This window comes from Thermoplasmata archaeon, from assembly GCA_035622275.1.
Classification (GTDB): domain Archaea; phylum Thermoplasmatota; class Thermoplasmata; order Lutacidiplasmatales; family UBA184; genus Lutacidiplasma.
This window is the reverse complement of record DASPVQ010000028.1, coordinates 1-43,957: the sequence shown is the minus strand read 5'-3', so window position 1 is coordinate 43,957 and position 43,957 is coordinate 1. Positions and strand designations below refer to the sequence as shown.

Sequence of the window (43,957 nt, the reverse complement as noted above, 5' to 3'; positions counted from 1 at the left end):
CGAGTTCGTGCTGCCGTTGATGACGGTGACGTTGCTCGAGCCGGCGTTGGCGACGTAGAGGTTCTTCGACGCGGGGTCGTAGAGGATCGCCGACGGATCGCTTCCGACCGGCAGCGCCGGGTGCGCCCAGGTGTCCGTGGTCGGGGAGAAGATCGCGACCGTGTCGTTGAGCGGGTCGGTCGCGTAGAGGAGCCCGTTGGCCGCGTCGAAGGCGAACGCCGAGGTGTTGACGAGCTGGGGGACCGTCCGGCTCTGGTTCGTCGCCGGGTCGTAGACGAGGGCCGGGGCGAACGTCGGGGCGAGGATCCCGCTGAGCGCGATCGGTTTCGTCGGGAGCCAGACGTCGCCCGTCGCCGGGTCGACCGCGGGCGGCCCGACCTCCCAGTTCCAGACGGTGCTCGGGAAGTTGCCGGTCAGCGAGGAGTTGTAGTTCAGAAACGCGGTCCGCACGACGCTGCCGGCGGTCGTCGCCGAGAAGGGGATCTGCGGCGCGACCGGAGCGGCCGCGGGCGGGACCGTCGCAGGGGCGGAGGGTGACGGCCGGGCCGGGGGCGAGAGCTCAGGGGCGACCGTGGCGCCGCGCGACGCCGCGCTCGAGACCGGGAGCGTGACCGCGAGGAGCGTCAGCGCGACGAGGGCGATCGCGGGGGGGGCGAGCGCCCGGCGCGGCCTCGAGGCAGGCGAGAGCCGCGACGCGGCGAACGGCATCGACGTGGCGAGGCCACGACCTCGGCTTAAAACTACGACCTCGAGGGGCTCAGGAGACGGTGCGGATGACCTTGCCGGCGTGCCCGTCGATGAGCACGATCGTGCCCTGGCCCTTGTGGTCGAGGTGGAAGTACCATATCGGCACGTGCAGCAGCTCGCCGTCGGAGATGTCGACCTGGGTGCGGAGCTGGCTGACCATGCTGTGCTTCTTGTGGACGAGCTCGCTCTGGAGCTGCTGGACGTAGGCCTGGGCCGCGTGGCGCGCCGCGTCCTCGCTGAGGTCGCCGTTGAGCACCGCGGTGCCGTCCGGGATCGTCTTCTTGTCGAAGAACGTCCGCTCGGCGAGCGCGAACTGGTAGTCCTTCGGCTGGTAGGCGCTCATCGCCTTCACCGCCACCACGGGGTACTCGTACTGCCCGGAGACGGTCTCCGAGCGGTTCGGGTTGACGACCGGTCCGGCCATGATCGGCACGACCGTGAGCCCGCCGCGTCGGCCGCCGAGCGCGCCGGCGAGCAGCGCCGAGGCCGCCATCGTCCCCGCCGTGGCCCCGACGGTCGTGCCCATCGCCTGGTACTGGTAGGTGGTCGACGCGGAGGTCGGCATCACCCAGAACGGCACGTACGACAGGCGCTCCTCCGTGATCTTCGACTCCTCGAAGTCCTTGCGGTGGAAGAATCCCTGGTCGACGAAGTCCTGGACCGCCTTGAGCGCCTGGTTTCGGTCGGTGACCTTCAACGGCAGCATCGTGTGCTTGTTGATCTCCTTCCAGCCGGCGCCGCCGAGCGTCACCGACCCGCCGCAGTAGTCGCAGGTGATCACCATCTCGCCGAACGTCGGGTGGATCGGGGCGCCGCAGGACGGGCACTTGAGCTCCTGGGCGCCCGCGGCGGCGATCGTCGGCGACGAGGACGCCGTCGCGGCCGCCGGGGCCGCCGCTCCCGCGCCGCCCGCGACCGGGGTCCCGCACTTGAAGCAGAACTGGGCCCCGTCCGGAAGCTGGGCCCCGCACTTCTGGCAGAACATCGACCGCGATCCTCCCGGGGCTCCGCGACGCGCGCGCCTAGGGGCCGAGCGGGGCCCCGCACTCGGGGCAGAACTTTCCGGTCGTGGTCACCGACTTCCCGCACTTCGGGCAGGTGCGCGGGGCCGGGGGCGCGGTCGACGCGCCGCAGTTCGGGCAGAACTTGACGCCCGCCGCCACCGGCTGGCCGCACTTCGGGCACGGCGTCGTCGGCCCGGCGGCCCCGCCGGCGGCCGGGGGGCCCATGGGGTTGCCGCAGGAGGGGCAGAAGCGCGTCCCCGGCGGGACCAGCGCGCCGCACTTCGGGCAGGGGGCCATCGCGCCCTGACCGTAGACGTTGCCCATCTGTCCGGCCATGCCGTAGCCGATCCCGAGGCCCGCGCCGAGGCCGACGCCGGCGCCGGCCATCGCCCCGGCCCCGCCGGACGGGTTCGCAGCCGCGGTCGTCATCGCCTGGCCCGCCTGGTACTGCAGGTAGTTCACGCCCAGCACACCCATCGTCGAGCGGGTGTCGATCGCCTTCTGGACTTCGTCCGGCAGGTTGATCGAGAGCCCCTGGATCTGCTGGACCTCGACGCCCAGCGGACCGAAGTGCTGCGGGATCGCGCCGAGCACGGCCTGCTCGATCGTCGTGAGCTGCGTCGCGAGGTCGGTGACCCGCATGCCCTGGTCCTTGAGCTTGCCGAGGGTGTTGTAGACGAGCAGGACCATCTGGTCGCGCAGGCGCGCCTCGACGTCGGGCGTGGTCGCCGCGCCGAACGTCCCGACGAACGTGTTGATGAAGTTGTCCGGCGCGCCGACGCGCCAGCGGTAGGCGCCGAAGACGCGCAGCTGGACGAGTCCGAAATCCGGGTCGCGGAAGACGTAGGGCTCGGTGCTGCCGAACTTTCCGTCGAACAGGCGGCGCTGCAGGTAGTAGACCTCCGCCTCCTGGCGGACGCCGCTGAGCGCCTGGACGAGGTTGCCGAGCAGGCGCGCGTTGAGGCTCGTCAGCGAGTAGCGGTCCGGCCGCTCGAGGTAGGCGAGGACCTTCCCGTCGCGGTAGAACACCGCGGTCTCGTCCTCGCGGACGACGACGTTGTCGCCCCACTTGATGTTGCGCGGCACGCGCCACATCACGTTCGGGCCCTTGTACGCGTCCTCCCAGTTGATCGTGGTCGCGCCGATGAGGCTGCCGCCGGACGCCGGAATCGGGTTGTTGGTCACCATCGTCTGCTCTCCTACCTCACGAAACGCGAATGCCCTCGACCGCCTGAACGCGGGCCTTGAACGCCTGTTCGAGCTGGTTGACCTGGCCCCGCGCGGTCGACAATAGGCCGCTGATGCCGGCGGGGTTCGGCCCCGTCGCCATCGCCGGGAGCGCCGCGATCGTCTGGGCGAGCTGGTCGCCCGCCTGGGCGAAGCCGAAGTCGTACTCGTAGAGGCGGTCGAGCTGCTGCGGGTTGAGACGGATCGCCGGCGAGATGCCGGTGTAGCCCTGCTCCGCGTGGCGGATCTCGCCTTCCAAGCGCATCAGGTCCGCGACGAGGGGCGCCATGTCGGTCAACGAACCGAACTGGTTGGCCTGGACCAGCGCCTGGCGGGTGTTGTCCATCGTCGCCCGGGCGTTCTTGATCTTGTCGGCGACCTGGAGCCGCAGCAGGCTGTCGGCCGCGCGGATGTCCTCGCCCTGGCGGTAGGCGCGGTAACCGGGAACGAGCAGCTGCAGGCGCTTGATGATCCCCCGGTCCGCGTCGACCTTCTGGCGCAGGTCGACCGGTGTCGCCCCCGACGCGCCGGCCGCGTCTCCCGCGGGCGGGGAGTCGGCGGCGGCCGGAGGGGCGGCGGCACCCGGCGGGACGCTGGGGCTGACCGCGGCGACCGGCGGCGCCGCCATCGCGGCCCCGCACTTGTTGCAGAAGCGGTTGCCCGCCGGCACCGGGGCCCCGCACCGGGGACACGGGACCGTGGCGGCGGCCATCCTAGGCGCCTCCCCCGGGCGGGCGGCTATGCGAGCCGGGCGGAGGCGGGGCGGTCGCGGGAACCGACGGTGAGTTCGCAGCCGCGTAGGAGAACGCGGACGGGGCCGGGCGCTCCCGCCAGGCCTCCCGCTGCGCCTCGCGCTGCGGCTCGGCCCGAACCGCGCGGATCCGCCAGCCGATCAGCGCGATGGCGACGGCGAGCGCGATCGTCGTGAACAGCAGCCCGACCAGCTGCCAGGTGCCGAGGCTGACGCCGTAGTACGGCGCGAGCCCGAGGGTGAGGAACAGCACGGCGAAGCCGAGGCCGAAGAACGCCCAGGCGAGCGATCGCTGGGCCGCGGGGTCCCGCGAGATCGACTCCGCCAGATAGCAGACGACGGCGAAGATCAGCGAGAGGATCCCGATCCACAGGAGCCCGTCGAAATGCTGGTTCGCCGGGAACGCGAGGTACACCAGGTAGAACAGGATCGCCCCGATCACGAGGAACAGGGCGGTGAGCACCCAGGGGCTCCACCGGGTGCCGGAGGCGGCCGGAGGGCTCGACGGGCTCGACATGGCGGATCGTCCGTCGATTCAGTCGCGCGAACTATAAGAGCCTGAGCGCGGGACGCGGGCGCGTCACAGCCGGGGCTCGTCGTCCGGTTTGTCCCGGCGCGGGCGGACCGCGGGCGACGACGGCGGGACCGGAGGCTCGGCCATCTTCGTCGCGGAAGGATTCGCGGCCGGGGGCGGAGCGCCGGGAGCGGGGGGCCCGGCGGAGACCGGCCCCGTTGCGGGCCTCGGCGCCGGCGCGGTGGCCGCTCGGGCCGGGGGCGGCGACGGCGCGCGGGTCGTCGGAGCGGCCGCGCGCCGCTCGCCGGGCGGGCGTGGCGGCGCGCCCTCCCTACGGGCGGCGGGCGTGGGGGGTCGGGCACGCGCGGCGCCCCGGCTGCCCGCGTGGACGGCGGTGCCCGCGGTGCCGCGCGTGTTGTCCGTCGAGATCGGCTGCCCGCACTTCGGGCACTTCGGGAACTGCCCGATGCAGTGCTGGCAGAGCGGCGCGCCGCAGACGTGGACCGCCGAGGCGATCCCGCCGCAGCCGACGCAGCGGGGGCGGGAGGTCGTCGGTGGGACCGGGCCGGCGAGACCGATCGACGGGGCGTAGAGCACGGCCTGGTGCTGCGGTGCCGGCGCCGGGGCGCGCGCCGCCGATCGCGGCGCGGGCGCGGAGGGTGCAGGGGCCGGCGCGGAGGCGGGCGCCGGTCGGGTCTCGGGGGCGAAGTACTCCTCGCCCGCGGGCGCCGGCCCGGCCGCGTCGGCCGGGGGAGCCTCGGTGCGGAACTCCGGAGAGTAGGCGCCGAGGTCGAGCGACGGGAGTGGCGCGTGCACCGCCGCTCCTGCCTCCTCGACGACCTTGATCAGGCGGGCCTTGTACAGACCGACGCGCAGGTTGCGCACGAGCTGGAAGAGCGTGCGCTGCTCGGGCGGGAGCAGGAGCGCGCGCCGGGCGAGCTCCTCGACGTCCGGCGTCAGCCGCAGGTTCTCCGGAGGAAGGTCGGCCTCGAGGACCGCCTTGAGGTAGCCGAAGAGCCGCTGGGTCTGCTCGAGCGAGTAGCCCGGCGGCGCGAGGACCGCCACGTCGGCGAGCGTGAAGCCCCGGCGCTCGATGCCGGCCGGTCGACGCTCGAGCGCCTGGGTGACGAGGTGGTAGGAGGCGCTCTCGAGGTCGCGGATCTCCGTCTCCTCGAGGCGATCGAGCTTCAGGTCGGGCGAGCGGCCGATCGCCGCCAGGACCGGCTCGAGGAACTCGTAGGGAACGTGGAGCGTCACGAACAGATCGTTCTTCGCGACCGTCCGGTTCAGCTTCGCCTCGAGCAGGAGCGCATCGCGCCCGTAGCGCTGGATCTCGGCGTCGCGGGTCTTCTGGATCGCGAGCCGCTTGCCGTCCTTCGCCGGCGCGAAGTCGGTGTCGAGCGCGAGGGCCCGATCGAAGCTCGACTGCGCCTCCTGCGGCCGCGCGGTCTGGAGGAGGGCGAGCCCGCGGCTCGTCCACGCCTGCTTGCTCTTCGGGTCGGCCTCGCTCGCGCGCTCGTAGAAGGAGAGCGCCTCGTTCGGGTGGCCGAGACGCTCGGCGACGAAGCCCGCCCGCAGGAGCACGTCGACGTCCGCGGGGGCGAGCGAGAGCGCGTGGGCGAACGCGTTCGCGCTGTCGGTCCAGGCCTGGCGCGCGATGCCGGTCTCCCCGAGCCGCACCCACAGCGCGACGCTCTTCGGGAGCAGCTCGACGCCCTTGCGGAGCGCGTCCGCCGCGCTGTCGAGGTGGCCGAGCCCGCTCTCCGCCTCGGCGAGCAGTAGATAGAGCGACTCCTGCGGAGGGATCTGGGGGATCGACTGGCGCAGGAACTCGAGCGCGTCGCCGTGGCGCCCCTCGTCGAGCAGCGCCCGGGCGCTGCCGGCGATCGCGACCGGGGAGCGGGGCTCGCGCTGGCGGACCTCCTCGTAGACCGCGCGCGCCTCGGCGGGCCGCTCGAGCGCGCTGAGCACCTCCGCGCGCAACAGCAGCGCGGCGAGGTTCGCCGGGGCGCCGGCGGGCGACGTCTTCAGGCCCTCGTCGAGGACCTCGAGGGCGAGGTCGGGGCGGCCCGAGTTGAGGCGCAGCCGGGCCCGACGGATCGCGATCTCGACCCGGAAGACCGGGTCGATCTCCGCCGCGCGCTCGTACGAGCGGTTCGCCTCGTCGGCGAGGCCGAGGCTCGCGGCAAGGTCGCCGAGCTCGAGCTGGAGCGCGGCGTCCTTCGCCTCCGGCCCGTCGACCGACAGCAGTTTGCTGAGGGCCTCGTACGCCTCCTTGGTCTCGCCGGCGTCGCGGTGCAGGCGGTACTTCTCGAGGAGCGCCGGACCGTTCTCGGGGTCGAGCAGCAGGATCGCGGTCAGCGAGTAGAGGAGCTCGGAGGGCCGGCCCAGCGCGCGCCAGGCGTCGCCGCGGGCCTTCCACGCCGCGATCTCGTTCGGGTCCTCCTTCAGGAGGGCGTCCGAGAGGCTGACGACCTCGGGGTAGAGGCCGGCGAGCAGGAGGGTCTCGGCCAAGGCGAGGCGCCCGTGGCGGTTCTTCGGATCGATCGCGAGCCCGCGGCGGAAGTAATCGATCGCGTCGGCGTAGGCGCCCTGCGCGCGGAGCGCCTCGCCCACCTCGAAGTAGGCGTGCGGATCGCTCGGGGTCGCCTGGACCGCCGCCTGAAGCAGGCCGAGCGCCTCGGGGCGGCGGCCGCTCTGCAACAGGATCTGTCCCTTCTTCCGCAGGAAGATCGGGTTCTGCGGCGCCCGGCTCAAGAGGACCTCGATCAGCTGGAGCGCGCGGGCCTCCTGGTTCTGCTGGCTGAGGACCTCCACGGCCCCCCAGAACAGGTCCTCGTCCTCGAGCCCACCGCGGATCGCGCGCATGTACGCCTCGCTCGCCTCGGAGTTGCGGCCGGTCTCGCGCAGCGCGTGGCCGAGCTCCTTGAGCACGTCGTGGCGCGCCTCGTGACCGGGCCGGTCGAGGAACGCCCGGTACTCCCGGACCGCGCGATCATGATCCCCGACGAGGCGGGACGCCCGGGCCAGCCCGAGCTCGCTGACGCCCGCGGCCTCGGTGTCGGTCGACGCGCGCTCGTAGGAGACGAGGGCCGTGCGGGCGGCCCGGTCGCGCTCGGCCGAGCCCTCCGCCTGGTCGTACGCGAGGGCGAGGTAGAGGTTCCCCCGCTCGACCGCGACGTCCGTGCGCGTCGGGTCCAGCCGGAACAGCTCGTCCAGGACCGGCGCGAGCGCGGCCGGCTCGCTCAATCGGGCGACGATCTCCTTCTTCTCGAGCAGGTAGGCGAGCTCGCCCGGGTGGGCGGCGAGCAGCGCGTCGTAGGCCTTGAGGGCGCCGGCGCTGTCGCCGGCCGCCGCCAGCGTCCGGGCGAGCTCGACCTGGGCCTCGGCCTCGGTCGGCTCCTCGGCCAGGATCGCGGCGGCGAACTCGCGGACGATGTCGTCGCGCCCGGCGGAGCGGGCGGCCTCGAGCGCCCGACGCAGGTCGGGGACCGAGTGCGGGTGCGCCTTCGCGAGCGCCCGGTACGCCTCGATCGCCTTCTCCGCGTCGCCGCGGGCGAGCTCGATCTCCGCGACGCTCCGCATCGCGTCGAGGTGGTCGGGCTGCGCGGCCAGGATCGCCTGGCAGGCGGCCAGCGCGACCTCGCTGCGATTGAGCCGAAGGCCGAGGTCCCGCAGCTCGATCAGGTTCTGCAGGTTGCGCGGGTCGACCTCGCGCAGGCGTTCGCGGGCCGCGACCGCGAGATCCGGCGCGTCGGCCTCGAGCGCGCGCGCGATCTCGTCCAGCGCGGACGCGTCCGGCGCCTCGGTCGCCGCGACGATCCCCTTCGCAATCGGGACCGCATCCGGCGCCCGGTCCACCCGGAACAGCGTCCGGACGTGGAGGATCTTCGCGCGCGGGTCGTCCGGCGCCACGGCGTGGACGCGCTCGAGCGCGTCGAGGGCCTCGGGGAGGCGGCCGACGGCCGCCAGCAGGTCCGCGCGCGCGAGCAGTAGCTCTGGATCGTCCGGGGTCGTGCGCAATAGCTCCTCGCAGGCCTCGAGCGCGGGCAGCTCCCCGCCGTTCGCGCGCGCGAGCTCGAGCTTCATGCGGAGCGCCCGGGTGTTGTTCGGAACGAGCTTGAGCGACTTGTCGACGTACTGCGTGGAAGTGGCGTCGAGCTGCTGCGCGCGGAGGTACGCCTCGGCCGCCTCCGGCGTCTGCCCGAGCAGCTTGAGCGCGTCGGCGCGGGTCGCCCAGAGGCCCTTGTCGTGCGGGTTCGCCTCGATCGCGCGGCCGGTGAGGGCGACGACCTCGGGCAGGTCCTCGTTCTGGGCGAGGAGGATCAGGGCTTTGTGGTGGAGGAGGGAGGAAGCGCCGGGGGTGAACTGCAGGCCGAGGTCGACGGCCCGGCGCGCGAGCTCCGGCTGCGACGCGCGGTAGAACGCCATCGCCGCGTCGTCGAGCCACGGGCCGACCTCGCCGCCGGCGTCGGCGAGCTCCTTGGCGTGGGTCTCCACGGTGGCGAGGAACGCCTTCAGCGCGCTCGTGTACTGGGCTCGATCGGTGCCGGCCTCCGCCTCGATCGCCGCCTTGTAGCCGCGGCGCACGTCATCGAGCGGATCCGGGGCGACCGGGGAACCCCCCGGTGGGGACGCACTGGCCATCGGCGCTACCTCGACGAACCCATCGGCCTAAATACGTTCGGCGCGGACGAGCAGCGGCGAGGTCTCGACCGCGCGCCCACCTTATCCTGAGGAGCGCCTCGGGGGCCGGATGGTCCGACGTGCCCCCGCCGCGACGGCGAAATCGATCTTCGACCCAGTCCACGGCCCGATCCCGCTCAGCGGGGTCGCGCTCGACCTGGTCGGCACTCCGGAATTCCAGCGCCTGTGGGGGATCCGGCAGACCGGCTTCGCCCATCTCGTCTTTCCCGGCGCCAACCACACGCGCCTCGAGCACTCGCTCGGCACGTTCTGGGTCGCCTCCCGGTTCGCCGAACGCCTCGGCCTCCCCGCCGAGGAGGCGCGGCTCCTGGCGATCGGCGGCCTGCTGCACGACCTCGGGCACGGCCCGTTCTCGCACACCCTGGACGGGCCCATGCAGGAAGCCCTCGGCTTCGGGCACGAGCGCCTCTCGCGCGCGCGCATCGAGGGGACGGGTGCCGACGGCGCGAGCTCGTCAGTCCCGGCCATCTTACGGCGCCACCGGATCGAGCCGGAGAGCGTGGCCGCGCTCGTAGATCCCACGGCGCCGGTCGCCCCCGAGATCGTCGGCCGGCTCCTGCACGGCGCGATCGACGCCGACCGCATCGACTACCTGCAGCGGGACGCGCACTACACCGGCGTCGCGCACGGGGCGATCGACGCGATCCGCCTCCTCGACACGATCCGGCTGATCGAGGGCCGGCTGGTCTTCGCCGAAAAGGGACGCAGCGCGGTCGAGGGGTTCCTCGTCGGTCGGGCCCTGATGTACTCGACGGTCTACTTCCACAAGACCGTGCGGGCGGCCGAGGTGATGGCCCAGGCTGCCGTCGAGCGACGGGCCGGCTATCCCGAGAGCGCCCGGGAGCTCTTTGGCTGGACCGACGGCGAGCTGCTCACGCGTCTCGCCGACGGCGGAGGCCCGAGCGGCGCGCTGATCCGCTCGGTCCTGGAGCGGCGTCTCCACAAGCGCGCGTTCGGGCTCCGCTCGATGACCCGCGCGGCCCGTCGGCGCTGGGAGCGGCTCGCGGAGCACCCGGCCGAGCGACGCGGGCTGGAGGACGAGCTCGCCGGGCGGCTGCGCGCTCCGGCCGGCGCGGTCGTGATCGACCTCGCGGGCCTCGGGGCGCGGGGCGACCCGGCGGACGACTGGAAGGACGTCGGGCTCGCCTCGGGCCGGATGATCACCTATCCGTTCCGCGCCGTGAGCCCCTGGCACGCGCTCGTGATGCGACCGCCGGCCGATTGGCCGGTCAGCGTCTACGTCGCTCCGCGCTTCCGCGCCGCGGCGAGCCGGTGGCTCGAGCGCGAGCCGCGGGCGATCCCGTAGGGCGCGGCGCGGCCGCCAGCGACTCGCGCGCCAGTACTCGAGCCCACTCCCGGGCGGAGACGGGCAGGACGGAGAGCCGACCCATGCGGAACAGGACGAAGCCGTCCAGGCCCGGCACGCGCCGCAGCTCGTCCAGAGGGATCGCGCGGGCGAGACGGCGCGTCGCGGCCAGTGTCACCGTCCAGGAGCCGCGGGCGTCCCGGGGGTCGGGTCGCGGGACGGACTCCACCCGAGCGAGCCCGACGGCCGCGCGCTCGCCACCGGAGTGGTACACGAGCACCGCGTCCCCCGGGGCCATCGAGCGCAAGTGGCGCAGCGCTAGAGCGTTGTGGACCCCGGTCCACTCCGTGCGTCCGTCGCGCTCGAGGTCGGCGAACGCGTAGTCCTCGGGGTCGGACTTCACGAGCCAGCGCGCCACGGCCCGGACCAGCGCCGCGCGGGCTTGAGGCTGGCGCCGCGCTAGCCGAGCACGATCCCCTGGGGCGTGATCCCGAACGGCCGACGCTCGGGGTCGTGCGCCGCGCCGCGCATCCGGACGATCTTGATCTGGCGGACCGAGCGGTCGCCGATCCACTTACGGGTCAGAAGGATCTCCCCGCGCGTCAGGATCTCCTCGGGCGTCAGCACGCCCGGATTGCTCGGCGTCGCGGTGATCAGCGCGGTCACGTTCTGCTCGGCGAGGAAGCGCAGCAGCGACTGGATCTCCGTGCGCTCGGCCTGCGGGTCCTGCGACGACTTCACGGCGAATCGGCGGATCGACGTGATCGAGTCGATCACCACGCGGCGGAACGGCACGTCGGCCATCTGCTGGCGCAGCTTGAGGTAGATCGACTGGATCGAGATCTCCTCGATCTCGCTCGTCTTCTTCTTCTCCTCGGTGAGGTCGCGCATCGTCTTCAGATCGGTCATCGTGCGGATCTCCTGGACCGCGGCGGTCTTGCGGATCCCTCGCGTGCCGGGGTTCGCATCGAGCGTCTTCACCGCCGAGAGGTCCCACCGGAACGACTGCACGTTCTCTGCGATCTCCGTCGGGGGTTCGTCGACCGCGACGAGGAGCACCTCCTCCTTCTGCCGAAGGCCCTCGAGGAGGAAGGTGAGGCTGAGGAGCGTCTTGCCGCTGCCCGTGCCGCCGGTCACGAGGTACGGGCGACCGGCGATCAGTCCACCGCCGAGCATCCGGTCGAGGCCCGGGATGCCGGTCGCGACGCGCTCCTGGACCAGGGCGGAGGACGCGACGGTCACTTTGCCTCGGGCGGCGCACTCTCCGACGGGGCCGGGGCGGGCGGCGGCTCGGGCGGGGTGCCCGAAGGACCGGGGGCCGGCGCGGGCTCGGCCGTCGCGGCCGTCGCCGACCTGCGTCGTCGCGCGGACCGCCTGCGGCCGGTCGCGGCATCCGTCACGCCGGCCTCTGCCTCGGCATCGCCCTCGCGGGCGGCGGGCCCGGTGCCCGCCGTCGCCGCCGCGTCCTCGGGAGGCGGCGGACCGGTGGCCGGCTCGTTGGAGCGCTTGCCCGCCTTCGCCGCCCGCTTGCGTTGTCGCCGCGGCGGGCCCGCCGGCTCGGAGGGCACCGGGGCCGGTGCCGTGGCGGGCGTCGGGGCCGCGGCGGCCTCGGAGCCTTGGATCGGAGCGGCTGCGGCCGCGCCGGTGGGGGCGCGAGCGGCCGGGAGCGGAGCCGCGGGCACTGGCGGGGGGGCGATGGGCAACGGCGGAGGGGGCGGGCTCGCCACCGGCGGTGCGGCCGGGGGCGGAGCCCTCGCCACGTAGGGCGGACTGGGTAGCGGCGGCGGTGGCTGGCGTGCGGCCGGCGGCGGAGGGCGCTCGGGAGCGGGAGGCGGTGGAGGCGGCGGCGGCGCGTGTCGCGCGGGGAGCATCGGTGGGGAGGGGGGAGCGGGAGGACGCTGGGGCGGAGCGGCCGCCGTCCGCGGTGCGGGCGGTGCGGGCGCGGGCGGTGGAGGGGACGGCGGCGTGACCACGGAAGCCGTCACCACGGGGGGTGGTGGCGTCGGGGCCGTGGGTGCGGGGTTCGCGAGAGGGATCGGCGACGGACTCGCGGGCGCCGCCGCCGCTTCCGCCCCAGCGCGAGCCGGGGCCGCGACCGAGGGAGTCGGGGCGGGCCTCGGGACGGGGGCCGCCGCCGGGCCCGGGGTCGGGGTCGGCGGGGCGACCGACGCCGGCGCGATGGGGTTGGGAGCCGGCGGCGCGGGGGGAGCGACGAGGGTGGCCGGCGGCGGGAGCGGTGCGCTCGGGCTGGGGACCTCTCGCGCCGGAACCCCCGGCACCGGCGCCACGGCCGGCGGAGACGGCGCCGGCGACACGCTGGCCGCGGGCGGACCGCGGGGGAGCGCGCCCAACACCCGGCGCAGCTGCGGCTCGAGCTCGGCGCTTGCCGGGAGCTCCGTCGGGGCGACCCCAGCCCGCACCGAGTCGCCGCGGGCGATGATCCGGCGCCGGGCGATCGAGCCGGGATCGGAACCCGTGCTCGGGGCGTCGACGCCGGGAGCACGGTAGCCGCCCGCGAGATCCATGCTGAGCGCCGAGGCGGCCGCGATGTGGCCCGAGGCGGCGACGCGGTCCCCGCGGTTCACGGCATCGAGCGCGGCCTCGATCTCCGTCCGGATGGCGCCGACGTCCGCGCCGACGGCCACGAGGTCCGCGACCTCGTCCGTGAGCGGGTCGAGCGGCGAGCCGACCGCGCCGGACGGCACGGTCACGGCGAGCTCGACCAGGGGCGTCGGTTCGATGATGCGCCGGGTATCGCGCGAGATCGTGACGCCGAGCTGCACGTCGATGCCCTGCGGTCCGATGCGGTAGGGATGCAGGCGCACGTCGTGCGAGCCGCCGCGCAGCTTCTCGACGCCGATCGCCCGAACGGTCTTGCCGTCGAGCTCCCAGCGAAAGAGGCGGATCTCGCCGCGCGCGAGCGCGCGCTCGGTCGTGTCGACGTCCTCGAGCGGGGACTCGACCGTGAGGAACGTCGTGACCCGGAGATCGGAGAGAAAGCGCAGGAACATCTGCGCGCCGGCGACCTCGTTGAATCCCTTCATGCAGAAGTACTGCAACGCGGTCAGCGAGTCGATGACGACGCGCGTGTAGCCCTTGCGCGCCACCTCACTGCGCAGCATCTGCTCGAGCGCGGTGATCGTCACCTCGACCCCGGTGAGCTCGGGAGTGCGCCGGATGACGAGCGGCACGTGCCCGAACGGCATCGCCTGTCGGACCGCCGAGATGTCCTTGAACGGAACGCGCTCGTAACGCATCACGTCGGGGATCGCGTCGAAGACGTCGACCCGGTCGAACTCGCTCGACAGCCCCCGGTGGTTCACGCGCATCTCGTTCGGGGGTTCCTCGAGCGTGACGAGCAGCACGCGCTCGCCGCGGCGCGCGCCCTCGCACAGGAACTCGATCGCGAGCGTCGACTTGCCGGTGCCGGCCGGTCCGACGAGCAGGTACGGGCGGCGCGGGATGACGCCGCCGCCGAGCATCGTGTCGAGGCCGGCGTTGCCGGTCGAGATCCGCGCGTCGGACTCCGGCCCAGGGCTGCGACGTCCGGATGCCGTGATCGCCTCCGGGCCCCCACGGGGAGCCGGCCGGTCCGAATGGCCCGTGCGGGCTCAAGTAGTTTCGTAGGGCGCCTCGGGCCGTCGCGGGCGCCGCCCGCAAGGGATATCTTCCGCAGGGCGCCCGGCCCGACGATGCGGAACCGTGCGCTCGAGCCGAGCGGTCCGGCGAAGATGCGCGCGCTCGCCGCGGCACTTCCGAGCGGGCTGCGCGACGGCTTCCGATCCGGGGTCGCTATCGCTCCGGGGGCCAGCGCGCGGACCACGACCGTCTTCTGCGTCGGGATGGGCGGCTCGGGCATCGCCTCGGAGCTCGCGCGGGGCCTCGTCGCGGCCGAGACCGCGCTCTCGCTGGAGGTCGTCCGCTCGCCCGACCTGCCGCGCGCCGTCGGCCGCCACAGCCTCGTCGTGCTGGTCAGCTACTCCGGCACCACCTGGGAGACCCTGCGCGCCTACGACGCGGCCGGGCGGGCCGGGGCCCGCCGGGTCGTGGTCACGAGCGGTGGCACGCTCGCCGAGCGCGCCGAGCGCGACGGCGTGCCCTTCCTGCCGCTACCGCCCGGGATCCCGCCCCGCACGGCCGTGGGGACCATGTTCGGCGGCCTGCTCGGGCTGATCGACCCGCTGTTCCCCGAATCGAACGAGCGCCGGCTCGAGAACGCCGCGAGCCGCGTCGAAGCCGCCGTGCCCGAGTTCGGCCGGGCCCGCGGTCTTCCCGCCCGCCTCGCACGGCGGCTGGGCGACCGCCTGCCGATCGTCTACGCGGAGAGCGCGTTCGCCGGCCTCGCCCGTCGCTGGGCGACGCAGATCGAGGAGAACGCGAAGTGTCTCGCCTTCTTCGACGAGGTGCCCGAGCTGTTCCACAACGCGCTCGTGGGCTGGGACGCGGTCCGACCGACCGAGGCGCGTCGCTGCGCCGTCGTCCTGATCGAGTGGTCCGAGGAGAGCGCCCCGACGCGCAAGAGCTTCGACTACCTCGACCGCCTGCTCGCGCGCCGCGGCGTGCGGGTCTTGCGCGTGCCGCTCGAATCCGAGGACCGGCTCGAGGCGTTGCTGGTGGGGCTCGCCCTCGGGGACCATCTCAGCCTGTTCCTCGCGGAGGCACGCCACGTCGACCCGTACCCCGTCGAGGCGATCACACGCCTCAAGGCCGCGCTCGCCGACCCGGCACGGCGCTGAGGGTTTCCGCCCTGCGGATTCCGACAAAAGCGCTTAAGCCCGCCGCCGCTCCCTTCGGCACGGGTGCTGAGGTAGCCTAGCTCGGCCAAGGCGCCAGATTCGAGATCTGGTGGTGCGTATGCATCGCGGGAGTTCAAAAGACGCCCGGACCCGGCTCCGGACGTCGGGACGTCTCCCCCTCAGCGCCTCCCCCGCTCGCGTCACCGTCCACCTCGAGCTCGCGCGGGCCGGGCGCGTCGAGCGGCGTCGTCTGGTCGTGCCCGCGGGCACGCTCGTGCGCAGCGTGCTCCGCGCGACCGGCCTGGCGCCCGAGGGGAGCGCGGTGCTCGACGGCGAGACGCCGATCCCGCTGGACACCGCGATCGAGCGGGACGTCCGGCTCACGGTCGTGCCCACGTTCAGCGGGGGCTGACCGCGCCACTCTCCGCCGCCGTCTCCTCGCCGGGCAAGAGGTTAAGGTCGGGAGCTTCGTCTATAGTCCTTACTAGAGGGGCACCGAGACACCGTGGCGTCGAACTGTCCGATCTGCGACCAGCCGATCCCGCCCACGGTCGCCCACTGCTCGGTCTGCGGGTTCCCCACCGCGCTCGCGATCGAGGCGCTCCGAACGATCGGCCCGAACGGGGCCACGGCCTCGGAGATGGAAGCCGCGACCGCGACGATCCCGGCGCCGGTGACCTCGACGGCCGGTCCGCCGTCTCCCGAGGCCGAGCTGTGCGCCGCGATCAGCCGCGACCTCCGCGGCAAGCTCGACAGCGTCCGCCAGCTCGGCCGCGGCGCACCGGACGTCACGAGCGACATGTGCCAGGCCGCGCTGATCGAGGCGGAGGGCCGCGCCAGCGAGGCGCTCGAGGTCCTGCGACGGGCCCAGCGGAGCCTCGACCGCCAGACCGAGGAGTTCCTGTCGAAGCGGCTGCAGCAGCTGCAGGCGCGGGCGACCGCCCTGGGGGCGAGCGGCGTCAAGTTCGCCCTCGGCGACGACCTCGGACGGCTCGAGTCGGCGATCCGCGGCGAAGAGCGCGAGCAGGTCGGGCCGCTGCTGCTGGAGACCGAGCAGCGGATCGGCCAGTTCGAGTCCGACTGGCGCGGCCTCCAGGGGCTGCTGCGCCAGATCGACGCGCTCCGCAAGGAGGCCAAGGAGCTCGGCGTGCCGCTCGGGGAGATCGAGGGCGAGGTCTCCGCGATGCGGGACCAGCTGGATGGCAGCGGGCTCACCGAGGAGCGCCTGGACGCGGTCGTGCAGGCGGCTGCCCAGGTGCTGATGCTCTTGCACGAGGCCATCCCGAGCGCGCTCGATCAGGAGCTCGGGCGTCAGGAGGCGGCCCTCGACCGGTACCCCGAGGACCACCCGCCGGCCGCGCTCGCTCGGCGATTGCATGCCGAGGCAACCCGCCACTTGAAGAAGGGCCGACTGGTCGACGCGACCCACGCCGTTCGCGAGCTCCGGCTCGAGATCGACCGGCTCGAGCAGTCGCGCGAGGCGCAGCAGATCGCCGTCGCGCCGCCGCCCGCGCCCGAAGCGCCCCCCGCCCGGGAGTCCGAGGGCGAGGCGCTCGCCCGGCTGCTCGGGAAGGCCCGCGCCCTCGCCGGCCGCGTGCGGACCCTGCCGCCGGACAGCGAGGTGGCGCGGGATGCCGCGGTCCAGATCCGCGAGGTCACCGACCTGCTGCGTCGGCGCGAGGTCGAACGCGCGGACGCGACGCTCGCCCGGCTGATGCGCATGCTGGCGGCCGCGCCGGAGGGCGCGTAGGCGATGCCGAAGTCCGATGCCGCGGCGATCGTCGCGCTGCGCGCCCGCCTCGATCGGCTCACCGCGCAGGGCCACGAGCTCGAGCTCGAGGGGCTGCCGTTTCCCACGATGCAGATCCGCGACGCCTTCGACCGCGCGCTCGGTGCTGGGGACGCGGCCGCGGCCGAGCGCGTGGTCAAGGGCGGCGAGAGCCTGCTCACGAAGGTCGCGCAGGACTGGACCTGGGTCCGCGAGCTCCTCCGCCGCGCGGACGAGCTCCGCGCGATCGCCTCGACGCTCGGCGTCGACCTGCAGCATCTGGACACCCGCGTCGGCAACCCCCGGACGCGCCTGCAGAGCGAGCCGCTGAGCTCCGGCTCGATGCAGAAGGCCGCGGCGAGCGCCTCGCTCGCGCTCGCGGTCCTCAACGACGCGATCCCGAAGTTCTGCGTGCAGGAAGCACAGAACCTCGGCGAGTCGATCCGGCGGGCCCGGAACCGCGGCGAGGAGGTCGCGGATGCCGGGCGCGCCTTTGGCCTCCTGTTGCAGGCGGTCCAGGACCAGAACCTCGCCCTCACGGCCCAGCGCCTGGTGGAGGCACGCCGCTCCGTGTCGCGCATCCCGCGCGCGCCCGCGGTGCCCGTCCCGGGCCCGCACGAGGAGGAGGAGATCCTGCGCGAGGCCCGCAACCTCGCCCGTCGGCTCCAGCGCATCAAGGGGCGCGCCCGCGACGCGCAGAGCGCGGCGCGCCTGATGAGCCAGGTCCGCGCGGCGCTCAGCGACGATCGCCGGATCGACGACCGGCGCTACGGCACGCCCGAGGAGGAGATCGAGGCGCTCTACCTCGAGGTCGACCGGATCTCGCGGGAGCGCAAGCTCGCCGCCGAGCCGGTCTCGGGCGTCGCGCCGGGCGACCTTGATTCCCTCGGCGAGCGACCAGAGACGAGCCGGCGGCCGGCCGAACCCGCCGGGGACACCTCGGACGCCCACGCACCCGAGGAGGGCGAGGAGCCCGAGGAGAAGCTCGCGTTCCTGCCGTATAACCCGTACGTGCCGCCCGAGATACCGCCGGCAGGAGAGACCCCCGAGGCGGCCGCCGCCCGGGCCCGCAGCCGGGCCTCCCGGCCTCGACCGTAACGCTTTAATACCTATCGCAAGTCGTTTATACCACTTGCCGCGAGCAGCCCCCCGCCCGGTTCCGTGCGAGGTCGGCATCGTGCGCGCGGTCACGCCCTCGGGGAATCTCACCGTCCGCTCCGCGACCGCGGAGGCGCCGGCCGAGGGGACGCGCGTGACCGACCGCCGCCGCGTCGTCCACGGCACCGTGCTGCGGGTATTCGGGCCGGTCGCGCGACCGTACCTATCGGTGCGGCTCGCGCGTCCGCCGACCCCGGCGGAGGGGTTCGCGCTCATCGGCACGATCCTCGAGACGGAGTGAGGGAGGCGGGCGTGCCGGACGACGGGGAGAACGGGGGCGTCGAGAAGGCGGCACCGCGTGCCGAGGACCTCGCGGTCGCCACCCGGTGCACGAGCTGCGGATCGAACCACCTGACCCGCGACTACGAGCGCGGCGAGCTCGTCTGCGACGAGTGCGGGCTCGTGCTCGAGGAGTCGATGATCGACCAGGGCCCGGATTGGCGCGCGTTCGACGCCGAGCAGGGCGAGAAGCGGGCGCGGACCGGGGCGCCGACGACGCTGACGATCCACGACAAGGGCCTGTCGACCGAGATCGGCTGGAAGAACCGGGACCCCTACGGCAAGTCGATCCCGACGCGCAACCGCGCGCAGCTCTACCGCCTGCGCAAGTGGCAGCGCCGCATCCGCGTCTCCAACGCCACGGAGCGCAACCTCGCCTTCGCCCTCGCGGAGCTCGACCGGATCGCCTCGGGCATGGCGCTCCCGCGCAACGTACGGGAGACGGCGGCGATGATCTACCGCAAGGCGGTCAACCGCAATCTCATCCGGGGCCGGTCGATCGAGGGCGTGGTCGCCGCGTCGCTCTACGGCAGCTGCCGACAGTGCAACGTGCCTCGGACCCTCGACGAGATCGCCTCCAAGTCCCGGATCGGGCGCAAGGAGATCGGCCGCACGTACCGGTTCATGACCCGTGAGCTCCACCTCAAGCTGATGCCGACCCGGCCGCAGGACTACATCCAGCGCTTCTGTTCCGAGCTCAAGCTCAAGGGCGAGATCCAGACCCGCGCGAACGAGATCCTCAAGGACGCCACCGAGCGCGAGCTCACGAGCGGCCGGGGGCCGACCGGGGTCGCCGCGGCCGCGATCTACATCGCGAGCGTGCAGTGCGGCGAGCGCCGGACCCAGCGCGAGGTCGCGGAGGTCGCCGGCGTGACCGAGGTCACGATCCGCAACCGCTACAAGGAGCTCACCGAGAAGCTCAACCTGCGCGTCATGCTCTAGGTCGGCGGCGCGGGAGCTTATCTTGGGGGCCCGCGTGGCGGGCCCGGGAGCCGTGTCCGAGGAGCTCGTCGACGTCGCGCTCGGCGCGGCCGAGACGGCCGGCGTCGACTACGCCGACGTCCGGCTGGTCGCCCCGTACCGGTACCTGAACATCGCCGTCCGCGACGGGGTCGCGGACGCGCTGACGTCGAGCACCTCCGCGGGCCTCGGGGTGCGCGTGCGCACCGCGCGCGCCTGGGGGTTCGCCGGTACGAGCGACCTCACGACGGCCGGGGTCCGGGCGGCGGCGCGCCAGGCGGTGCGCCTCGCGCGCGCGGCGAGCCGCTCGACGCGCCAACCGCTGAGCGTCACCGACGACAACGGACCGATCAACGGCCGCTACTCCTCGCCCGTCCGCGAGGACCCGTTCGAGGTCGGCCACGAGGAGATCGTCGCGCTGCTCACGGAGAGCGAGCGCCTCCTGCACGTCGGACCGTCCGTGAAGAGCGGGGCGGCCTCGTTCGACGCGTGGGAGGAGGTCAAGTGGTTCCGGTCCACGGACGGCGCGGCGTACCGCTCGCGGATCGTCCACGTCGGCGCCGGCATCGCGGCGACCGCGATCCGCGCGGGCATGGTCCAGCGGCGCTCCTGGCCCGCTTCCTTCGGCGGCGACTACGCGCAGGCCGGCTTCGAGTTCATCCGGGGGCTCGACCTCGTGTCCCACGCGGAGGCGGTCGGACGCGAGGCACTGGCCCTCCTCGACGCGCCGGCCTGTCCCACCGGGACGACCACGGTGGTGCTCGAGTCGTCGCAGCTCGCGCTCCAGGTCCACGAGAGCGTGGGCCATGCGGTCGAGCTCGACCGGATCTACGGCAACGAGGCCGGCTACGCGGGGACGAGCTGGGTCGCCGCCGACCGGATCGGATCGCTGCCCTACGGGAGCCCGCTCATGAACGTGGTCGCGGACGCGACGGAGCCCGGCGGCCTCGGCACGTTCGGCTGGGACGACGAGGCGGTGGCCGCCCAGCGCGTGCCGATCGTCGAGCGCGGCACGCTGGTCGGGGTCCTCTCCTCTCGGGAGTCGGCGGCCCAGCTCGGGCTCGCCCACTCCGGCGGGACCGCCCGGGCCGACGGACCGGACCGTGCGCCCCTGATCCGCATGACGAACGTCGACCTCCGGCCCGGCACAATGTCGCTCGACGAGCTGCTGAGCGGCGTCGACGAGGGCGTCTACCTTGCGACGAACCGCTCCTGGTCGATCGACGATAAGCGCCTCAACTTCCAGTTCGGCACCGAGCTCGGCCGCCGCATCGTCCGCGGCGAGCTCGGCGAGATCGTGCGCAACCCGATCTACGCCGGGATGACGCCGGAGTTCTGGGCGAAGATGGACGCCGTCGCGGACGCGTCGACCTGGCACCTGTGGGGCCTGCCCAACTGCGGCAAGGGCCAGCCCTCGCAGGTCGCCCGGGTCAGCCACGGCGCCCCGGTCGCGCGCTTCCGCCACGTGCCGGTCCGCGGAGGCTAGCGGTGCCGACGCGTCGGACCTCGGTCGGCGACCGCGTCGCGGCCGCCCTCGCCGCCCTGCCGGACGGCGTCGAGAGCGACGCGCGGATCGTCCGCTCGGCGTGGACCACGATCCGCTTCGCGAACTCCCGGATCACCCAGCCGCACCACGAGCGCACCACGCACGTCTCGGTCCGGATCGCCGAGGACCGGCGCCTGGGCACCGCCACGACCAGCGACGTCTCCGACGACGGCATCGCGGCGGTCGTGCGCGCGGCCCGCTCGCTCGCCCGCGTCGCCCCCCTCGAGCCGAAGTTCCCGGGGTTCCCCGGAGAGGGCGCGCCCCGTCCGACCGCCACGGCCTACTCCGCTGTGACGGCGGACCGTGATCCGGCCGGGGTCACCCGGCTCGCCGAGGCGATCCTGCAGAGCGCGCTCGCCCACGCGCCCGCCGCGCGCGTCGCCGGCGCGGTCCACGTCGGGGGCCACGAGCGGCGCGTGGTCAACACCCGCGGGCTCGACCGAACGGCCCGGAGCTCCGGCGCCCAGGCGAGCGTGCTCGTCGACCGACCGGACCGGGACCCGCCGGTGTCGGGCTGGTCCGACGGCGCCCACTGGGACGCCGCGCGCCTCGCGCCCGAGGCGCTGGGCCGCGAGGCCGCGGAGCGGGTGGCGACGTCCGAACCCGCCGCGGCGGCGCCGGGCGCCTACCGGGTCGTGCTCGGCACGACCGCGGTGCACGAGCTCCTGCTGTTCCTCGCGCTGATGGGCTACGGAGGCGTGGGCGAGGAACGCGGCTGGAGCTGCCTGCACGGCAAGCGCGGCCGGCGCATCGCCCCCCCGTCGGTCGACCTGATCGACGACCCCCGCTCCCGCGACACGCTGCCCGTGGGGATCGACTTCGAGGGCGTGGCGGCGCGGCCGCTCCCGCTGATCCGCCGGGGCGTGGCCGGCCCGGCGGCGATGGACACGATCGTGGGCGGGCGCCTCGGGCGCGCGTCGACCGGGCACGCGGCCCCCCCGGAGGAGCCGCACGGCGATTGGGGGCCGATCCCGACGCACCCGTTGCTCGCGCCGGGCGATGCGAGCGAGGCGGAGCTCGTGGCCGGGGCGCGCCGCGGCCTGTGGGTGACGCGATTCCACTACGTGCGGATCGTCGACCCCGGGCGGGGCATCATCACCGGCATGACGCGGGACGGCACGTACCGGATCGAGCGAGGGGAGATCGCCGGGCCGGTCCGGAACCTCCGCTTCACCGACAGCGTCCTGCGCACCCTGCGCGGGATCGAGCTCGTCGGCCGCACGCGCCGCATCCACGCCTACGAGCGGGGCGAGCCGGCGATCACTTGCCCGGCGCTGCTGACCCGGTCGTTCCGCTTCACGTCGACGACGCTCTTCTAGCTCGGGGCGAGGGCGATGGGCTCCCCCCTTGAGGTCGCGGTCCTCGTCTCGGGCGAGGGGACGACGCTCGACGGGCTCGCGACGCGCCTAGAGCGCTCGCGCGGGCCGTTCGGGATCGCGCTGGTCGTGGCCGACCGGCCGGGGATCCGCGCCCTCGAGGTCGCGGCGCGCCACGGCCTCCCCCACGTGATGCTGGGGCGACCGGGGGCGGACGCCGCCGGCTGGTCGGCGCGCCTGTCCGCGGCGCTGGAGGCGCACGGGATCGACCTCGTCGTCCTCGCCGGGTTCCTCTCGATACTCCCGCCGCCGTTCCTCGAGCGGTGGGCCGGCCGCGCGGTCAACCTCCACCCGTCGCTCCTTCCGCGCTACGGCGGCCGGGGGATGCACGGGCGCCGGGTCCACGAGGCGGTCCTGCAGGCAGGGGAGGCCGAGACCGGCGTGACCGTCCACCTCGTCACGGGCGCGGTCGACGCGGGTCCTCCGATCGCCCAGGCGCGGCTCGCGGTGCGCCCGGACGATACGCCCGAGTCGCTGCGCGAGCGCCTGCGGCCCGTGGAGGTCGACCTGCTCTACCGCACGCTGGAGCGCTTCGCCCGCGGCGAGCTCGCGCTGCCGTACTCTCCGGAGCGGGCGGCCGGCACCGCGCCGCGCTGAGGCGCTCGCCGCCCGACCCCGACGCGCACGCCGAGCTCGACGAGCGGCGTTCCGTGCGCGGGCAGCGCGAACGCGAGCATGTGACGCGTGGTCCGCGGGGGGAACAGCTCGCCGGAGAACGCCCGGCGAAGGACCTCCGCCTTCGAGACCGGCGGGCCCGGGGACCAGCGATCGAGCGCGACCGCGTCGCTCCCGTAGTCGATCCGCCAGGCCGGCACCCGATCGGCGCCGAGCCGCGCGAGCGCGGCGGCGCGGTGGTGGCCGTTCAGGATCACGTTCGAGCCCGCGGCGACCCAGATCGGCTCCTCGAAAACGCCCGAGCGACGGAGCGCCTCCGCGAGCGCGCGGACCTTCGCGGGCTCGGTCGATTCGTGGGCGCGCAGCGCGGCGATCGGCACGATCGCGAAGCTGGGGCGCTCGCTCACGGGGGCCCCCACGGCCGTGACTCGGCGATCGCGCGGCGGACGTAGACCGGGATCATCCGGCGGCGATAGTCCGGCAGGAGGAACGTGTTGTGGACCGGCCGCAGGCGGCGCCCGATCTCCTCGGCCAGCGTCGCGATCCGGCCCGCGTCGAGCGGGGCGCCCACGAGCGGGTCCGTGAGCTCGTCGAAGCGCCGGGGGAACGGCTCGACACCGCCCACCGCGACCCGGAGCTCGTCGACTCGGGCGTCGTCCCAGCGTCCGGCGACCGCGACCCCGAGCTCGGGGAAGTCGTACGACGGCCGCACGCGCAGCTTCTTGTAGCGCCCGCGACGGCCGGCGGCATCCGCCGGCAGATCGACCGCGACCAGGACCTCGCCCGGTCGCAGGGTCGTGCGACGGATCCCGTCACCTTCGGCATCGTAGAGCGCGCCGAGCGGGATCGTCCTCCGCCCGTCGGGACCGGCGAGCTCGACCGACGCGTCGAGCGCGAGGAGCGCCGGCGCGAGGTCGCCGCTGTGGGTCGCGTAGCAGCGCTCCTTCTGCGGGACGACGTGGCAGCGGTCCCCGTCGGCCTTCAGGCAGAAGCCGAGGCTCGCCCGCCAGAAGTAGCTCTGGTTGAAGAAGAAGCACCGGGTCTCGACCAACAAGTTCCCCCCGAGGGTCCCGCTGGCGCGCACGAGCGGCGTCGCGACCTCGCCGAGCGCGTCGGCGAGGACCGGGTACGCCGCGCGCAGCGCCGGGTCCGCCTCGAGGTCCGCGAGGCGTTCCATCGCGCCGAGCCGACGCTCGGAGCGTCCGTAGAGCTCGGGGATCCGGTCGAGCGCGATGAGGTGATCGCGCAGGTTGATGTGCATCTTGTAGTTCGGCAGCAGGTCGGTGCCGCCGGCGAGGTAGTCGAAGCGGCCGGCGAGGGACCGGGCGAGGCCGACGGTCGCCTCGAGCGAGGTCGGGCGATGGAGCTCGAACGGATCGAGGTGCATACCCCTACGACCCCTTCCAGGGCCGACCCTCCTGACGCCGCAGGTCGAGCCCGCGGAGCACGCGGTCCGGCGTGATCGGCAGCTCGGTGAACCGCACGCCGATGGCGTCGTAGAGCGCGTTCGCGACCGCCGGCAGCGTCGCGATCAGCGGCCCCTCGCCGGCCTCCTTGGCGCCGAACGGACCCTCCGGGTCGTCCTCGCCGACGAGCAGGATCTCGATCTCGGGCATCTGCTGCGGCATCGGGATCTTGTACTCCAGCAGCGACGGGTTGAACAGACGGGCCCCGCGGTAGTTCATCGACTCGCCCATGACCTGGCCGAGCCCCATGTGGATCGAGCCCTCGATCTGGCCCTCGACCGCGAGGCGGTTGAGCGGACGGCCGCAGTCGAACGCCGCCCAGATCTTCTCCGCCCGGTACTCCCCGGTCTCCGGGTCGACGTCGACCTGCGCGACGTAGGCCGCGAACGAGTACGCCGGCGCGGTCCCGGCCCGGGCCCCCTTGAACGTCCCGCCCTTGGGCGGGGTGTCGTAGGCGCCGCTCGCGGTGAGCGCGCCGACCTTCTCCATCGCCCGGTGCAGCGTGTCGAGGAACGGCACGCCGACCTCGGGCTGGGCGGCGACGAAGAAGCGCTCGTGCCCCACGCGCAGCTCGGCCGCGGGCCGACCGAGGAGCTCGGCGGCCGCGGCGAGCAGGCGGTCCCGTAGCTCCTCCGCGGCCCGCCGCGCCGCGTTGCCCATCATGAACGTGACCCGGCTGGAGTAGGATCCGATGTCGATCGGGCTGACGTCCGAGTCGACCCGCTGGACGTGCACCCGCTCGAGCTCGACCCCGAGGACCTCCGCGACGATCGCCGCGAGCAGCGTGTTGGATCCCTGGCCGATGTCGGCCTGCATCGAGTGGACGGCGATCCCCCCGTCCATGTCGACCTTCAGGTGGACCGTCGACTGCGGCATCTTCGGCGTGAAGTGGATCGGGCTGTTCGAACCCGAGATGTAGAATCCGCAGCCGAGGCCGACCCCGCGGCCGAACGGCAGCCGGCGGAACTTGTCGTCCCAGCCGCTGCGGGCCCGGGCGGAGGCGAGGCACTGGAGGAAGGAGGTCGAGGTGATGCGGAACTCGTTGATCGTCGTCGAGTTCGGGGGCAGGGCGTTGCGCGCGCGCAGGTCGAACGGATCGATGCCGGTCGACTCGGCGAGACGGTCGAGCGCGACCTCGATCGCGTATCGGATGTTCGTGCCCCCGTGCGCTCGCATCGCCCCGGACGGCGGGCGGTTGGTGTAGACCCGACGGCCCTTGTAGCGGAACGCGGGGACCCGGTACGGTCCCATCGCGAGGACGCCGTTGTAGTAGGTCGTCACGGTGCCGAAGGAGCTCCAGGCGCCCCCGTCGATCAGCGCCTCGATGTCGTAGGCCGCGATGCGACCGTCCGCATCGAGGGCGATCCGGACATCGTTCTGCGTGGGGTGGCGGCCGTGGTTCGTGTAGAAGACGTCCTCTCGATCGAACAGCACCTTCACCGGGCGGCCGGTCTCGATCGACAGCGCCGCCGCGACGATCTCGTGCGGGAGGGGATCGGACTTGCCCCCGAAGCCCCCGCCGACCTCGGGTTTGATCACCCGGATGCGGTGGAGCGGGATCCCGAGCACCTCCGAGAGCGCGCGGTGCAGGTAGTGCGGCACCTGGGTCGCGCTCCAGACCGTGAGCCGGCCGTCCGGCGTCGCCTCGGCGATCGTCGCCATCGGCTCGGTGAACGCGTGCGTGACGCCCGCGAACGTCGCCCGGACGCGAACGGAGTGCGCCGCGCGCGCGAACGCGCCGTCGACGTCCCCGAACTCCTGCACGACCTCCTTCTGGATGTTCGAGCCGTTCAGCCCGCGGGCATGGATCGGCTCGGCGACCCGCTGCGTCCCCATCCTCGGATCGGAGTACTCGGGCAGGGGGTCGATCTCGACCCGGATCCGGGACAGCGCGGCCTCGGCGGTCAGCTCGTCCGCGGCCGCCACGGCCGCGATGATGTCGCCGTTGTAGCGGGCCTTCCCGACCGCGATCGCGGTCTCGTCGTGCGTGATCGGAAGGACGCCGAAGGGCGTCGGGTACCGCTCGCCGGTCAGCACCGCGAAGACGCCCGGCATCCGCCGGGCCTCCTCCACGTCGATCCGCCGGAGCCGGGCGTGGGGCCACGGGCTCCGCAGCAGGCGCCCGACGAGCATGCCGGGTCGCTTGATGTCGTCCGTGTACTCGGCGCGGCCGGTGACCTTCAACGGGCCCTCGACGTACGGGATCCGACCGCCGAGCAGCCGGTACGGTCCCGCGCCCGCCTCGGCCATCAGGCCCCCCCCCGCCCGGCGGACTCGATCGCCTCGATGATCTTCGTGTAGCCCGTGCAGCGGCACAGGTTCCCCGAGATGGCACGCACGACCTCGGCGCGCGTGGGATGCGGGTGCTCGCGCAGGAGCGCGGTCGCGGTCACCACGAAGCCCGGCGTGCAGAACCCGCACTGGGTCGCGCCCGCGCGCACGAACGCCGCCTGGACCGCCGAGAGCCCCTGCGGGGGCGTGAGGCCCTCGATCGTCGTGACCTCCCGGCCCTCGACGAGGCGGGCGAGCGTGAGACAGCTCAGGGTCGGGCGGCCGTCGAGCAGCACCGTGCAGCACCCGCAGGTGCCGAGATCGCAGCCACGCTTGGTGCCGGTGAGCGCGAGGTCCTCCCGCAGCAGGTCGAGGAGGATCCGCGGGGCCGGGCTCGGCGCCTCCACCGGGTGGCCGTTGAGTCGGAACCTAAGGGGCTCGGCGGCCGGCATCTTCCTCCGCGGGGCGGATACGACGGGCTCGGCCGGCGTCCGGGCGATCGCTCGGATGGGCCGCCTCGACGAGTTCGGCGACGACGCTGACCGCGATCTCGGCGGGCGACTCGGCGCCGATCTCGAGACCGATCGGGGAGCGGATCCGCGCGAGCGCCTCGCGCGAGCGGCCCTCGGCGCGCAGCGACGCGAACATGTGCTCGCGCTTCGCGGCGCTCGCGATCAGCCCGATCGCGTTCGGGAAGCGATCGAGCGACGTCCGGAGCACCTCGAGGTCCTTCGCCGCGTCGTACCCCAACAGGTAGAGGTGGGTGAACGCGGCGGGGTCGAAGACATCCCAGACGCGGTCCGGCGCCACCACCTCCCGCCGCTCGGCCGTGGGGAACCGGTCGACGCCGACCCAGTCCGGCCGGTCGTCCGCCACGCTGTAGTCGTACTCGAGCGTCGGCAGGATCTGGGCGAGCGCGTGGGCGACGTGGCCGCCGCCCCACAGCAACAGGTTCGGCCGGGCCGGCACGTACTCGACCGCGATCTCGACCGTCCCTCCGCACAGGCTGGGGAGCCCGCCCGCCTTCCACGCCTGCAGGTCGAAGGAGTGGAGGTCGCCGGCGCGCCGCGCCAGCGCGCGCGCGGCCAGCGCCTTCACCTCCTCCTCGAGGGCGGCGCCGCCGACGGTCCCGAGCGTCGTGCCGTCCGCGCGCACCAGCATCGAGGCGCCGAGCTTGCCCGGGACCGAGCCCGTCGTGCGCACCACGGTCGCCCGTACGAACGGCTGGTGGAGCTCCATCAGCCGCAGCGCCTCGCGCACCTGGCGTCGGTCCATCAGTCGTCCCCTCGCTGGAGCCACGCGTCGTGGGCGGCCGCGTACTCCTCGGGCGTGTCGATGTTCGCGACGACGCCCGGATCGTCCACCGGCACACGCCGGATCTGCGGGCCCAGCTCGGGCAGCAGCGCGCGGATCGGCGCGTCGGGTCGCAGCTCGAGGACCTCGCCGCGCACCGCCTCCTTCCACAGCACCGGATGCCCACCGCGACCCTGAAAGGTCGGGATGAACCAGAGCGCGAGCGCGTCGGAGTCGCGGGCCGCCGCCAGCCGGTCGAGCGTACGCGCGGAGACGAACGGATGATCGACGGGCCACAGCAGCACGTCGCGCGGCTCGGGGATCGCGCGCAGGCCGGACTGCACCGATGCCGTCCGGCCCTCGTACCACTGCTCGGAGTCGACGAGCTCCACGGGCAGGTCCCGCAGCTCGTGGGCGATCGGCGCGCGGTGCGGACCCACGACCACCACGATCGGATCGAAACCCTCGGCGACGCTCATCTGCACCATCCGTCGGATGATCGAGCGCTCGCCCGCCCCCGCGAGCGCCTTCGGCGTGCCCCCGAAGCGGCTCGAGGCCCCTCCGCTGAGCAGGAGGGCCGAGGTGCTCACGACCATGCGGACTCCGGTCGGCGCATTCCCGAGGACCCGGACGCCGCGGGATGTAGTTAAGGCCCCGCCCGGAGTCCGCTCGCCTCAGTGGGCGTCGCGGACCCGGCGACTGGGCCGCTCGGGCGCCGTCCGCCGCCCGGTCGAGACCGCGCGATTCCGTTCCCTTAAATAGGCGAGCCGGGTGGGCGCGCCGCCCGATGACCCACCCGAACGACGTGCCGCCGGCGCTGCTGCTGCCCCGCCTCGCCACCGAGCTGCGGAGCCGGCACGCGGTCGAACCTCCTGTCTGGGCGACGTTCGTCAAGACGGGGGTCCACAAGCAGCAGGCGCCCACCCAGACCGATTGGTGGTACCTGCGCAGCGCGTCCGTCCTCCGCAAGATCTACCTGCGCGGCGCGGTGGGGCTCGAGCGCCTCAGCGGCGAGTACGGCGGCAAGCGCGACCGGGGGAGCGCGCCGTACCACGCCCGTCGCGGCTCGCGCTCGGTCCTGCGGGAGATCGTCCAACAGCTGGAGAAGTCCGGCCTGGTGCAGCGCTACAAGACCCGGGGTCGCCGGGTCACCGCGGACGGCGCCCGCCTCCTCGACTCGCTGTCCCGTGAGGTCCTCACCTCGCTCACCGCGCAGCGACCCGAACTTGCCAAGTACCTCTGAGACCCGTACCGTCCGAGGAGAGAGATCGATGGCCCAGGGGGACGATGCCGAGCTCGCGGAGCTGCGACGACGTCGCCTGCGTCAGCTCCAGGACGCGCAGCTCGCCCCGGGCCCGAGCGCGCAGCAGTACGCCGCCCAGGAGGCCGAGATGCAGCGCCGGGAGGCCGAACGCGCGGAGATCCTGCGCCGGATCCTCACCCCGGAGGCGCGGGAGCGCCTCGGGCGGATCCGTCTCGCCAAGCCCGACGTCGCGAGTTCCGTGGAGCAGCAGCTGATCTCCCTGGCGGCCAGCGGTCGCCTGCAGCGCCAGGTCGACGACGCGACCCTGCGCGCGCTGCTCGAGCGGATGATGCCGGATCGTCGCGAGATCACGATCACCCGGCGCTAGGGGGAACCGAGGTTGGCGAACCGACGCAAGAGCCTCGCGCGCAAGACGCGCCTGCTGCGCGCGGTCAAGGGCAACCGGCGGGTCCCGGCCTGGGTGATGCAGCGGACGAACCGGCGGGTCACCCGTCACCCCAAGCGTCACACCTGGAAGCGGGGCCACCTGCACAAGTAGGCGGGAGGGTCGACGGGGACGATGGCGCCGAAGCGAGGCAGCGCGACCCCCCGGCGGGGCGAGGAGCTCGAGCGGGAGTACGTGATCCCGCTGCGCGCGAGCCGCCACCAACCGAGCCGCCGGCGCCGGGCGGGTCACGCGCTCGAGACCATCCGACGCTTCGTCGTTCGGCACATGAAGGGTCGCGTCGAGGACGTCTGGATCGACCCGCGGCTCAACGAGCACATCTGGGAGCGCGGGATTCAGCACATCCCCAGCCGCGTCCGGGTCAAGGCGATCCGGTTCGAGGACGGTCTGATCGAGGTCGACCTCCTCACTGCCGATTAGGCGATCTCGGCCGGGGGCCCCTCGTTTGCCGGTCGGTCGGACGCTCTTCGGGGGCAGTCCCTATCTCGGAGTCTACCTGCGGGCCGGCGAGACGACCGCGCTCGTTCCGCCGAGCGCCCACGCCCCGATCGAGCGCGAGGTCGAGCGGGTGCTCGGGGTCCGGGTGGTCCGCACGAACGTCGCGGACAGCGAGGTGGTCGGCGCGCTCGTCGCCCTCAACTCCCACGGCGTCGTCGTCGGCGACGAGCTCGACCCGGGCGAGCGACGGGCGCTCGAGGCGTTCGGCCCGGTGGCCGTGGTCCGCCAGCGCCTGAACGCGATGGGCAACAACGTGCTCACCAACGACGCGGGCGCGCTCGTCCACCCGGAGCTGTCGAACGAGGCGGTGGCGGAAATCGCGCGCGCCCTCGCGGTGCCCGTGCGGCGGGGCACGCTCGCTGGCCTCGGCACCGTCGGCATGGCCGGGCTCGCGACCAACCGCGGCGCGATCGTCCATCCGAAGACCACCGATCGGGAGGTGGCGGTCGCCCGGGAGGTCCTCGGGGTCCCGGTCCACCGATCGACCGCGAACTTCGGCGTGCCGATCGTCGGCGCGTGCGTCGTCGCCAACTCCCGGGGGCTCCTGATCGGCCGACCGACGACCGCGGTCGAGGTCGCCCACCTGCAGGAAGGGCTGCAGGTCTTCGAGTAGCGGGCCGCGGGCGCGGCTAGGTGCCGCGCTTGCGCTTGACGTAGCGGGTCGCGTAGCCGGCGATCCGGTTCGCGAGCTTCTTGTGGGTGACCTGGACCTTGCCGTCGACCGACTGGCCGAGGTCGGTGAGCTCGAGGACCTTCTGCTTGTTCTGCGCAAAGTCGCCGGTGAACGCGTCCGGGTAGTGGCGGATCAGCTCGATGGCGACCCGCTTGATGTACGTCTGGCGGATGTTGCCCATGCGGGCGGCTCGGACCCGGGTGCGAGTTATAACCGTTGCCCCGGCGCCGGTCCGGACCCGTTCTCTAACGGCCGGACGCCTCCGGTTCCGTCGGAAGCCACAAATACTCACACTTGGGTAAACATTGGTCGTGCACTGCGCCGGAAGCGATCGGGAGGCTCCCGGGACCTGAGAGGGTCCCCGAGCTCGCGTCGCCCGCTCGGCGTCCGAGATGGCCGACGACCCAGGGTTCACTCCGCCCGCGACCGCCCTGCGCGAGCGCAACGTGCTGCTCCTCGATCTCTCGAAGAGCATGCTGGCGCCGCTGCCGGACTCGACACCGGGCCAGCCCGACCGGCAGAAGATCGAGGTCGCGCGCACCGCGGTGTTCCGGATCCTCCAGGACGCCGCCGCGTCGGGCTCGCTCTTCGGGCTCGTCACGTTCACGGAGACCGTGCGCGTCCCCGTGCCGCTCACCGAGATCCGGCCGGAGAATCTCCCCTACATCGAGAACCTGATCTCGCTGCTCGCGCCGAGCGGCCGCTCGGCGATCTGGGATGCCCTCGCCGTCGGCGCCGACCTCCTGCGCACGGGCAGCCAGGGCGTCCACGGCAACCTCGTGCTCGTCACGGACGGCTGGGACAACGCCTCGACCCGCTTCGACGTCCAGGTGCCCGGCGCCCCGAGGATCCCGGAGGGGCGGATCGACCTCGTGCCGTACATGCTGCCGAGCGGCTCGCACCTCACGCTGCGCATCATCGGGATCGGCAACGGGGCCGAGAAGGACAAGGGCGTCGACGCCGTCCGGATGAACTACCTGCTCGGGCAGATGGGCAGCCGGGCCGCCGAGTTCGGCCTCCCGCCCGCCTTCACCTTCCAGGAGGTCACGACCGGCTCGCAGCTGTTCACCCAGATGGTCAACGCCTTCCTCGACGTCGGCTACGACGACGACCGCCCGATGGAGGAGCTGCATCCCGAGGAGCTCGCGCTGCACGCCGCGAACGCCGCCCGCGCGCTCAAGGAGCCGCAGCAGCACGCGACCGTGTCCCGGATCGACAGCGCGCGCGCGGCGGCGCGCGCCGCGCCCGACGGCGGCTACTCCGAGGCGCCGGATCTCGAGGTCGACGTGGTCGCGACGACCGGGGGCACGACCCCCGCCTACCTCAAGGAGCGCTACGGCCCGCTCGGCGAGGTCGTCGAGGCCTACCTCTCGGGCCAGCCCGAGCACGCGCTCGCGCTGCTCGGCCAGGCCGCAGCGGTGCTGCCACCGGTGACGCGGCTGTACTGGGAGGCGCGCATCCAGTACTCCAACCGCGCGATCGTCGAGGCCGCGCGGGCCCTCCTCCAGGCGTGGGCCGAGGCCGAGAAGCTGCCCGCCGCCACCCAGCCGAAGATCCTGCGGCGCCTGGCGCTGCTCCAGGCCCGGATGCAGAACGACAAGGAGACGGAGACCCTGGTGCGCTTCATCGACGACACCGAGCACCGCCTGAACGGGACCGAGGCGACCAAGCGCGAGCGGTTGATGGAGCTGTTCGGCAAGCTTATGGAGCTGCGGGGCACCTACCAGCTGACCCGGCTCGCGAACGACGGCGATCTCCAGGACGCCGCGACCAAACACGAGGAGGCGGTCGAGGAGGTCTTCGGCCTCCTCCAGGATACCCGCCTCGACCTCGCGACGGAGGGTCCCGCGGTCGAGAGCGCGCTCGACTTCATCGAGATATGCCTCGCGGAGATGCGGTAGGAGGATAGATGCCGGCGGTCAAGGTGACCACGAAGACGCGCCGCGCCCCGGGGACCAAGCGCTCCACGGCGAAGCCGAGCGTGGAGACCGCCCGGATCGCGGTGATCGGGATCCCCGCCTCGGGCAAGACGACGTACTTCCGCTTCCTCTCCGGCCACTTCGGCCTGAACCTCCCGATCCTCTACATTCCCTCCCGCGCCGACGGCGAGCAGCTGCCGCTCTACGGCGACCTCGAGAACGACGTCGCGCTCGAGGAGACGACGTACGAGACGACCGACCCCACGGATCCCGAGGGCAGCCTGGAAACGACCACGCGCTACTACGTCAACCGGCCCATGGAGGACCGACGCAAGCTGTGGGTCGAGCTCAGCGCGGGGCGCGACGAACAGGGCGTGCTGACGAAGTACCCGCTGCCCACGAAATTCAACCAGTTCGTCGAGATGAAGCTGCGCTTCCGCTTCGGCGCGACGGCCAACGACGGAAGCTCCCGGCCGCTCGAGATGAACACGATCGACGAGGCCGGCGGCATCATCGCCGACTACTTCACCTACGACCGGCTCTGGATCGAGAGCGCCGACGGGGAGGTCTCCGAGCAGAGCTGCCGGGTGATCCCGCACTTCGACTCGTGGCGGCCCGACCGGCGCGACCTCTGGCGGCGGGGCCTCACGCTGCTCGGCCGCTTCGTCCACGGGGCGGACGCGATCATCCTGCTGCTCTCGCCGGCCCTCCCGTCGCTGCGGGACCAGGCCCAGCAGGTCAACCTCGCCCGCGGGGTGTTCCGCTACGTCAAGAGCCACGACGTACCGCTCGTGATCGCGATCTCGAAGGCCGACAAGCTCAAGGAGTTCTACACGGAGGTCGAGCAGTCGGTCCGCGACCGCTCCTTCCACAGCGCCTTCGACCCGGTCGAATTCCTGCTCCGCCGCGACGGCGCGGGGATGGGGACGATCCTGGTCGCCCAGGAGGGCCGCGGGATCTCTGTCAAGGACGATGTCTTCCTCGTCTCGAGCGCGGTCTCCACCGGGGAGGGCCATCCGCTGTTCATCGGGGAGACCGGACTCGAGGCTCCGAGCGGCGGGGCGCAGACGATGGGCGTCCCCGTGATGGTCAACACGACGCTCCCCCTCGCGCGCGCGTGCGAACGGATCTTCGCCCGTCGGGCCACGAAGGGGAGCTGATGGCTGCTGAGCTGATCCCGTCGAGCGGGTTCGCTCCGGTCGCGGTCGTCTGGTGCCGCCAGGTCGACAACGAGGCGGAGAGCCCGGGCTACACGACGATCCCCGAGGAGTTCCCGGGTCGCCGCGAGACCCTCGAGACGATCCGCCTGGTCGGGAACCTCACCGTCAACGTCGCGGACACGCACGATTACTGGGACCCGGATCCGTCGCAGACGCTGTCGTACTACCCGAACCTGTTCCTGTATCCGGCCGGCAACGGCCGCTACACCTGCGTCGGCCGGATGTTCCTGTCCACCGAGGACCGGCCGCGCCTGGGCATGAAGACCCTCGTGCTCGAGACCGCGCCGCTCGTGTCGAGCGGGGCCTTCGGCCCGGCGGTCCTTCAGGCGTGGGCGTCGATGGGCGGCCGCCCCGGCGCCGACCGGCCACGCGCCGAACCGGAGCCCGCCGTCTACCAGGCGGTCGGGGAGGGATTCCTGTTCCACCGGGGGACGACCGAGCCGGTCGTGATCGTGGCGGCCGAGCAGTGGCCGGCGGCGATCGACGCGGTGACCGAGCTGATCCGCTACCTGCCGACCTCCCTGATCGCGCTCGGCGCCTTCCTCGTCTTCCCGTACTTCCTGCCCGAGGGCAAGGTGAACCTGCACGAGTTCGCCGAGCAGCTGCCGCTCGCGCTCGCGCTGATGCGCGTGCCCGAGCGGGAGGCCCAGGGTGATCGCCACCAGAAGCGGATCCAGACCTGGGAGGCCGCCCCGGTCTCGCTGCGCGACCTCACCAAGCCGCCGCCGCCCAAGGGCAAGGACCCGCTGCCGCTCGTCCTGCAGTACGTGCGCGATCACGCCGAGGAGAAGGTCGGCGAGGTGAGCCGGCGCGTCGACATCGTGGAGGCGGCGCGACTCAAGGACCACCTCGAGGACGCCGACCACCAGGCGGGCCGCGACCGCCGCAAGGAGATGTGGCGGATCGGCACGGCGATGGAGAGCGCGGCGATCCTGCTCGCGCGCCCGAAGGGCCGCGCGATCCCGATGAGCGGCGAGGCCGCGAAGCGGGCCAGCCAGTACCTCCAGGCGCGCCCCGCCCCCGAGGCCGCCGGCCCGGTGGCGCTGGACGCACCGGCCCCCGCGAGTCTCGATCCCGCCCCGATGCCGGCGGCCGCCCAGCTCCCCCCGTGGCTCCAGCGCCCGCCCGAAGTGGCGATGCCACCGTCCGGCCCGATCGCGGTGCCCGTCTCGGTCAGCGACGATCCGTCGACGCTGCCCGCCGGCGCCCTCCCCCCGTCGCCCGCCCGCGCTCCGGATCCGTTGCCGCCAGCGGCCGCCGCCCCGCCGGCCGCGGCCGCCCCTTCGCCGGCGCTCGCGCCCACGCCCGTCCCCCCCGTCCCGGCGAAGGCGGGGGCGGCGGCCGCACCGCTATCGCTGGACGCCGAGTCGCGGCTGCGCGGCTACGTCGACCAACGCTACCGCGAGCTCGCGGCGACGATCCCGCCGCCGCCCGACCCGAAGTCGCTCGACACTCGGCTCACCGCGCTGTCGCTCGACGCCGACGCGAAGGCGACCGCCACGCTCGACCGTCGCCTGCGCGAGGCGAGCGACGCCCAGACCCGCGCGCTGGCGGCGGTGCGGGTCGACCTCGCCTCCCGTCTCGCCGCGGTCGAGGCGCGGCCCGTGGTCACCCCGAGCCCCCCGCCCGAGGAGATCGCCCAGATGGTGCGTCGCTCGCTCGAACCCCAGCTCACCGAGCTGGGCGAGCGGGCCCGCCGGCTCTCCTCGGAGTCCGCCGACCAGGCGGTCGCGCTCCTGCGGAGCGAGATCGCGCGGTCGGTCGAGGAGCTGCGGCTGCGCTCCGCGCACAGCGAGGAGGAGCTGCGGGCCGCCCTCGTGGCCCAGATGGAGATCCAGGTCCAGGAGGCGAAGGAGCAGGGCACGGCGCTGCGCGAGCAGATCGAGGCGCGGGTGCACGATCTCCTGCGCGAGCGGCTCGCGGAGCTCGACGCGAAGCGCGTGCGGGAACTGCGGGAGTTCGAGCAGCGGCTCGGCCTGCTCGTCGACGGCCGGATCCGGGACCTCGAGACCAAGCACGGGGCAGCGGTCACGGCCCTCGGGGCCGCCCGCGAGAAGGATGCCGCCGGCGGCAAGGAGCAGATCGCCCAGATCGAGCGCCGGCTCGGCGTCGAGATGGAGGCGCGTATCGCGCGCGCGGTCGAGGCCCAGACCCAGTCGACCGCCGGCCTGCAGGTCCGCCTGCAGTCGTACATCGACCAGCGGCTGCGCGAGGAGAAGGACCAGGGCCGCGACACCTACGTCGAGCTGCTCGCCCGCTTCAAGACCGAGGTCGACCAGGCGCTCGCGCGCACGATCGACTCCTCGGGCTTCGAGGTCGCCGTCACCGAGCGGGTCGGCGCCGCGATCGCGGCGCTGCGCAAAGACGAGCTCAAGGCGATCGACACCCGCCTCAGCGAGGTCGCGACCCGCCTGAAGACCCAGCAGGAGACGGCGACGGGCCGGCTCGAGACGCTCGAGCGGCAGCTCGCCGAGCGGGAGACGACGATCGCCGACGTCGAGCAGAGCGTGCGGCGCGACCTCGAGGAGCTCGACCGCCGGCTCGGCGTCATGAGCGAGCGGATGGTGCCGCTCGTGCGCAACACCTGGCTGAAGGTCGACGAGCTGCAGAAGGGCGGGGGCCTCTCGCAGAACGCCGAGCTGAGGCTGAAAGAGTTCCGGCGGGAGTATGGCCGCGAACTGCGGCGGCTCGAGGGCGAGCTCCTCGAGCAGACGACCGAGCTGCGCGATCGCATGGAGAGCGCGATCGCCAACCAGGGCCGGATCTGGCTCAACTTCATGCGCCAGATGGCGGCGGCGGACGACGACCTCGACGCGCCGACCTCGGATGCCGCCGCGCGGTCGATGCGCCGCGCGAGCCGCGCCGCGGCGGCCGCCGCGGACGGCGACGCGCGCGGCATCGCCCGCGCGCGGGCCGGCTTCGCGGAGCTCGACGACCCGGTGAACCCGCTCGACCCGAGCGAGGGCCGCGAGGAGACGGTCGAGCCCGAGCCGGTCGAGCGGCGGCGCGCGCGCCGCGCCCCCTAGCGCGCCGCCGCCGCGCCGGTCAACGCTAAGCGCCCGGCCCCCCTCGTCCGGTCATCGTGCCCGAGGACGACCATCGCCACTGCAAGGTCTGCGGGAAGGTCTGCGACCCCGACGAGGAGGTCTGCAGCAAGGCCTGCCGGGCGAAGCGGGCGGCGCAGCTCCGGACGCGGCAGATGTACACGTACGTCCTCTACGGCGCGATGGCGCTCATCCTGATCGTCTTCCTCGTCACGTACCATTAGGCGGGAGAGGAGCGCGGTGACCGTCGCGGGCCGGGTCGTGCTCGGCGGCACGTTCGACCACCTGCACGCCGGGCACGAGGCCCTCCTCGCGACGGCGTTCCGCACGGGGGCCCGCGTCGCCATCGGCCTGACGACCCCGGCCTACCTCACCGCCCACCCGAAGCCAACGGCGGAGGGTGTGCAACCGTACCCGGTCCGGCGTCGGGCGCTCGCCCGGTGGCTCGCGGCGCGCTATCCGCGCGCGCGCTGGGAGATCCGTCCGATCTCGGATCGGTTCGGCGGCTCGATCGACGACGGGGTCGCCGCGCTCGTGGTGTCGGCGGACACGCTCCAGGGTGGGCGGGCCGTCAACGCCGAGCGACGCCGACGGGGACGCGGCGCGGTGCCGATCCGGGTGGTGCCCCTCGCGCTCGCCGACGATCTCGAACCGATCAGTTCCCGCCGCATCCGCGCGGACGAGATCGATCGGAACGGCCGTCGCCGCGCTCGGATCCGCGTGGCCGTCGACGCGCGACGGCCGGACGACCGGCACGCGGCCGAGGAGGGGCTACGTCGCGCCTTCCGCCGCGCCGTGTTCGTCGGACCCCGCGTCGCACGGGGGTCCGCGGCCCCCGAGCTCCGACTGCGGATCACCCGGTCGGGATCGTCGCGGGTTCGGCTGCGCCTCGCCAGCCGGCGCGTGCGCCTCGCCCCCGTGGTCGTCCGCGCGCGCACGCCCGCCGAGCTGCAAAGGGCCGTCGCGCGCCTGGTTCGGCCCCCGGCGTCGGCTCGGGGTGGCCGCACGGGGCGCGTCGCGCGAACCGCTTAAGCCTGCCCCCGCGCTGGCCGCCACCGTGGAGACGTACCTGCGCGTGACCTTCGACAGCGAGGGGGCCAAGCCGTCGGAGATCGCGGGGCGCCTGTTGACCGCCGGCTTCCAGCCGACGCAGGGCAACTACGACTTCGTCTACGACTGGCAGGGCGGGGCCACCCGCGAGCAGATCCTCGACCTGTGCGACGAGGTCACCCGGCGCCTGCGCGGGTATCGGCTCCGCTTCGAAATCGAGACCGTGTAGAGCGTCCTCGGGCGCCGCGCGCTGGGACGAAGCTTTAACGAGCGAGCCGTTCGCGGTGCGAGCGTGCAGCGCTATCCCGTCCGGGCGACGCATCGGCGCAACCTCGAGGGCACCTCGCTCGCCGGCATCCTCCAAGCGCACTTCGAGGGCGTCGTCGCCGACGGGGACTCGGTCACCGCTCGCTGGGGAGCGATCGAGCGGCTCACGGCCCGCGGGGAAGGCCGCGAGCTCCAGATCGATCTCTCGATGAACCCGAAGGTGCCCGAGGCGGTCGCCCGCGAGACGATCGCCCGCTACAACCGGTTCCTGGAAGAGGCCACGGGCTACAGCGCGAAGGAACGGGCCCGCCGCGCGCGCAAGCCGGCGAGCGGCCCCGGGGACTAGGGGCGTGAGCGCTCCCGCCGGGCCGCTGCCCAGCTCGGGTGCGGCCAGCGAGCTCGATCGCCTGCGGGCCCTCGTGAGCACGTACCTCCCGGTCTACGAGACGCGACTCGGGCCGCAGTCCGTCGTCTTCGCCGTCCACGTGGACCCGGCCACGCTCGAAGCGAGATTCGACGCGCTGCGCCAGGAGCTGTGGACCCGGCGCTACGTCCCGATCCTCCGGCGCCAGGGGGGTGAGGAGTTCGTCGAGGTCGTGCGCCGCCCGACGATCCGCCCGTTCCAGGGGTGGGTCAACATCGTTCTGCTCGCGGGCACGATCGCGACCACGACGTTCGCCGGCTCGCTGATCTGGCTGGCCTACGTCGGGGGGAGCGCGCTGGGCTGGAGCGACCTCGCCTGGGGCTCGCTCTTCTTCGGCCTGCCCGTGATGACGATCCTGGGGGTCCACGAGCTCGCGCACTACCTGGTCGCGCGGCGCCATCATGTCGAGGCGTCGCTGCCGTACTTCATCCCGGTCCCGCCGCCGTTCCTGTTCGGGACATTCGGCGCGTTCATCAGCATCCGCGAGCCGTTCCCGGACAAGAAGGCCCTCTTCGACATCGGAGCGGCCGGTCCGATCGCGGGGTTCGCCGCCTCGATCCCGATCGCCCTCGCCGGGCTGTACCTGAGCATCCACGCCCCCGTGCTCCCGCTCACCTACTGCGGGCCATCGATCCTGGGCGTCAGCTACGGCAACCTGCTGATCGGCACGCCGCTGTTCTGGTACGCGCTGTCGCTGTTCTTTCCCCCGTCGGTGGTGAGCCTGTCGCCCCTCGCGCTCGCGGGGTGGGTCGGTCTGCTCGTCACCGCGATCAACCTGTTGCCCGCGGGGCAGCTCGATGGCGGGCACGTCTTCCGCGCGCTCTTCGGCGACCGCTCCCGCTACGTGAGCTACGCGGTCGTCGCGCTGCTGTTCGGGATCGGGCTGCTCTACTACGCCGGCTGGCTGTTCTTCGGGATCCTGATCCTCGTCCTCGGTGCCCGACACCCTCCGCCGCTCAACGACCTGAGCCCGCTCGACTGGAAGCGCTACGCGCTCGGCGCGTTCGTCGCGGGGGTCCTCATCTCCGGCTTCGTCCTCACGCCGATCGCGACGCCCCCGGGACTGATCGCGCTCCAGACCCCATCGACGACCTACCCGACGCCGCCGGCCGGCGCGGCGGTCGCGGCGAACCTGTCGCTCCTCGTGGTCAACCAGGACCCGATCGAGCACGGCTTCGTGGTCGCGACCTCGGTCGCGAACGTCTCGGTGGGCAACGCGAGCGCGCCGACCTACCTCACGGGCGCCGCGCTCTCGGCCTGGGCGGCCAACTCGACCTGGGTATTCCATCTGCCGAGCGGCCGCACTGTGACGCTGGGCGGCGGCTCGGTCTCGCTCCCCAGCGCGGACTACTTCGCGCTCAACGGCACGGGTCGGCCGAACTCGGGCGTCGTCAGCGTCACCTTCTCCAACAGCGAGCGGGCGGTCGGCGCCCTGATCGACTGGACCGTCTCGGAGTTCTGCGCGCCCGCGGGCGGCGGCTCGGCGAGCACGACCTTCACGCTGGCCTGGCCGTAGGGCCGCTCCGCTCGAAGACGCGGAACTCCCGGGTCAGGCTCCGGTGGACCCGGACCGGCACGGCGAGACGGCTCTCCCAGCCCGGCCCCGGCGGGGCGATCGGCCGGGGCACCACGACCACGACCCGGCCGCCGGGACGCACGCGGTCGGCCCAGCGTGGCAGCACGCGTTCGATCACCGCATCGCCCTCGCCCCCCGTGCTGGACGAGCGGCCGTACGGGGGATCGGTCAGCAGAGCGTCGAACGAGGCCCCCGGCGCGCCGAGCTCCACGCGGCCCGCGTCGCCGACCGCGAGCGCCTCGGCACTCACCCCGAGGTGGCTGAAGTTGCGCAGCGCCCCGCGCACCATCTGGGGGTCCCGGTCGCAGCCGAAGATCCGGGCTCCGAGCAGGGCTGCCTCGGCGAGGAGCGCTCCGGTGCCGACGAACGGGTCGACGACCCGGTCACCGGAGCGGACCCGGGCGAGGTTCGCGAGCGCCCGTGCGAACCGGGGGGCGAGCGAGACCGGCCGCTGGAACGGCAGCGACGTCATGCGCCGCGCACCGGTCGACCGGCGGTCCACGGCTCCGACCTCCTCGAAGAGGCGGTCGCCGAGCGCGTCGGGCGCCGCGAGCCAGAACCGGCGCGCCGGGGCCTCGAGATCGATCCTCCCGCCCCCGTCCACGTAGGCCGCCCCGGCGCACCGGACGCCGGCATCGCGCTCCCCGGAGGAGGGTCGACCGAGTCGGCGCACGGCGGCCGAGCGACCCGTCCGGCCCTCCTCCCGCAGGCGGTCGACGACCTCGCCGGCTCTGCCGAGCGGTGCGAGGACCCGTCGCGCGAGCCCCAGTCGCGCCGCGAGCGAGCTCGCGGCCGCCCGATCCGGAACGTCGACCGCGACGAGCCCCTCACGTTCCTCTCTCATGCCGGGGGTCGCGCGCCCCCCCAGCACCTCGGCGGCCGCGACGGCCTCCGCCGCGGCGAGCTCCGGCGCCTCGCCGGAGATCTCGACGACGATCGGGATCATCCCAGAGCCCCGAGCGCCCAGCGGCGCACCGCCTCGCGCACGCGACGCGTGTGCGAGCCTTCCCAGTAGCGATGGGCGCAGACGATGCATTCGAAGATCGGGCGATCCCCCGGCTCCTCCTGCGACCCCGACGCATCGTGCCCCGACGGGCGGGGCGCCGGACGGAGCGGGCCGTTGCAGAGGGTGCAGCGCTCGAAGGAGACCTCGGCGGGCAGGTCCGCCCGAGCGCGTCGCACCTCCGCCCACTGCTCGGCGACGGCCACGGTGCGGAGGAGAACCGACGGCGCGACGCGATCGGCGAGGGCGCGATCCCGAGTCAGGAGGATCCGCTGCTCGGCTTCGGCCCGACGCGCGATCTCCTCGTCCGACCATCCGCGGACATAGACGGTGTCGCAGCCGGTCATGCGCAGGTAGCGCGCGAGCCGACCGAGCATCTCGTCGGCGAGGAAGCGGGGCGGCGTCACGCCCGCGGAGCCGGACGGTTCCATTTACCCTTGCTCGTATTATACGGGTCGACCGTCGGCCCCGGCGAGGGACCCGTTCCCATGCGGCTGTTCGGTACCAACGGCATCCGCGAGGTCGTCGGGGAGACCCTGAACGCGCCGTTCGTGACCCGCGTGGCGGGCGCGATCGCCCGGCTCGCGCCGCCCGGTCGCCCGATCGTCGTCGGGTGGGACGGGCGGACGTCGAGCCCGGCGTTCTCCCGCATCGTGAGCGCCACGCTCGCGCTCGCGGGCCACCACGTGCTCGAGCTCGGGATCCTGCCGACGCCCGCGATCCAGTACAACGTCCCGCGCCTGGACGCGCAGCTGGCCGTGATCGTCACCGCCTCGCACAATCCGCCCGAGTTCAACGGCCTCAAGTGCATCGCGGCCGACGGCCTCGAGGCGTCGCGCGAGACCGAGGAGGCGATCGAGCAGGCCGTCGAGCGCGGGGAGGGCGCGACGGTCCCGTTCGATCGTGTCGGCGACATCAGCCCCCGGGCCGACGGGGCGCGCCACTACGTGGACGGCATCCTCGCCCAGGTCGACGTCGCGCGGATCCGCGCGCGCCAGTTCACGGTCGTGCTCGACTGCGGGAACGGCGCGTCGGTCCCCACGAGCCCCGCCCTCCTGCGCCGCCTCGGCTGCCGAGTGGTCACGCTCAACGGCCACGTCGACGGCACGTTCCCCGGCCACCTGTCCGAACCCACCGAGGCGAACCTCGCCGACCTGAAGCGCATGGTGCCAGCGGTCGGCGCCGACCTCGGGATCGCCCACGATGGCGACGCCGACCGCGCGATCTTCGTCGACGCGAGCGGCCGCTACGTTCCCGGCGAGGAGAGCCTCACGCTGCTCGCGAAGGACGCCGTCGAGCGCCAGCCCGGCGGGATCGTCGTCACGCCGGTCTCGGCGCCGCAGAGCGTGGAGGACGCGGTCGCCGGCGCCGGCGGGAGCGTCGTCTACACCCGCGTCGGCTCGCCGAGCGTGACCCACGCGATGCTGGCACGCCACGCGGTCTTCGGTGGCGAGGAGAACGGCGGGCTGATCTTCCCCCGCTTCCAGTACGCGCGCGACGGCGCGATGACCGCCGCCGGCATGCTCGATCTGCTCGCCCGGACCGGCGGATCGCTCGCCGACGCGCTCGGCGGGATCCCCCGCTACACGCTCGTGAAGGAGAAGGCGCCGTGTCCGGTCGCGCTGCGCGAGGCGGTGCTCGCGCGCCTGACCCGCGCGCTGGGGGAGGGCAGCGAGCGGATCGTGACCATCGACGGCGTGAAGGCCTACCGTGCCGGCGGATGGGTCCTGCTCCGCCCGTCGGGCACCGAGCCGCTCTTCCGGGTCTTCGCGGAGTCGAAGGACCCCGCCCGGGCGCGGGCCCTGGCGGACGAGGGCCTCGCCGCGGTCCGCGCGGCCGTCGCCGCGGTCGGCGGCGCGTAGCCGGTCGCCCACGTCAGCGGATCAGCGGGCCGACGACGAGCAGCGCGAGGAGGAGGAGCGCGAGCACCGCGAGGGTGATGGCGCTCATCGCCCGCTCGCCGTGCGCCCGGAAGAAGTAGATGCCGGTGACGACCCGCAGGATCGGCGTGACCAGCAGCGCGAGGAGCCCGAGGGTGAGATATGCCTCGAGGGAGCCGGCGGCCAGTCCCGCGGCGAGGCCGGAGAGACCCAGGTAGCCGAGGATCGGGTTCGACGCGAGCGCCTGCGCCGACGTCGCGTCCGGGTGGGTCCCGAGGTACGCGACGAGGCCCCCTCCGAGGATCGCGAGCGCGACGCCCAGCCCCACGCGAAGCACGATCGTCATTCGGCGGTAGGCGGCCTCCGGCAGCGGGCCCGGCGCCGCGCTCGCAGCGCTCATGGCAGCCCCAGCCCGCGCAGGATGACCTCGATCGCGAGCAGGACCAGGACCGGGAGGAAGACGAGCCGGACCGTGCGGTTCGCGAGGTCCGGGAGGATCCGGCTGCCGAGGTACGCGCCGGCGGCCGTGCCGATCGCGACCGGCGCGGCGACCAGCGGGTTCACGTACCCCGCGGCGAGCAGGACGCCCGCACCGGCCGCCGCGGTCACGCCGATCATGAAGTTGCTCGTCGCCGTGGAGACCTTGGTGGGGACTTTCATGGCGATCTCGTGCGCCAGCACTTTCACCACCCCCGCGCCAATGCCCAGCACACCCGAAATAATCCCCGCGAAAGCCATGATCCCCAGGGCAGCGGGGACGCCGGTGACGTTGTACGCCACTTCGCGGCCCAGGTGCTTGTCGTAATAACGGCTGTTCAGGTGCAGCGCGTTGGCCAGCCGGTCGTTCGTGACGTTCCGCGGCAACTCCTGGCCGAACTTGGCGAAGATCGGGATCAAAGACACCAAAAGCAGCACCCCGAAGAGGATTGACAGGACACGTTCGGGAAGGATCGGCGCCAGCACGGCGGCG

44 protein-coding genes and 1 tRNA gene are annotated in these 43,957 nt (G+C 73.5%); 25 read left to right on the top strand and 20 right to left on the bottom strand.

The window, feature by feature from the left end; translation table 11 throughout:
- The 6 genes from VEL82_08485 to VEL82_08460 all read right to left on the bottom strand — a co-directional run.
- A partial coding sequence (locus VEL82_08485) for a hypothetical protein (GenBank protein HXW67892.1) occupies window positions 1-708 on the bottom strand: 708 nt, incomplete at its 3' end.
- A 49-nt stretch (window positions 709-757) separates the two neighbouring features.
- Window positions 758-1,732 (bottom strand): zinc ribbon domain-containing protein, encoded by a 975-nt coding sequence (locus VEL82_08480; protein HXW67891.1) that lies wholly within the window; start codon window positions 1,730-1,732, stop codon window positions 758-760.
- A gap of 37 nt (window positions 1,733-1,769) precedes the next feature.
- Complete coding sequence (locus VEL82_08475; GenBank protein HXW67890.1) at window positions 1,770-2,939, bottom strand: SPFH domain-containing protein; 1,170 nt, start codon at window positions 2,937-2,939, stop codon at window positions 1,770-1,772.
- Between the two features lie 16 nt (window positions 2,940-2,955).
- A complete protein-coding gene (locus VEL82_08470) occupies window positions 2,956-3,690 on the bottom strand; it encodes a zinc ribbon domain-containing protein (GenBank protein ID HXW67889.1) in 735 nt (244 codons plus the stop codon).
- A 1-nt stretch (window position 3,691) separates the two neighbouring features.
- Window positions 3,692-4,246, bottom strand: coding sequence for a hypothetical protein (locus VEL82_08465; protein ID HXW67888.1), 555 nt, complete (start codon window positions 4,244-4,246; stop codon window positions 3,692-3,694).
- 63 nt (window positions 4,247-4,309) lie between these two features.
- Entirely contained in the window at window positions 4,310-8,890 is a 4,581-nt protein-coding gene (locus VEL82_08460) for a tetratricopeptide repeat protein (GenBank protein ID HXW67887.1), read from the bottom strand.
- Between the two features lie 109 nt (window positions 8,891-8,999).
- Between VEL82_08460 and VEL82_08455 the strand changes: the two genes are divergently transcribed.
- Window positions 9,000-10,256 carry an HD domain-containing protein gene (locus tag VEL82_08455; protein HXW67886.1) on the top strand — a complete coding sequence of 419 codons (1,257 nt, stop codon included), beginning with the start codon at window positions 9,000-9,002 and terminating at the stop codon, window positions 10,254-10,256.
- Here the strand turns inward: VEL82_08455 and VEL82_08450 are convergent.
- The 3 genes from VEL82_08450 to VEL82_08440 are packed head-to-tail and all read right to left on the bottom strand — an operon-like array spanning window position 10,180 to window position 13,768.
- Entirely contained in the window at window positions 10,180-10,674 is a 495-nt protein-coding gene (locus VEL82_08450) for an EVE domain-containing protein (GenBank protein ID HXW67885.1), read from the bottom strand. The two genes, VEL82_08455 and VEL82_08450, sit on opposite strands and share 77 nt — an antisense overlap.
- A 41-nt stretch (window positions 10,675-10,715) precedes the next feature.
- Window positions 10,716-11,498: an ATPase domain-containing protein gene (locus VEL82_08445; protein ID HXW67884.1), complete on the bottom strand. Its 783-nt coding sequence runs from the start codon at window positions 11,496-11,498 to the stop codon at window positions 10,716-10,718.
- Complete coding sequence (locus VEL82_08440; protein HXW67883.1) at window positions 11,495-13,768, bottom strand: ATPase domain-containing protein; 2,274 nt, start codon at window positions 13,766-13,768, stop codon at window positions 11,495-11,497. Before VEL82_08440 ends, VEL82_08445 begins: the two co-directional genes overlap by 4 nt.
- Window positions 13,769-13,948: 180 nt before the next feature.
- Here VEL82_08440 and VEL82_08435 point away from each other — a divergent pair, with 180 nt between their 5' ends.
- The 10 genes from VEL82_08435 to VEL82_08390 all read left to right on the top strand — a co-directional run bounded on the left by VEL82_08435 (window position 13,949) and on the right by VEL82_08390 (window position 22,676).
- The gene (locus tag VEL82_08435) at window positions 13,949-14,992 is read left to right on the top strand and encodes an SIS domain-containing protein (GenBank protein ID HXW67882.1); all 1,044 of its coding nucleotides are present in this window, start codon (window positions 13,949-13,951) and stop codon (window positions 14,990-14,992) included.
- A 65-nt stretch (window positions 14,993-15,057) separates the two neighbouring features.
- Window positions 15,058-15,177: transfer RNA gene (locus VEL82_08430), tRNA-Ser, on the top strand.
- A 71-nt stretch (window positions 15,178-15,248) separates the two neighbouring features.
- Window positions 15,249-15,404, top strand: a complete 156-nt coding sequence (locus tag VEL82_08425; GenBank protein HXW67881.1) for a hypothetical protein — start codon at window positions 15,249-15,251, stop codon at window positions 15,402-15,404.
- A 93-nt stretch (window positions 15,405-15,497) separates the two neighbouring features.
- Window positions 15,498-16,742: a hypothetical protein gene (locus tag VEL82_08420; GenBank protein ID HXW67880.1), complete on the top strand. Its 1,245-nt coding sequence runs from the start codon at window positions 15,498-15,500 to the stop codon at window positions 16,740-16,742.
- Window positions 16,743-16,745: 3 nt separating this feature from the next.
- A complete protein-coding gene (locus tag VEL82_08415) occupies window positions 16,746-17,858 on the top strand; it encodes a hypothetical protein (GenBank protein ID HXW67879.1) in 1,113 nt (370 codons plus the stop codon).
- 34 nt (window positions 17,859-17,892) lie between these two features.
- Complete coding sequence (locus VEL82_08410; GenBank protein ID HXW67878.1) at window positions 17,893-18,159, top strand: H/ACA RNA-protein complex component Gar1; 267 nt, start codon at window positions 17,893-17,895, stop codon at window positions 18,157-18,159.
- An 11-nt stretch (window positions 18,160-18,170) separates the two neighbouring features.
- Complete coding sequence (locus VEL82_08405) at window positions 18,171-19,139, top strand: transcription initiation factor IIB (protein ID HXW67877.1); 969 nt, start codon at window positions 18,171-18,173, stop codon at window positions 19,137-19,139.
- 52 nt (window positions 19,140-19,191) lie between these two features.
- Window positions 19,192-20,643 (top strand): TldD/PmbA family protein, encoded by a 1,452-nt coding sequence (locus VEL82_08400; GenBank protein HXW67876.1) that lies wholly within the window; start codon window positions 19,192-19,194, stop codon window positions 20,641-20,643.
- Between the two features lie 2 nt (window positions 20,644-20,645).
- Entirely contained in the window at window positions 20,646-22,022 is a 1,377-nt protein-coding gene (locus tag VEL82_08395) for a TldD/PmbA family protein (protein ID HXW67875.1), read from the top strand.
- Between the two features lie 15 nt (window positions 22,023-22,037).
- Entirely contained in the window at window positions 22,038-22,676 is a 639-nt protein-coding gene (locus VEL82_08390) for a phosphoribosylglycinamide formyltransferase (protein HXW67874.1), read from the top strand.
- Here VEL82_08390 and VEL82_08385 read toward each other — a convergent pair.
- The 6 genes from VEL82_08385 to VEL82_08360 are packed head-to-tail and all read right to left on the bottom strand — an operon-like array spanning window position 22,592 to window position 28,320.
- Window positions 22,592-23,101: a ParB N-terminal domain-containing protein gene (locus VEL82_08385; GenBank protein HXW67873.1), complete on the bottom strand. Its 510-nt coding sequence runs from the start codon at window positions 23,099-23,101 to the stop codon at window positions 22,592-22,594. The two genes, VEL82_08390 and VEL82_08385, sit on opposite strands and share 85 nt — an antisense overlap.
- The gene (locus tag VEL82_08380) at window positions 23,098-24,081 is read right to left on the bottom strand and encodes an FAD binding domain-containing protein (GenBank protein HXW67872.1); all 984 of its coding nucleotides are present in this window, start codon (window positions 24,079-24,081) and stop codon (window positions 23,098-23,100) included. Before VEL82_08380 ends, VEL82_08385 begins: the two co-directional genes overlap by 4 nt.
- A gap of 4 nt (window positions 24,082-24,085) precedes the next feature.
- Window positions 24,086-26,410, bottom strand: a complete 2,325-nt coding sequence (locus VEL82_08375) for a xanthine dehydrogenase family protein molybdopterin-binding subunit (GenBank protein HXW67871.1) — start codon at window positions 26,408-26,410, stop codon at window positions 24,086-24,088.
- Window positions 26,410-26,883, bottom strand: a complete 474-nt coding sequence (locus tag VEL82_08370) for a (2Fe-2S)-binding protein (GenBank protein HXW67870.1) — start codon at window positions 26,881-26,883, stop codon at window positions 26,410-26,412. Before VEL82_08370 ends, VEL82_08375 begins: the two co-directional genes overlap by 1 nt.
- Complete coding sequence (locus VEL82_08365; GenBank protein HXW67869.1) at window positions 26,861-27,706, bottom strand: XdhC/CoxI family protein; 846 nt, start codon at window positions 27,704-27,706, stop codon at window positions 26,861-26,863. The genes VEL82_08370 and VEL82_08365 overlap by 23 nt, the downstream gene beginning before the upstream one ends.
- Window positions 27,706-28,320: a nucleotidyltransferase family protein gene (locus VEL82_08360; protein ID HXW67868.1), complete on the bottom strand. Its 615-nt coding sequence runs from the start codon at window positions 28,318-28,320 to the stop codon at window positions 27,706-27,708. The genes VEL82_08365 and VEL82_08360 overlap by 1 nt, the downstream gene beginning before the upstream one ends.
- A 191-nt stretch (window positions 28,321-28,511) precedes the next feature.
- On the opposite strand from VEL82_08360, the gene VEL82_08355 reads away from it, so the two are divergent.
- The 5 genes from VEL82_08355 to VEL82_08335 are packed head-to-tail and all read left to right on the top strand — an operon-like array spanning window position 28,512 to window position 30,544.
- A complete protein-coding gene (locus tag VEL82_08355; protein HXW67867.1) occupies window positions 28,512-28,967 on the top strand; it encodes a 30S ribosomal protein S19e in 456 nt (151 codons plus the stop codon).
- A gap of 28 nt (window positions 28,968-28,995) precedes the next feature.
- Window positions 28,996-29,355: a DNA-binding protein gene (locus tag VEL82_08350; GenBank protein HXW67866.1), complete on the top strand. Its 360-nt coding sequence runs from the start codon at window positions 28,996-28,998 to the stop codon at window positions 29,353-29,355.
- Window positions 29,356-29,367: 12 nt separating this feature from the next.
- A complete protein-coding gene (locus VEL82_08345) occupies window positions 29,368-29,526 on the top strand; it encodes a 50S ribosomal protein L39e (GenBank protein ID HXW67865.1) in 159 nt (52 codons plus the stop codon).
- Window positions 29,527-29,547: 21 nt separating this feature from the next.
- Window positions 29,548-29,853, top strand: coding sequence for a 50S ribosomal protein L31e (locus VEL82_08340; protein HXW67864.1), 306 nt, complete (start codon window positions 29,548-29,550; stop codon window positions 29,851-29,853).
- A gap of 25 nt (window positions 29,854-29,878) precedes the next feature.
- Window positions 29,879-30,544, top strand: coding sequence for a translation initiation factor IF-6 (locus tag VEL82_08335; GenBank protein ID HXW67863.1), 666 nt, complete (start codon window positions 29,879-29,881; stop codon window positions 30,542-30,544).
- Window positions 30,545-30,560: 16 nt separating this feature from the next.
- Here the strand turns inward: VEL82_08335 and VEL82_08330 are convergent, their stop codons facing one another.
- A complete protein-coding gene (locus tag VEL82_08330) occupies window positions 30,561-30,785 on the bottom strand; it encodes a 30S ribosomal protein S17e (GenBank protein HXW67862.1) in 225 nt (74 codons plus the stop codon).
- A gap of 211 nt (window positions 30,786-30,996) precedes the next feature.
- Between VEL82_08330 and VEL82_08325 the strand changes: the two genes are divergently transcribed.
- The 8 genes from VEL82_08325 (at window position 30,997) to VEL82_08290 (ending at window position 40,044) form a co-directional block, all read left to right on the top strand.
- Window positions 30,997-32,505, top strand: coding sequence for a vWA domain-containing protein (locus VEL82_08325; GenBank protein HXW67861.1), 1,509 nt, complete (start codon window positions 30,997-30,999; stop codon window positions 32,503-32,505).
- An 8-nt stretch (window positions 32,506-32,513) separates the two neighbouring features.
- Window positions 32,514-33,683: a hypothetical protein gene (locus VEL82_08320; GenBank protein HXW67860.1), complete on the top strand. Its 1,170-nt coding sequence runs from the start codon at window positions 32,514-32,516 to the stop codon at window positions 33,681-33,683.
- Window positions 33,683-36,769, top strand: coding sequence for a hypothetical protein (locus VEL82_08315; protein ID HXW67859.1), 3,087 nt, complete (start codon window positions 33,683-33,685; stop codon window positions 36,767-36,769). The genes VEL82_08320 and VEL82_08315 overlap by 1 nt, the downstream gene beginning before the upstream one ends.
- Before the next feature lie 56 nt (window positions 36,770-36,825).
- Window positions 36,826-37,011, top strand: coding sequence for a DUF2116 family Zn-ribbon domain-containing protein (locus tag VEL82_08310; GenBank protein HXW67858.1), 186 nt, complete (start codon window positions 36,826-36,828; stop codon window positions 37,009-37,011).
- A gap of 16 nt (window positions 37,012-37,027) precedes the next feature.
- A complete protein-coding gene (locus VEL82_08305; protein ID HXW67857.1) occupies window positions 37,028-37,819 on the top strand; it encodes a pantetheine-phosphate adenylyltransferase in 792 nt (263 codons plus the stop codon).
- A gap of 25 nt (window positions 37,820-37,844) precedes the next feature.
- Window positions 37,845-38,066, top strand: coding sequence for a hypothetical protein (locus VEL82_08300; protein HXW67856.1), 222 nt, complete (start codon window positions 37,845-37,847; stop codon window positions 38,064-38,066).
- A 63-nt stretch (window positions 38,067-38,129) separates the two neighbouring features.
- The gene (locus VEL82_08295) at window positions 38,130-38,450 is read left to right on the top strand and encodes a DUF5611 family protein (protein ID HXW67855.1); all 321 of its coding nucleotides are present in this window, start codon (window positions 38,130-38,132) and stop codon (window positions 38,448-38,450) included.
- A 4-nt stretch (window positions 38,451-38,454) separates the two neighbouring features.
- Window positions 38,455-40,044: a site-2 protease family protein gene (locus VEL82_08290; GenBank protein ID HXW67854.1), complete on the top strand. Its 1,590-nt coding sequence runs from the start codon at window positions 38,455-38,457 to the stop codon at window positions 40,042-40,044.
- Here VEL82_08290 and VEL82_08285 read toward each other — a convergent pair.
- Complete coding sequence (locus VEL82_08285) at window positions 40,025-41,050, bottom strand: DNA methyltransferase (GenBank protein HXW67853.1); 1,026 nt, start codon at window positions 41,048-41,050, stop codon at window positions 40,025-40,027. The two genes, VEL82_08290 and VEL82_08285, sit on opposite strands and share 20 nt — an antisense overlap.
- The gene (locus VEL82_08280; protein ID HXW67852.1) at window positions 41,047-41,514 is read right to left on the bottom strand and encodes a DUF5615 family PIN-like protein; all 468 of its coding nucleotides are present in this window, start codon (window positions 41,512-41,514) and stop codon (window positions 41,047-41,049) included. The genes VEL82_08285 and VEL82_08280 overlap by 4 nt, the downstream gene beginning before the upstream one ends.
- 81 nt (window positions 41,515-41,595) lie before the next feature.
- Between VEL82_08280 and glmM the strand changes: the two genes are divergently transcribed.
- Entirely contained in the window at window positions 41,596-42,969 is a 1,374-nt protein-coding gene (glmM, locus tag VEL82_08275; GenBank protein ID HXW67851.1) for a phosphoglucosamine mutase, read from the top strand.
- A gap of 13 nt (window positions 42,970-42,982) precedes the next feature.
- Here glmM and VEL82_08270 read toward each other — a convergent pair whose 3' ends face one another.
- A complete protein-coding gene (locus VEL82_08270; GenBank protein HXW67850.1) occupies window positions 42,983-43,387 on the bottom strand; it encodes a DUF1634 domain-containing protein in 405 nt (134 codons plus the stop codon).
- Window positions 43,384-43,957: sulfite exporter TauE/SafE family protein (locus tag VEL82_08265; GenBank protein HXW67849.1), on the bottom strand; the 574-nt coding region annotated here is incomplete at its 5' end. The genes VEL82_08270 and VEL82_08265, both read right to left, overlap by 4 nt.

Coding starts and splice junctions, on each gene's coding strand:
- VEL82_08480 (HXW67891.1), bottom strand. CDS start 1,732: ATGTTCTGCCAGAAGTGCGGGGCCCAGCTTCCGGACGGGGCCCAGTTC.
- VEL82_08475 (HXW67890.1), bottom strand. CDS start 2,939: ATGGTGACCAACAACCCGATTCCGGCGTCCGGCGGCAGCCTCATCGGC.
- VEL82_08470 (HXW67889.1), bottom strand. CDS start 3,690: ATGGCCGCCGCCACGGTCCCGTGTCCCCGGTGCGGGGCCCCGGTGCCG.
- VEL82_08465 (HXW67888.1), bottom strand. CDS start 4,246: ATGTCGAGCCCGTCGAGCCCTCCGGCCGCCTCCGGCACCCGGTGGAGC.
- VEL82_08460 (HXW67887.1), bottom strand. CDS start 8,890: ATGGCCAGTGCGTCCCCACCGGGGGGTTCCCCGGTCGCCCCGGATCCG.
- VEL82_08455 (HXW67886.1), top strand. CDS start 9,000: ATGGTCCGACGTGCCCCCGCCGCGACGGCGAAATCGATCTTCGACCCA.
- VEL82_08435 (HXW67882.1), top strand. CDS start 13,949: ATGCGGAACCGTGCGCTCGAGCCGAGCGGTCCGGCGAAGATGCGCGCG.
- VEL82_08415 (HXW67879.1), top strand. CDS start 16,746: ATGCCGAAGTCCGATGCCGCGGCGATCGTCGCGCTGCGCGCCCGCCTC.
- VEL82_08390 (HXW67874.1), top strand. CDS start 22,038: ATGGGCTCCCCCCTTGAGGTCGCGGTCCTCGTCTCGGGCGAGGGGACG.
- VEL82_08380 (HXW67872.1), bottom strand. CDS start 24,081: ATGCACCTCGATCCGTTCGAGCTCCATCGCCCGACCTCGCTCGAGGCG.
- VEL82_08375 (HXW67871.1), bottom strand. CDS start 26,410: ATGGCCGAGGCGGGCGCGGGACCGTACCGGCTGCTCGGCGGTCGGATC.
- VEL82_08370 (HXW67870.1), bottom strand. CDS start 26,883: ATGCCGGCCGCCGAGCCCCTTAGGTTCCGACTCAACGGCCACCCGGTG.
- VEL82_08365 (HXW67869.1), bottom strand. CDS start 27,706: ATGGACCGACGCCAGGTGCGCGAGGCGCTGCGGCTGATGGAGCTCCAC.
- VEL82_08360 (HXW67868.1), bottom strand. CDS start 28,320: ATGGTCGTGAGCACCTCGGCCCTCCTGCTCAGCGGAGGGGCCTCGAGC.
- VEL82_08355 (HXW67867.1), top strand. CDS start 28,512: ATGACCCACCCGAACGACGTGCCGCCGGCGCTGCTGCTGCCCCGCCTC.
- VEL82_08350 (HXW67866.1), top strand. CDS start 28,996: ATGGCCCAGGGGGACGATGCCGAGCTCGCGGAGCTGCGACGACGTCGC.
- VEL82_08340 (HXW67864.1), top strand. CDS start 29,548: ATGGCGCCGAAGCGAGGCAGCGCGACCCCCCGGCGGGGCGAGGAGCTC.
- VEL82_08330 (HXW67862.1), bottom strand. CDS start 30,785: ATGGGCAACATCCGCCAGACGTACATCAAGCGGGTCGCCATCGAGCTG.
- VEL82_08325 (HXW67861.1), top strand. CDS start 30,997: ATGGCCGACGACCCAGGGTTCACTCCGCCCGCGACCGCCCTGCGCGAG.
- VEL82_08320 (HXW67860.1), top strand. CDS start 32,514: ATGCCGGCGGTCAAGGTGACCACGAAGACGCGCCGCGCCCCGGGGACC.
- VEL82_08315 (HXW67859.1), top strand. CDS start 33,683: ATGGCTGCTGAGCTGATCCCGTCGAGCGGGTTCGCTCCGGTCGCGGTC.
- VEL82_08285 (HXW67853.1), bottom strand. CDS start 41,050: ATGATCCCGATCGTCGTCGAGATCTCCGGCGAGGCGCCGGAGCTCGCC.
- glmM (HXW67851.1), top strand. CDS start 41,596: ATGCGGCTGTTCGGTACCAACGGCATCCGCGAGGTCGTCGGGGAGACC.
- VEL82_08270 (HXW67850.1), bottom strand. CDS start 43,387: ATGAGCGCTGCGAGCGCGGCGCCGGGCCCGCTGCCGGAGGCCGCCTAC.